Genomic DNA, 57,671 nt, shown 5'->3' on the forward strand with positions numbered 1-57,671 from the left:
GATTTTAGTCATATCCATATCTATGAAATGGAGCGAATGTCCGTGACTTACGTGGATACTACCAATATATCGACAGAGATGTTCATTACTGTACTGTTATTTCTGATCGTCATCGCCCCCCTCTTCAGTTTGGCGATTCTACGGTTTTTCCAAGGTAAGAAAAAGTCAGGGTTCCTGCTGATCGGTACAGGCTTTGTCGTTTACCTGGTATACAAGGTTAGTATGAATCTATTGTTTTGAGTAATCGAACGCAAAATAACCCCACAAAGTGGGGACTTTGCTTCGAAAGCTGATTCAGGTACTTTGTGGGGGCCCCGGGAATTATAAATTCTGCTAGACAAAAAAGGCAGTGTCTTAGAGACGCTGCCTTTTGATTTAAGCCGGGGCTATGCCACGGCTTCTACTTATCTTACGCTTCTTCGTTCAGGTACTTCTCGAATTGAAGCTTGTTCATACCCAGAATACGGTGCTCGCCGATCACGGTAACCGGAACCGCACGCATGCCCATATCCCATACCTGCTGGGCGAATTCATCGCTTTGTTCGATATTACGCTCTTCGTATTCGACGCCCTTCTCGGCCAAATAACCTTTAACCTGACGGCAATGCGGACAGTTGGTGCTTGTATATACGATCACTTTTTCCATGTGTGACTTCACCTCGTTGTTCATGATATAAATCATTCAAAGACTTAATATAAATCATTCAGATGCTTAAATAACGGCTGCGTGATGCTCCAGGCTCTCAATGTACTTTTCGCAGTCCATTGCTGCCATACATCCGCTGCCTGCAGCTGTAATGGCTTGTCTGTAACGGGTATCCTGCACGTCGCCGCAAGCGAAGACGCCTGGAATATTGGTTTCAGACGTTCCGGGCTGAACCATGATATATCCGTTTGAATCGGTCGTGATCTGTCCACCCAAGAAACCTGTGTTCGGATGATGTCCGATCGCCACGAATACGCCGCTGGCTTCGATCAACTCTTCCTCGCCGGTTTCGTTGTTCAGCACTTTCAAACCTTTCACGCCGCGGTCGTCAGCAACAACCTCGACTGGCGTACGGTTCAGTGCCCACTCGACCTTCTCGTTGCTGCGTACGCGGTCCTGCATGATTTTCGAGCCGCGCAGTTCGGCACGGCGGTGAACCAAGGTCACCTTGGATGCAAAACGAGTCAGGAAGCCTGCTTCCTCAAGCGCCGAATCGCCGCCGCCAACGACCACGATTTCTTTGCCGCGGAAGAAGAATCCATCACAGGTTGCACAGGTGCTGACCCCGCGTCCGACATTCTCCTGTTCTCCTGGAATACCGAGATATTTGGCCGTTGCACCAGTCGAAATGATCAAGGTCTCGGTCTCAATTCGACCAATTCCTTCCACGTCCAGTTTGAACGGACGGCCGCCGAGCTCCACGCTGTTTACCCAGCCTGTACGGAATTCGGCGCCAAAGCGTTCAGCCTGCTTTCGCATATTATCCATCAATTCGGGTCCCATAATACCTTCGGGAAAACCCGGAAAATTCTCTACTTCTGTAGTTGTGGTAAGCTGTCCTCCAGGCTGCGGCCCCTCGATAATGAGCGGGTTCAAGTTGGCACGCGCCAGATAGATGGCTGCAGTCAGTCCCGCAGGTCCAGTACCAATAATTACGGATTTATACATAAGATTTACCTCCAAGCTCCCAGTGCCCGGAAAGAAAGCCCGCATAAGCCGGACGTTTGCCAGGTTCACTTTAATTTATAATAATTATTATTTGATAATTATTATCATACAAACATATGCTTATGTCAATAGAACAAGTATACATTGGGTGGTATATTGTTAACAAGTGAACGATCCCCGACATAACTTAACGATTGAAGTCGGAGCTTCTTGGGAACAGAGCAGACTTTTGCAGACTTATAAGCATTTAATTAGCTTGGTTAGCTCTGTTTTCAGGTGAGTCTTGAACATGATGTGAACATGGTCTCGATCATGGAAAAGAAACTCCCGGGCAAACAGCCTGGAAGTTCCTTAAATTGAAATAGCTTCGTTATCTTAATAAACGCAAGGCGTTCAGAATGACAAGAATCGTGCTGCCTTCATGACCAACGACTCCGAGTGGAAGGGCAATCCCCGCCACAAAGTTACTAGTCATCAGCAGAAGAATAACGGTGATTGCAAACACCATGTTCTGCTTGATGATCCGGCGTGCACGGCGTGCAATCTGGATCGTACCGGCAATTTCTTCAATGTTGTCGTTCATGAGCACGACATCCGCAACCTCGAGCGCCGTACCACTGCCGCTCATGCCCATACCCATGCCGACGGTTGCCGTAGCAAGCGCAGGGGCGTCATTCACCCCGTCGCCAACCATCACAACATGACCGTATTCATCGCGAAGACTTTTTACATATTGGACCTTTTCTTCAGGCAGCAAATCAGAGTAGATCATATCCACGCCGATTTGCCGGCCGATAACCTGAGCCGTTTCACTACGGTCACCGGTCAGCATGGCGACCTTCACGCCGATGGAATGAAGCTTCCGGATCGCAGCGGCGGCCTGAGGACGCACCACATCCTGTAGGGCAATCAGCCCTGCTATCTGATCTCCATCCATGATGACGGAGACCGTTTTTCCTTCTGCGCCCAGCAAGCTGCGCTGCTGCTTCCAATAGGCTGACTCTTGATCATTTTCCATCCGGTCCAGCACGTCAGTCTTACCGATCCGCCACTGTTTCCCACCGACCATTCCTTCCATCCCCCAGCCGGTAACCGAAGTCACCGACTCTGCAGGCAGCAGCCCCAGCTTCTCTTTCTCCGCTTTTCTGACAATGGCCTTTGCCAAAGGATGCTCCGACATCTGTTCCACAGAAGCGATCACGGCTAGCAGCTCATTGCGGTTATAGCCTTCCGCAGCGATCAGATCCGTCACCTGCGGCTCACCGGCTGTAAGGGTGCCTGTTTTGTCAAATGCAACGACGGAGGTCAGCGCCATGTTTTCCATATGGGCTCCGCCTTTAAAAAGGATACCGTGTCGTGCCCGGTTCGAGATCGCGGACAGCAACGCAGGCATAATGGAGGCAACGAGGGCACATGGGGATGCCACAACCAGAAAAACCATCGCTTTATAGAACGAGTCGCTGAAGCTCCAGCCAAAGACAAATGGAACAGCAAAGATAATGATCAAAGTGACGGCAACGACGATTCGGGCGTAGATCCCTTCAAAACGCTTCATGAAGCGCTCCGACTGGGGTACCTCATTCTCGGCTTCTTCCACCAAACGAATGATTTTGGCAAACACCGTCGCATCGGATGATTGCGTTACTTCGATATACAAGACACCTTCCCCGTTCAGCGTACCGGTAAACACTTCGTCACCCGGGGTTTTATCCACGGGAACTGATTCACCTGTGATCGAGGATTGATTCACTGCCGAATCCCCTTTTTGAATCACACCATCCGCTGGGATGAGTTCACCAGGTTTGACCAGAATCAGATCGTGTACCTTCAATTCATCAATGGACACCTGCACCATTTTGCCGTCTTCAATCCGAAGAGCAAGCTCTGGCTTCAGCGCCATCAAAGAGGAGATATCCTTTTTGCTCCGTTCCATCGTGTAGCTTTCAAGCGCACCGCTCAGCGCAAAGATAAAGATCAGCATAGCCCCTTCATTCCAATAGCCAATGCTGGCAGCTCCAAGCGCAGCGGCAACCATGAGCAGGTTCACATCCAGCTCCCGCTCCTTGATGAGGGTCTCTACTCCCTCTTTGGCTTTAAGCCAGCCTCCGGCCGCATAAGACAAAATATACAATATGACCGAAATAACTTCAGAAACATAACCTACCGCAAAGCCCCCAAGCATGAGTACCCCGCTCAGTATGGCAGCCTGCATCTCGGAATTCCGCAGCATGCTCCGGAGATCCATCCGTCTTTTGCGGCGAGGATTAGGCTTCTTTTCGCTGCCGGAAAGAGAGCCTTCTTTTACATTTGTAGCCGTGAATTCTTGTATATTTCCCATCATATCCACCTTCCCCAATTGAGAATGAAAAGCATTATTACTACCCTTAAAACAGTTCATGCTGCTCCAGACCAGCCGGAGCAGCATGTTTTAATGAAGGACGGGTTAATGTCCAATTGAGAATGATAATCATTTTTGCACTAGTCCAATTGTTTTTCCTAAGTGCAACTTTTCTTCATTTTCATTATATGCGCGTCTGTGGAAAAAGTAAACGAATTTTCCCCCTAAACGCAAAAAAACCTGAATACGAAAAATGCACTGCTGTGCATCCCCCATATTCAGGTACTCAAGCGCGAAAGCTACAGATTAAACGCAGCTCTCTAGTTCCGGTATATGTAAATGTTGCTACCCTTCACAAGAATATCGATGTTCTAAATTCGCCGCTTCCCGCAGTTCCCACTGCGCCGCTGCCAAACGGAATGAAGGTATGACACCAGGTGAACTGCTGATCTCACGCACACCGATCTGACACAATGCCGCCAGATCTGCCACATTCTGCAGACTCGATGCACGTAAAGGAATATGTGGGCTGACTCTTCGTATACGCCCTACCAGTGCCCTTAAGTTTTCGAGCTTCTCCTGCGACCAAGGGTGATCTGAATGACCGACTCCGCTGCAGTCTAATACGAGCAAATCTGCGCACTTAGCCAAATCCGCAGCGAGTTCCAAACCGGATTCCATTCCAATCACTGCCCCAATGCTGTAAGTTACCGTACGGCGCTGATGGCATAACGTTTCTTCAGCCACCCTCTCAATCAGTTCATGCATATGAGTCCACTCTTCCATATCTGCCGGATAAGGAATAAGAATTTCGAGCTTGTGCTCCATTCCCTGACGATAACAAGCAAGCGAGGCCCGAAATAACGCTTCCAGCTGAATATCCCGAAGGTCTGCAAGACAAGCCGCTTCCCGGGGATGTTCCTTCATCATGTCAACACCGGATACCAAGGCTACACTTAGATCTCCATCACCAAGATGGTGAAGCATGGTTTCTATATGCCCTTTCCACCGATACAACAGGCGCTCCCTTAATACGATGCTGGGATGAAGCTGAGTGCCAAAGCGATCCGGTGCATACTGCAAAGCCCATTCTTCAAAGATTTCTTTTAAATGGCCGCTGCCAAGCCAGTTCTCCTCTTGAAGGAGCATCAATCCAGCCAGCCCGGTCATGCGGTGTGCTTGTTCCAGAGGGTAAGCCAGATCTTCAGCAAAAATCTTCAGACTGCGCGATTCATCGCTCCATTCCAGTAGTCGCTCCGGCTTACCGGGATCATCCAAGGCATCTCTAGGGATAAGCTTGGATTCCCGTAAAATGGCACCGATCGAATACGGGTCGGCTGCAAGAATAGCTTCCTCTTTGGTCATGGAACCAATCAAGGACAGCTCCACAATCGAAGCGATTTCCGGCAAGGAGCATGCCCGCGCCTGCTCCCCGTCCTTCAGGGACATCCTGTCATCCGGCTTGTTCACCGGATACAACTTTTCCACAAAAGAAGACATAGAGCAGGAGCCGCTTTGGCAGCAGTTGTTCTGACACCGATCACTTTTCATTTTTGGCCGTCCACCCTCTTTTCCCGGAAATATGAGATCCGTTTTTGCAGCGGACCCTACCTTACAGAATATTAGCTCCTGGCGAGAAATATACAGCAATTGCATGCTCGAACGGCCGTTTTCTCTTGACTAAAAAGAAAGAAACCGCTCAATTGAGCGGCCTCTTCGTGGTTCTATGTTATTGCTGGCTGGCTGTGATCGCCTGTTCCAGATCATATAAAATATCGTCGATGGCTTCGGTGCCGATGGACAAGCGCAGCATTTCCGGATTAATGCCCGCTGCAATCTGCTCCTCTTCGGACAGCTGCTGGTGCGTTGTGCTAGCCGGGTGAATGATCAGCGACTTGGAGTCGCCCACGTTTGCAAGATGGGAGAACAGCTTCACATTCTCAATAACCTTGCGTCCTGCTTCCTTGCCGCCTTTAATGCCAAACGTCATGATGGCGCCCTGCCCCTTTGGCAAATACTTTTGTGCCAGATCGTAGGAAGGATGGCTTGGAAGTCCCGAGTAGCTGACCCATTCCACCGCATCGTGGTTTTCCAGGAATTGCGCCACTTTAAGGGCATTCTGGCTGTGACGCTCCATGCGCAGATGCAATGTCTCAAGACCCTGCAGCAGCATCCATGAGTTGAACGGTGAAATCGTCGCGCCCAAGTCGCGGAGCAGTTGTACGCGTGCTTTGATGATATAAGCCAGCGGTCCGACCGCTTCCGTATACACGACGCCATGGTAGCTTGGATCCGGCTCCGTCAGTCCCGGGAACTTGCCATTTGCCGCCCAGTCGAATTTGCCGCTGTCCACAATGATGCCGCCGATAGAAGTGCCATGACCACCAATGAATTTGGTTGCCGAGTGAACGACCACATCCGCACCATGCTCGATCGGACGCAGTAAGTATGGGCTCGGGAAGGTATTATCCAAAATGAGCGGAATACCGTTCTCATGGGCGATGTTCGCAACGGCCTCGATGTCCAGCACATCTCCCTTCGGATTGCCGATCGTCTCAGCGAACAGCGCTTTGGTCTTGTCGTTAATCGCCGCGCGGAAGTTTTCCGGGTCGCTTGCATCGACAAAATGTACCTTAATGCCAAGCTTTGCAAGTGTGGTAGAGAACAGATTGTAGGTACCGCCGTAAAGCGTAGAGGAAGATACGATCTCGTCACCCGCACCAGCGATATTCAGTACGGAAAAGGTGATTGCCGCCTGTCCTGAAGAGGTCGCCAGAGCGCCAACCCCGCCTTCCAGCGCAGCCACACGCTGCTCGAATACATCGGTTGTCGGGTTCATGATTCGTGTATAGATATTGCCGAATTCCTTCAGGGCAAACAAATTGGCTGCATGATCGCTGTCTTTGAAGCCATACGAAGTGGTTTGATAGAGCGGTACCGCACGGGAAAGCGTCGTTGGGTCAATCTCTTGGCCCGCATGTACGGCTAAGGTTTCAAAAGATAATGGACGTTCGTTGGACATGGATAAATCCTCCCTTTTCTGCATGGAAAATAGTTGTCTAGCGCGATTTTTTTCATATTTTCTCATACTTCCCAGCGTTTGAAAAGGTAAAAAATGATAATTCGCATTAAATTACTAAGAATTATAGAATCATCCTATTCCCAAAATATCAGAAACCAATGACAGCACCAGCATCCCCGCCATAAACACCCCCGACCACAAGGCACGGGACTCAAGGGAAATTCCTCCTGCCTTGCTACCCGGGGCCTTCTTCACTCGTGACCGCAATGATTGATAGTACATGATCGCACCAGCAGCGATAAGAAGAATCTCCAGCAGCATGCTGATCAAAGGCCAGCGCCATAGTCCGAATCCGAGCAGCGGAAGATGTCCCAGATTCCCCGGCAATATCGGCAGATCACTACGGTGTACCAGCAAATCAAGCAGCCAGTGGCTGAAGACAACAGCGCTCATCACAGCCGCACTGCGTTTGCCCCAGAGTTTCCAGGACGCAATACCAGCAAGGATGGCAATGAGTAGGGCACCAACCAAGGAATGTGTATAATCGGCATGAATAACCGATCCTCCGTATCCCCCTTCCCCAACAGGGACTATTGTTTCCACTCCATTCAGGAGCAGGGGTACAAAAATAACATCCAGCAGCTGCGTGCCAAGCATCAACGCCCAAAGCGGCGTCTCGGATTGTCTCGATTTTACGGCTGCGGCGAGTCCAAAATGTCCTGCAAACATCTTTATTCGACCTCCTTACGGCTGTACGGCGGAATTCTCGAATCGAGCCAGCCACACACTACCGTGAATACAATCACCAGCACGATAAAGCTCATGTGGAGCATCCTCCTCTTCGAATCTCATTGATCCGATTGATTTTTCTCCCGGAAGCCGAGCAGCAGAACATCAAACGATTCATTAAAAGTGTCTGACAACCGCTGCATTAACTCGTCTGCCGTTTCTGCAGAATATTGATAGGTCCCGACAATACCATGCAGCATGTAAAAATAAATGCGCGTACAAGCCAGCAGCCGCTCACTCCCTTCCTTCAATCCAGTGCAATCTCTGACGGCTTGCATGAGCTCAGCAAACAGCTGAATCCGAATCTGGTTAATCTCCATTTCCGGCTCAGTTTCATCCACCCGTACCGATTTGACCTCGAAAAAGATCCGGTACATATTCCGGTTCAGCAGACAAAAACGGATAAACAGCAGGCTGATCCGCTTTAAAACATGCTCCGGCTCCTCTTGGACCCGCATCAGCTCCCTGATCGTCTGTTTCAGTTCAAGAAGTGAAGGCATGGAAAGCTCATTCAGCAGCGCTTCCTTATCCTCAAAGTAAATGTATATCGTCGTGTGGGAACAGCCGGCCTTGGTGGCAATCTCACGCATGGTTACGGCATCGTACCCCTTAGTAGTAAACAGCTCACCGGCAGCGGCCAGAATATCGCGTTTGGTGTCTTCTGAACGGACATGTTTTTTTCTCGGCATTTCAAGTCAGCATTCCTTTCCTTACATGCTTGCAACAAATAACCAATGGTTATTTTTAATGATGACTATAATATAACCAATGGTTATTTAATCGTCAATACCTTTTTATCCTGATTTTGTAAATCGCAAAAAAAACAGCCGCTAAAAGCGGCTGCCATAAAAAAAGAACCCTGAGAGTATTGAGAGAGTTGCCGATGTCGAATTACGCATTGCATAATTCTATCGTTTGATAAGTAAAAGCTTATTTTATATAAGCCGCTTACCTTTCATAAGTACATGGAAAAGCATATCGTTTTTATCCTAAGGTTGTCAAGCGATGTACTCACACAGCAAGCCGCAATAAGGTATTTCGCCCTGTTCCGCAACGAAATTGCCCCTTTTTCGTATACTATTATATTATTGACGTTCATTGGTCTACCAACTACGATGACACTATATTAAGCTGTTAAAAAGATTAACAATTTACATTCACATGAACCAATATTCCGTTATATGCAGGAGGGTGATCTGGCTTGCATTCATCATCTAAAGAATTAGCTAACCGATACTGTGAACTAATGGACAGGCTGCCTCGCCTTATTGACTACACTGGCATTGTCCGGCATATGAAGCTAAGCACCACCGAAGCATTTATTCTGCAATACTTGCAAAGTCATGGCAGCCAGCGGGGTGCGGATATCGTCAAGGTAACTGGTTTAACGACAAGCGCTATTACGCAAATCTACGACAAGCTGGTGCAGGAGGAGCTGATTGAACGCACCCGCTCCGATAAGGACCGGCGATACGTGAACATTACCCTCACGGCCAAAGGTTCGAACGTTCTGAAACAGTTGTCTGATATAAGCTCGGAGCGCATTGTCGAAACCGTGGATCATTTTACAAAAGAAGAGTCGGACGAGCTGCTCGAAACCATTCGCCAGCTTGCTGAGCTGATCGAATATCAGCGAAATAGCCGCAAATAAGCCAGGCGCGAAAAAAACACCATTGGAGTCAGCCGTAAGGGCGGACAACAATGGTGTTTTTCACATTACAGTTACAGGATCCGGCTGCCGAACAAGGACCCGATTAGCTCCACAGCCAACTTCGATGTCTGATTGTTGCGGTCAAGGAGCGGGTTCACCTCTACAAAATCGGCAGAAGTAATCCGCCCCCATTCGCTCATGAGCTCCAAGGTAAGATGAGCCTCGCGGTAGCTGAGTCCGCCGCGGACGGGTGTCCCTGTCCCCGGGGCTTCGATAGGATCGACGCTGTCAATATCAAAGCTCAGATGCACGCCGTCCGTACCATTTCCGGCGATGCGAAGCGCCTCCTGAACCACTTTCTCGATGCCGAGCCGGTCAATCTCATGCATGGTGAAGCAGGTCAGGCCGCAGGATCGGATCATCGCCTTCTCGTCGCGGTCCAGATCACGAGCCCCGATAATGACGCAGTTTTCCGGCTTCAAGGGGACTGCGCCCTCAGCGATCTCTCGCAGTTTGATATGTGAGAGCCCCAGGCCAACCGCAAGCGAAATGCCGTGCATATTGCCCGAAGGACTCGTCGTTTCCGTGTTCAAATCGGAATGCGCATCGACCCAGATGACGCCCATATTGCTATAATGGCGCATCAATCCAGCCAGCGATCCCATTGCAATGCTGTGATCTCCGCCTAGAACAAGCGGAATATGCCCTGCCGCAACCGTCTTCCCGACAGCCTCTCCGAGAAGCCCGGAAACGGCCAAAACCTCCTGGACATGCTTCATTTTGGAGCCTGTGGGCGATTGGATGCCGTCCGGCAGCCGGATGCATTGATCTGCCTCCACGTCATACCCCAGGCTCTGCAGCTTTTTCACAAGTCCGAATTTCATGACGCTATCAGGACCATTCTCGCTTCCAGGCCGGCCTGCGCCAAGCCCGAACGGCACCCGGATGATGGAAATGGATTGCTTATCCATCCTTGTTCAATCCCCCCCTTGACCGGCAAATACCTCTTCAATCCGGCTCAGAGCGAAATCCAGCTCATCTTCCGTAATGACCAGAGGAGGCGCCAGTCGAATGGTCGTCTCATGCGTTTCTTTACATAGCAGTCCGATCCTAGCCAGAGCTTCGCAGTACGGCCTAGCGGGCACGGACAGATGAATTCCGATCAGCAGGCCGCGCCCGCGGATGGATACGATATCCGGATGTTTGATGGATGTAAGCCGTTTCATAAAATATCGGCCGAGCTCCTCAGACCGCTCTATCAGCCGTTCTTCCTCCAGAACATCCAGTGCCGCCAGCGATACGGCACAAGCCAGCGGATTGCCACCGAAGGTCGAGCCATGCGAGCCCGGCTCAAAAACGTTCATAATCTCCTCATCCGCGGCGACTGCAGATATCGGCATCACCCCGCCCCCGAGCGCTTTGCCCAGAATATATACATCCGGCACCACGGTCTCCCAGTCACAGGCAAACTTCTGGCCCGTACGCCCGAAGCCCGTCTGGATCTCATCGGCAATAAACAGCACGCGCTGCTGGCGGCATAGCTCATATGCCTCGGATAAAAATTGCGGCGGAGGCACGATAATCCCCGCTTCCCCCTGCACCGGTTCCACCAGAAAAGCAGCCGTATCCGGCGTAATCGCCGCCCGTAGCGCATCCAGATCTCCATACGGAATTGTTAGGAACCCCGGGGTAAACGGTCCGAAATCCTGTTTGTAAGCCTCCTCTGTTGAAAAAGAGGTAATGGTTAACGTACGTCCATGGAAATTGCCGTTACAGACAATAATCTGCGCCCGGTCTTCCTTCACCCCTTTGACCCGGTAGGCCCAGCGTCTAGCCATTTTGAGCGCAGTTTCCACTGCCTCTGCTCCCGTGTTCATCGCGAGAATTTTGTCTTTCCCGACAAATTCGGCTAGTCTTTTCACAAACCGGGCCAGCGCCTCGCTATGAAAAGCTCTTGAGACAAGCGTCACTTTGTCCGCCTGCTCTTTCAGCGCTTGAATGATTTTCGGGTGACGGTGACCGTGATTGAGCGCGGAGTATGCGCTCAGCATATCGAGATAGCGGCGCCCCCCCGTATCCTCGACCCACACCCCTTCCGCCTTTTCAATAACAATTGGCAGCGGAAGATAGTTCCTTGCACTGTAATGGTCCATCATATGCAGGACTTGCTCTGTTGTGGCCATGGCTGCACATCCTATCATGTAATCTTTTCGCCTGTTCCTATCTTATTGGCGAACTGCCGATTTCATGATTTGTGAAATTTTGTACATTGGACACGACAAAAAGCACCGCTTTCCTTTTGCCTGCCGCAAGAAGAAAATCGGTGCTTTTTACTTAAGATAAGCGCCGTGAAGCGGGCTTTAACCCGCCCATGCTTTATTTTTTGGATTCCAGCGTCTCCAGGTACTCTGAAATCTCTGCCGGTGTTTTCGCAAACTTGCTGTGCAAATGAGCTAGCTTTTCACCGTTTTTGAAAACCAGAAGGCTCGGAATGCCGCGCACATCATTCTTGCTGGTGATATCCTCGAACTGCTCCACATCCATGGCATAAAACTCTTTATCTGGATGCTTCGTCATCATGTCCGGCAGAAATTTGTCCAGCGTCTTGCAGTCCGGGCACCAGGAAGCGTCATATTTAATAACGGTCAGCCCGTCGCGGTTGATCAAATCCTCATATTGTTTTTCCGTTTGAATACGTTCCATCTCTGCTATCCCCTTTACCTGCGTCATTTGGCGGCTTCCTACAGAAGCTTGGATTCCGGAAATTGTGCAATGATTTTTATCACACCCGAACCGTTACCTTATTTTAGCCGTTTATGACTTGGTTTGCAAAAGGGTCACATGGAATGCATTTCATGACCGGAGGATGGCGGCTCCTCTGCGAAAGGACTGTGTCCCAGCCAGGCGGCGACGCACAAGATGACGACGGGAAGAACAATATATATCATCCAAAAGGAAGTTCGTACAGGTGCTGTTGGCAGAAAGTTCTTGGTTTCCTTCACTGCACTCACAGGCACAGGCTGGGCCGGTTCCCCCTCCCGATGCTTGCGGTCATGGATCAGGTAGATCACCAGCGCGGTTACCGCGATAAACATCGCGTCCATCATGAACAGCATGACATCCCATTGCCGCTTTGGAATCATCTCCCCTAGCATCGCTCCATGAACACCGCCCATGATGCCTCCGCCAATCCCCTCCACAACAGCCAGCAGGCCGAGGGGGCTACCGACCAGGAAGCCGATCAGGAAGCAAAAAAGGATTGAAATCCCGGTGGATACGACCAGATTCTGGGCAAACAGCATGCCCAAGATGACGCCAATCGTCAAATTCGACATCAGCCCAGTTGTCATTGCGACCACTGTACCTGTCATGTTCGTCAAAATGTGACGGTTCAGCTGAACGTACATGATGCATAACACCGTATAAATGAAGACAATCAATATACTCATATTTAACAGCATACCCATGCCCCCTTTCACCCGGGTGCTGCAGTATATACGCCAAGAACGCTGTCCGTGACCTACCGCTGCAGCTGCGGCACTGTTTCCTTCCGCTCTATGAAGCTTATTCAGCCGAAGTTATCTTTATGCTGATAACATAAAAGCACAAAAGGAGAGCACCGCTTCTTCGTGCGGAAACTCTCCTTCGGAATCTGCCCTTGATTACGGATAGATTTTCTCGCCGTTCTCCAGCATACGGATAAACTCGTTTACCTTTTTCATACGCGTCTCGGCCTTTTTTGCATTCTTGATCCGGAACGCGATCGCATACTTATTTTGACTGTTCAAGGTATCATAAAATGCTTTGGCCTTCGGATTCTCGGCAAAAGCGGCCTCCAGATCCTCCGGCAGCGTGCTGCGACTTTGCGGTTCATACGCCTGCTCCCAGCGACCATTATTCTTGGCGGTCTCGACTGCCAGAAGTCCCGCGGGCTTCATTCGGCCTTCCTCCGTTAACCGCTGAACTTTATCCCGATTCACCTGCGACCAGATGCTGTTTTTCCCCCGAGGCCCAAAACGCTGAATCCAGCTCTCCTCATCCAGGGCTTCCTTGCGGCTATCAATCCATCCGTAACAAAGGGCGCTGTCCAGCGCTTCGGCATAATTCACGGAAGCAAATCCCGCATTCTTCTTGGCAATCTGCAGCCTGACTCCCTTCGACAGATCATGATTCTGCCCCAGCCAAGCCTCCCATTCCTGCTGATTCTCGCATAATAGCAGTGGCCAATCCGCTTGTCCATCGGTCTTCTTCATTATCAACCGCCTCCCGTCTCTGCTTACAGTTCTATCTATTTCCGCTTCTATTCATACTTGTTAGATTACCATTTTAATCCATAGACTTGATCACCTTCAAGATTAACTCTAATTACAATAAGCAAAAAGAGAGTCTGCCACCTGCACACGATCCGGCAAGTAGGACTCCCTATAGCGATTCGACACATATATGTTTACAATCTATTTTTCAAAAACGATGCTGTAGTATGCTTCCGTCCACGGCTGCCGGCTCAGTACTTTAAATCCCATGCCCTCCAGAATGCCCGCCATATCAGCAGAGGCAATCCGGTGGTTCAGCGGCGGACCGCTTTCGGTTTCAACACGCTCCCATTCGATACAAAGTGCACGGCCGCCTTGCCTCAAAACGCGCCGGATTTCCCGGAGCCCTTGCTCCAGCGGGTCCACTTCATGAAGCACCATGGAACAAATAACTGCATCTACTTTCGCATCCTCCATCGGGATTTGCTCCGCTTCGCCCTGTATGATCTCAATCCGGCCGGATGTCCGCTCCGGCATGCGACTCTTTAGATGCTCCAGCATTTCGGGCTGGGCGTCCAGCGCATATACGGTACCACGGGTTCTCTCCGCAGCCGGAAACGTAAAATAGCCCCCGCCCGCTCCTACATCGAGAATATCTTCACTGCCTGTCAAATCGAGCAAATCCAGAAGCTGCTCTGGCGGAAGTTTTTTTCTGCGCTCGGGGTTATCGAGCCTAGCAATCCGCGCCGGGTCAAAACGTTTATCGTTCATCGTTTTCTTCCTCCTTATCGGTATAAGCTGCATGACGATTTTTTACGGCTGTAGTCTCGGCTAAAATGGTATCAACCGGTTATGACATGGAATCCTGATGCTGCTCCTGGCAATCAAAGCATTCAAGCGTCTGATCTTCCTGCACCGTTCCGTTCAGAAACCCATTCTCGCAGTAGATCGCTTTGCCGCAGCTGTGGCAATATCCGACAAGCTCCTGCATAGCGCATGCCTCCTGTCTTTTTTAAGATATCAGAAAGTATAAACTTCAAGAAACACATCCTGATATCGCAAGAAAAACTTCCGCTAAAGGCGGTCTGTCTTCTGTGAGAGTACGTCGATAGGCGTTTTTCTTATCCACAAAGGTAACTGCAGTGATATCCTACCATACCATGATACTTAATTGTAACTGAACTTTCGCCGTTTGAACCTGATCGGAAGAGTGATAAGAATATCTTGTTGTAAAATTCACCAATGGGTACGGTGAGTTGTAAAAAATATGATTATCTATTGCATGGACTGCCCGGCATCCACCGTGATGATCTGCCCGGTCAGAGCCTCCTGCTCCAGCACGGTGCAGATCATATGGGCAATATCCGCAGGTAATGCGGTCTTACCCAGCAAAAGACTACCCGCAAGCTGCTCCATCTGCTGCTCCCGGCCTTCCCACCATCTCGTCAGCACCGCTCCAGGGGCAACGAAGTTGACACGGATATAGGGCGAGAGTGATTTTGCCAGGGAACGGGTAAGTCCATGGACTGCGGCCTTGGAGACTGCATAAGGCAGCGACGAGCCTGATCCAGTGATTCCGGCAATACTCCCTACGTTAACGATCACTCCCTGTTTCTGTTTCTTCATAAAAGGTGCAACGGCCCTTGCGCAGTAAAACATGCCTTTGACATTAATCTGGAACAGCTCATCCCAAGCCTCCTCCGTCACGGCATCGAGATCATCCATCGGAATATGGCGGGTTACACTGGCATTGTTGACCAGCAGATCAATGGCTCCCCATTCGCGTGCAAGGGTATCAACCATAGCCAGTACCTCTTCCTCACGGGATACATCAGCCTGAATGGCAAGCGCGTGTCCTCCCTGATCTTGAATCATCCGTACCGTTTCTTCGGCTTCATTCACCGACTTTGAATAATTAACGGCCACCACGGCCCCGCGATCCGCCAGCGCCAGCGATACCGCCCGGCCTATGCCTGTTCCTCCACCCGTTACCAGCACTTTCTTATCCCGCAATTCCATCTGAAAATCGTCTCCTTTTCTCATATCAAATTTGGAAAAAGCTTGTCCATAAGCTCACTCTTCCACAGCAAACTGGGCAATTCCGTTGCCAAACGACCAGTTTTCCCCCGTATTTTCAGTCAAAACAATCATGACATCCTCGGGCCTGACACCTGCATTCTCTTGAAGCAGCTCCGTGATCCGGGCATATAACGCCTGCTTTCTTCGGGGGGTACGTCCTTGCTTCATGGTGATTTGAATAAAAATTTGCTGATCCGATCTTGCGATGTTCATGTACTGCCTATCATATAAAAGCTCTCCCGGCGCATGAGTGGAGATCGCTTGAAAATAATCGTCCTCCGGCACATCGATGGTCTCCACCATGGCTAGGTGAATGGAACGGCTGAGCACGGACAGCTCTTCTTTCGATCTTCCTTCATGCAGATCTATACGTACAAATGGCATCGTCTTGCGCCTCCCTTTTCTTCAACGACAATGCTATTGTATAGGATCGCTATGTATCTGTATAATTGAATTAACCGAATTATAAATTCAATTTTATTGAACTATAGGAGGAGACATGGATCTTAAAGCGGTCAAAACCTTTCATCGGATCGTCGCCCTCGGAGGCTTCAACCGGGCAGCGGAGGAGCTAAATTACGCCCAATCCACGGTCACCATGCAGATACAAAAGCTTGAAGCCGATCTTGGCTTGCGTCTCATTGAGCGGGGAAAAACCTTTGAATTAACGCAGGCCGGCCGTCTATTTCTTGAGCAAAGCGCACATATCGTCAGGGATATCGAGCAGCTTCAGGATACGATGACAGAGCTTGTCGCTGGTGAAGCGGGGCATATTAGGCTTGGGGTTGTGGAACCCATCGCGAGCTACCGGATGCCTGACATTATAGCTGGATTCTTGCGTGATTCCCCCCATATCCGCGTATCCATCAGCATTGCGAGTTCCACCGTATTAAGCCAACAGCTTCAGCAAGGCGAGCTTGATCTGGCCATCTGCTCCCCGCCGCTGCTCGGAACGGGATTGTATTTTGAACCGATGCTTACGGAGCATTTTGTCGTGCTGCTGCCTGAGCAGCATCCTTTAACCCAGAAAGCGATCATTTCCGTTCAGGACCTGCGGAGTCACCGGCTGCTAATCACGTCCTCCGATTGTCCATACCGCCGCAAGCTGGAGATGATTCTGCAGGAGCCGGGCGGATCTCCGCTCGATACCTTAGAGATCGGCAGCATGTCCGCATTGAAATTCTATGTCCAGAGTGGAATCGGCGCAGCTCTCGTACCCGTTTCGGTGCTTCAGCCTGAACCGGAGGGTACCGTAATCCGGCCACTTCAAGGCAGCGAGGTCGACATGACCTGCGGTTTATTGTGCAGAGAGCCCGATTATCCGCCGCGGCTGGCTGCAGGCAAGCTGTATGAAACTTTGAAAAAGAATCTGCCGGACAATTATTTAATCTCATGAATGACTTTCTCGATGCCTTCGCGGATGTCCGGCTCTTTCACACTGGAAACCGACAATCGCAGAATATGATCCCTCTCGAAATTCGGTAGATAGCAGGTGTCTGCGGTGCCCACCCGGATCCGTTTTTTTTCCAGACGCTTGATAACAAGGCCTACATTGACGCCAAGATCCAGTTTTAAAAAAGTATGCATGCCCAGCTGGCTAGGGGTCTGATAAACAAAAGGTTTCGGCGCTCCGACATCTTTATTTTTGATGATGCATTCATGCAGCAGGGCAGATCTCTTGCCATAACAGGCACGCAGCTTTTTGCGGTGGCGCTCGAACATGCCGCTTTTCAAGTACAGCTCCAGCGCTGCCTGAGACAGCATCGAGCTGTCGATGTCCAGCAGCCTTTTATACTGAAGAAACGACTCCCGCAGCGCATCCGGCATGACCGCAGCCCCGATCCGCAGGCCTGGAAAAATAATTTTCGAATAGCTTTTTAGGTAAATCACGTGGCCGGAACGGTCATAAGCATAGATCGGATCTTCCTTTGCATCCTGCTCCAGATCAGCCATGTAATCATCTTCCACAATGTACACATCATATTTTTCCGCAAGCAAGGCGATGGCCTTTTTCTGAGAACGGTCCAACGAAGTGCCTAATGGATTATGAAACCTGGGTACCGTGTAGAACCACTTGATCTCCCCGGTTTTGAACTTCCGCTCCAGCTCCTCCAGATCGATTCCTTCTGCCGTGCGGCGGATTCCTTCCGCCTCAATGCCGTACACCTTCATAAGGTCGACTAATAGATGGTACCCCGGCTGCTCCATCAGCACGCGGCGCCCTCCGTTCGGGAAGGGAATCTGCGCCAGTACGGTAAGGGCCTGCTGCACCCCTGAAGTAATAAAAATTTGCCGGGTATCGGCGAAAACCTGATATGAGGCAAAATGCCGCTGCATCTCGCGGATGAGTGTCGGAAGCCCTTGCGGCGTTCCATAGATAAACAGGTCGTTGCGATACATATCGATCGCTTTATTGATGCAGTGCTGGAAATCCAGGTACGGGAAAATATCCGGATCGGGCGCGGTTACGGTGAAATCGATCCAGTGCGGCCCCTCTTCCTTTCGTTTCGCGGTCCTCTTCATGACGTAATAGCCGCTCTTCGGCGAAGCGTAGATCAGATGCTTTTCCTTCAGCTCCTCCAGCGCGCGAATGACGGTGCTTTTGCTGCAGTTATACCGGGCCGCCAAGTCCCGGATGGAAGGCAGCTTGTCGCCCTCCCGGCAGCTGTCGCCAGTGATCTGCGCTTCTAAATCATTGATGATATCATCGTACTTAAACATGCCTCTTTCCGCCTCCCGCCAACTCATCTGTACCGGTACAGATTGCAATTCCTTTTATTGTAGCACAGCCGCATCCGGCTTAGAATGAAGAAAACGCCGCTCGATGCAGAGCAATTTTTTTAAAAAAAGGACCGGTCCTTCCACAGCGCGCAAACTTAGGGAGGTCATTCTATGAAATTTACACTACAGCAAAAAGCCGTTACGGCTGCCATTATCAATGCGATCATCGTCGGCTTTTCACCGATATTCGTTAAACAGTCGCTAAGCTATGCCGATCCGCTGGATTCCCTGGCTCACCGCTTCACGATTTCGTTTCTTGTAGCTACCTTGCTCGCTTTTCCGGGATGGAAACAGTTGAAGGCGATGCGAAAAGAATGGTTCACCGTCGTTCCGCTGGCGCTGCTCAATCCGTCGCTCTTTTTTGCCCTGCAGGCATTCGGTCTGCTGCATGCTTCCTCGGCGGTTGCCGGGATCGTGCAGGCCACGGTTCCCATCTTTACGATGATTCTCTCGGCCCTGTTTCTGAAGGAGCACAGCAGCACGGCTCAGCGGCTCTTCACCCTGCTGTCCGTTGCCGGCATAATATTGGTATTCGTGGTGCCCGGCGTCGACGCTTCGTCCACTAGCTTACTAGGTATAACACTGATCCTGCTTTCCGCCCTGTCTCTGGCTGGGTACACCACATTAGCCCGCAAGCTGACACGTACCTTGCGTCCCAAAGATCTGACCTATATGATGATTCTTTTTGGATTTGTCGTTTTCAACGTCATTGCTCTGATCAAGCATGGTTACGCGGGAACGCTCGGCTCCTATTTCGTACCGCTACAAGAGCCTGTGTTTATCGCGGATATGCTCTTTCTCGGTGTATTGTCCTTCCTGGTAACTTCATTTTTGTCAAACTATGCGCTATCGATCCTCGAAGCTTCGAAGGTGAGCGTATTCGCGGGTTTGTCCACCGTCGTTACCATTGCAGGCGGCGTACTGCTGCTGAATGAGCAGCTGGGCTGGTACCACTGGGTCTGTGCGGTCATGATTGTGGCGGGCGTCATGGGCGTCAATTTGTCGAAGACCAAAATTCGCTTAAATTCGCGGAAGTAGCGGGAATTTTAATATTTTCAGAGAAGCCGAAAATGACGAATCCGACGAAAACTGTCGCTAATTGCAGAACATGTTTACGATTGATTCTTTTGGACTGCGTTGGAAGACTTATACGGCAGTCTCTTGCTATGCAAAACACATCTGGAAAAATAGTCCTGAAATAATATTTTGTTGCAATTCTACCAGTGGTAGAATCTTTGTAATATTTTTTCCTACCTGACGGAGGAAGGACAAAAATAAATAGAGAGGAGAAAAAAATCTCACAATCCTCCATTCTCCATCAGGTTTCGAGAGAATAGTCTATTCAATTATATTTCAATAGGGAGGGGTATATCTGAAAAGAAGTCTATTATCTCGCAAGCTTCCTGCTGTCACCCTTGCACTGGGTCTAACTGTTGGTATGATTCCCGGAATGGCACTTGGTGCAAGCTCTCAAGGATCCGCAACAGGGGCCCTAGAACTTCAATCATTGAAAGGTCCTGTTCAAGCAACCTATGTATCGCCTAAAATCAATACCAATTCTTCCGGAAAAGTGAAGGTCATTGTTCAGCTGAACGCACAACCTGCTGCTGTGGGCAAATATGCAGCCAAACAGGGAATCAGCTCTTTGGCCGCATCCGCGACCGAGAAGGCTGTTCAAAGCCAGCAGGTAGACTTTTTAAAGGAAGTATCTAGTCAGGGCATCGACCTTACCGTTAACTATCAGTACGATACCGTATTGAACGGATTTGAGGTTAGCATCCCGGCCGATGAAATTCCAGAGCTGGCCAAAATTCCAGGAGTGAAATCTATACAGGAAAACAGCACGTGGTATGCTCTTCCGATCCAAGCTTCTGCCGATAATGGCTCTAATGGTATATTTGACAGCTCGCCTCTTAAACAACTTGGGGTTACCGAAGCCTGGAATGAAGGGTTTACCGGAAAAGGATTGAAAATCGGCGTCATCGATACCGGAGTCGATTATACGCACCCTGATATTGCTCCCGCCTATAAAGATGGATATGATTCGTTTGAAAAAGATAATGATCCTTACGAAGAAGCACCGATCAGCCCAGAAGATGATCCGTATCATACAGGATTTGCAGGAACGTACCACGGTACGCATGTGGCCGGCACCATCATCGGTCAATTCAAGAATCCGGAAAGCGAAGTCAGGCAAAAAGGTGTTGCATTCGGGGCAGAGCTGCACGCCTACAAGGTCCTGGGCCGAAATCCTGAACAACCTGGCAGATCCTCCGGCTCTTCGGCCCAAGTTATTGACGGTATTGAACATGCCGTTAAAGATGGAATGGATGTCATCAATCTCTCCCTGGGCTCCGATTCCGAGAAGGACGTAAACTCGCCTGATGCCATCGCTATTAACAATGCCGTACTCTCTGGTGTTGTTGCTGTGGTTGCCAATGGTAATGCCAACAGTAAAGAGAAGCCGGCATACTATACTATGGGATCTCCAGCCACCTCCCAGCTTGCGATAGCCGTAGGAGCGGTAACGAGCAGCAGCCAGCTTTACAGCGGCCGGGTTAAACCTGAGTTCAACACGGCTACTTCCGCTACCTACGCCACATATGAGGATCTGCAGGTGATGGCTTTTGAAACCATGCAGAACAATTTCGCCAATATTTTGGGAACGAATCCATATGACGTTGTTTACGTGGGATTAGGCGACAAAGATGACTACAACGGAAAAGACGTGGAGGGTAAAATTGCGCTGGTCTCCCGCGGCAACATCGCCTTCGTGGATAAAATCGCCAATGCCAAAGAGCATCATGCAAAAGCCATCGTGATCTTTAACGGCGACATGATTCGTCCAAAATCGGATCCGCCGGAAGTCAATCTACAAGAAGATATTGAAGGACGTAACGACTTCGCGAACGTTCTGCTGGGAGACAACTTTGAATTCATCCCTACCTTCGACATGAAAGGTACTGTCGGACGTTCTCTTGCCAGAGCCCTGAAGGCAAACCCGGATACCAAACTTCAATTTACGTTTGGTTCTGATTATAAAGCCACGACCATTCCAGGCGACGAGCTGGCAGACTTCAGCTCTTGGGGTCCTAATGCAGACAGCAATATGAGCATCAAGCCTGACGTTACAGCCCCAGGGGTGAATATCTTATCCACTTGGCCGGCATACGGCAAGGTAGATCAAAACGCTTCCTATGCCAAGGCATATAACCGGATCAGCGGAACAAGCATGGCAACCCCTCATGTGAGCGGACTGGCTCTTTTGATTAAGGAAGCGCATCCAAAATGGACGCCATTCGATATCCGGTCCGCTTTAGCTAACACCGCAGATGTGCTGACCGCGCCGAACGGTGAAGATTATGACGTATACCAACAAGGGGCAGGACGTGCCAATGTCGCAAATGCCATTCTTACGGACGCTTTACTGCAATCGATAGAGCCTATCACAATTCTGGACAAAAATTACAACCCGACAAGCGTAGTCAACTATAACTCTTCTGCAAGCTTTGGAGTCGTCGCTCCGGGCGCGCCACAAAAAGTGAAGAACCTACAGCTTAAAAATACGGGAACCAAAGCCCTTACTTATGATGCTAGTATCGAGTGGCACGGCGAACACGACGGCGTCGATGCGAGCTTGGATGTAAGCCAACTCACGGCTAATGCGGGCTCTTCCAAGGCGTTCAATCTCACTTTAACAGTAGGTTCGAGTGTAGAGGAAGACACCTTTTATGAAGGGCAAGTGAATCTGAAAAGCCAGGGCCATCCCGATTTGCATCTGCCATTTGTCGTAAATGTCGGCAAAGAGCAGCCTGCTACAGGATTTGGTATTCAGGAGCTGAGCCTATCTAATACCGTTATCTATCCGAACCGTTCGAGCCAAAATTCAACGGATCTTTCCTTTAAACTTAGTGGATCCAATGCAAACGTATACCGTATTGATCTTGTCAACCTGGACGATGAGTCCCTCGGATTCCTGGATGTCAAATATGCGCCAGCCGGTGAAAACTTAAAAACTGGAACTTATACATTAAAGAACATTGGCAATGCATACCATCCGTTCGAAACCGTTCAGGAAGGCGACGAAGAGGTACTTAAACCCGTATTGGACAGTAACGGAAAACCGACCACTAGTTATCTAAAGGATGGGGTCTACAGAGTTTATGTGCTTGCAGATCAAGTGAAGTCTTCCGATGAGTATGCAGTCATTCATAAGAACGAAGGAGCCTATGAAGGATTCATCTCGTTCCGTGTCGATAATACACGTGAAAACAACCCTGGCGATCCCGGCCCCGGTCCGGGTCCGGGTAATGGACCGGGTGGTAGCGGCAGCACTCCAGCACAGCCTTCAGGCAATGAATCGGTGGGCTCTGTGATTGATCAAGGGCAAAAGCAGATTCCTGTTGCAGCCAAGACAAGCAGCAATAATGGCGTTACGACCGCTTCCATTTCCGACAGCGATCTCAAAGCCGCCATATCATCTGCAGGAAGTTCAGCTGCGGCTGTGGTCATCAGCGCTCCCAGAAATGATGCCAATGTCACGTTTACATTGACTGCGGATCAAGTCAAAGCCTTGAGTACGCTCCCTAAAGGCAGCACAGTGGTGTTTAGCACAGGTGGCTCTGCTATATCTGTCCCAGTCACTGTTTTTGGTAAAGCACCGGCTAACACCAGCTTCGAACTGGTCATCAAAAAGGCGGACGATCAAAAGTCCAAATTTGAGACAACCGTGCCTGGATCTAAAGTCATTGGAGCTCCAGTCAGCTTTGAAGCCTTCTGGGTAACTGGTTCTGCCAGAGCTTCCGTTCAAGTTCCGAATCAGATCTTTATCAAGAGATCCTTTACCGTTCCAGGAAGCATTGACCCGAACACTGCAGGCGTATTGTTCGAAGAAAACGGCAAGATTACTCCAGTATCTTCTGTCTTTAAAGCTCAAAAAGGCGGATCTACGATCGTAACGGTGAGCCGTCCTGGATTCTCCGTTTATGCTGCAGTCAGCCGCACAGTGAAGTTCAATGATATCGTTTCTTCGCCGGCAGCATCCGATATTACTGCCTTGGCCAACAAACTGATCATTGACGGAACAGCCGAAGGAATCTTCTCGCCGAAGAGCAACCTTACGCGTGCCGAATTTACGGCGCTGCTCTCTCGTTCGCTTGGTTTGCGGTCCAATGCCGCTTCCAGCTTCGCGGATGTGAATGCAACCGCCTGGTACGCGAATGATGTATCCGCCGCTTATGAATCAGGCTTAATTCAAGGCGTTGGCCAAAACAAATTTGCGCCGAACGCTAGCGTTACACGTCAAGAGATGGCTGTTATTTTGCACAGAGCCCTTCAATTGACCGATGTGGAAGTAAAAGCTTCCAACCCATCTTTTAGCGCTTACGCCGATGATGCAAAGGTTGCTCCGTATGCGAAAGATGCCGTGAAGTCTCTGGCTTCCGCAGGGATCGTCAGCGGTGACGCCAACATCTTCAACCCGACTGCCGCTGCTACACGCGAAACGGTGGCTGCTGCACTGCATCAACTGCTGATTAAAACCAACCTGATCGACTAGAGAAAATGTAATGAAATGACAGCACCCCCATAGCTTTGGAGCAGAGACTATCCTGCGCCATTGTAAGCTATGGGGGTGCTATTTGTTTATAGCCTATGAAAATCGCTTGCGGCCTCTTCGACTGATAGGCCTCAACCGCCCCAATCACTCCGCAAGGTAAACAGGTCTTTCAGAGCTTCGGTCGATAGCTCCGTAATCCAGCTCTCCGTGCTGGAAATGACATTGTCGCTGAGCTGCTGCTTGCTCTCCAGCATTTCATCAATGCGCTCCTCAAGCGTGCCGAGCGAGATGAATTTATGCACCTGCACGTCTTTGGTCTGTCCCATCCGGTATGCGCGGTCTGTCGCCTGGTTCTCCACGGCCGGATTCCACCAGCGATCGAAGTGGAATACGTGATTGGCAGCGGTCAGGTTCAAGCCTACGCCCCCTGCCTTGATCGATAGAATAAACACGCTTGGCTGTTCATCGGGCGGCAGAGTCTTGGACTGGAACTGATCGATCATTCTGTCCCGTGCTGATTTGGAAGTGCTGCCGTTAAGATAAAGTACGGGCTCCTGTAGTTCCTGCTCCAGCACACGCTGCAGCATCTTTCCCATGCCAATGTACTGGGTAAAAATAAGGCAGCGCTCCCCTTCTTCACGAAGCTCCCGTACCATGTCGAGCAGGCGTTCAAGCTTGGAAGACCGGCTGATCAACATTCCTGTATCCATGCTGTCATCCGGATCAGGGGTATTTTCCGAAGAATCCCCTGTCAACAGCAGCGGATGATCGCAGATCTGCTTCAAGTGGGTCAGGGCAGCCAGAATCGCACCTTTCCGTTCTATGCCTTCCAGCTTCTGCACCCGGTTCATCAGATCGTTTACGGTCTGATCATATAGAGCCCCCTGCTCGGCTGTCAGATGAATATAGGTTTTCATCTCGTTTTTGTCCGGCAGGTCAAGCTGAATGGCCGGATCCTTTTTCTTCCGGCGCAGCATAAATGGCTTAACCAGCTTCTGCAACTGCAATGTCCGCTCTTCATCCTGCTCCTTCTCGATCGGCTGGATGAAGCGGACGTTAAAGGCCCGCAAGCTCCCCAAATAACCCGGATTCATGAAATCATAAAGGGACCACAGCTCCGACAGCCGGTTCTCGATCGGTGTTCCGGTAAGCGCAATACGATGTCTTGCCGGAAAACTCCGGACGGCGGCTGATTGCTTCGTCTGGGCATTTTTAATATTTTGGGCTTCATCCAGACATAGCGATTCCCACGTGAACTCTTTCAACATATCCTGATCCAGCGTCGCCGTCGCATAAGAAGTTAGAATGACGTCTGCCTGCCGGATTTCGTCGAGGAACGCTTTTTCACCAGGCCGCCTGCTGCCGTAATGCAGCATGACGTTCAGAGAAGGAGCAAACCTGTTTAGCTCCTTCTGCCAATTGCCCAGCACAGAGGTCGGGCAAATCAGCAGCGACGGCAGCCTGTGATCCGCATCCAAAGGGTTCTCTTTCAAGTGCAATAAATAAGTAATGAACTGCACGGTTTTCCCCAGCCCCATGTCATCCGCCAGACACGCACCGAGCCCGAATCTGCGCAAAAAGGCGAGCCAGGAAAAGCCGTCGTACTGATAGGAACGCAGCTCGGCTTTCAGCCCTGCAGGAACAGCAAGCTTTGGCCATTCCGACTGCTGCCCGAGCTGGCCTATAAGCTTCGTTAGATGCTCGTTCAGCTCAACCTCAAGCTCAATCCGAGGCGCATCATCCTGCGGCTCATCTTCCTCTTCCCGTGCTTCCTTGGCTTCCCGGGCAGGCTCCTCTTCGCTGCGCTGAAGGTGCAGATGCAGAACGTCCTGAAAGGACAAGCCCTGCGAGCTGTCCACCCCTTCCATCATCTGCCCGATTTGCTTCAGCAGGGCGGGGTCAAGTGTAATCCATTCGCCCCGGAACTTGACCAGCCGTTCATTGCGGGCGACAAGCTCATTGAACTCCTGTTCAGAGAGCTGAGTCTCCCCGATGGCAACGCGCCAATCGAACTGGATGATGGAATCCAGACCGAACATCGAGCCGCCGCTGCCTTTGGAATTCTCTTCGCCTTCACCGGAACGGACCTTAGCGCGAAGCTTCGGTTTCCTGCGGCTGGCTGCCTCCCACCAGGCAGGGAGCAGCACCTGCCATCCGGCTTCGAGCAAACGGCGGCTGTCCGTCGTCAGAAACTGCCATGCCGCAGCGTCGGTCAAAGGCTTGCTGAGAATATCATCGCTTTGTCCTGAGCGTACAGCCCCGGGTAGACTTGCACGCAAATGCTCCATCCATCCGGCGGAGCGCTCACGTACATGGGTTGTCCAGGCATCCGGCCATACACCGGATGCATATCCGTCTTCGCCAAGCCGGACGGGAATCAGTACGGATGGATCAATCTTGTCCTGAAGCACCAGCTTGAGGCGCCAGATGGGCTCATAATCATCCGGCTCCAGTAGCTGCAGGAGCGGCCGGAAAGGCGCTGTATCTGCCTTCCATCCAATCGAAATCAGCCATGCCTGTTCATTTAATCCGGCCACCGCGCTGTCTTTGTTGAAGAGCATCGGATATTCTCTCCGCAGATCGGAGGCCGTTGTCTCCGTTCCATAGCATCTGCTGAACACCGAAGACGAAAAGGCCGCCCGCAGCCCCTCTCTAAACTCCGGGCTGCTGCCGGCAAGTGCCTTACTCGTTTGTGTATCCAGCGCCGCTTCATCCCATGTCCACTGCAGCTTCCCGTCCTGGAAGCTCGGGAGGCTAGGGATGTAGCGTCTTTCGTCGACGCAGGCTAGGAGTGCCGGAGCAAGCCTGAGGAGCACTCCGGCTTCATCATCCCAGCCCCACTGAATATGTTCCAGCAGCCTCCGCTCAGCAAAAAACGGAATGACCTGCTCGGCGGGTAGAACTACCAGCTCAACCTCCTGTACCTGCTGAACCTCCAGCTCCGTTCCATAAAAGGAAGCCTCATGCCATGCGAATAGCCGCTGCTTCATGTCCAGTCCCGGCACGTACCGGTGACCCTCGGTTGACCCGTAAATCAGCGCATCCCCATAGGCACTTAAACGGATATGGACGGTAATGTGATCTGTATATGGGCTCATGATATCAGTTTTCCTTTCCGAAGCTCCTCCTGCAATGCGCGCAGCCGGCTGTTACGGCTGGTGAATGCGGTGATAAAATGCTCCCACCGCTCCTGCTGCTTCATTTTTGCGTATAATTTGGATAATCGTTTCAGTAGTTTAACAGCTGCTTTATAGCTCGATCTATTCTTAAGCAGAATATACCGTTCTACAGCCTGGTGATAAAAGGGAAGCAGCAGCTCAGGGGCATTCTTCTCGATCGGCTGAAGCACACTGACACGAAACTCCAGTGGTTCCTTTCCGGTGCTCAGCTGAATATCCATCCACTGCTGCCATTTTCCATAACGGAGCAAAGTCTCTTCATAGATATCCTTCGAATACGGCAGCATGCTGGCAAGCGTCTTCCACATCTCATTCTCAGACTCGGGAAAATGCTGTACAGCCGTGTGCCAATAATCCATATAATCATTCAAATGGCCTTTACGGTGGCTGCTCAGCATCGGACCGATTTGGACAAGCCAGGTCTGCAGCCGGGGCCATACCTCCGCTCCAGCCAGCATCTTAAGAAACGAAATCAGATAGTCAGGCGGGATGATGGATGCCTTATCAGCGGTCTGAAGCCACGTCCAGGCTTGCCGGTCTTCCCCTATCAGGAAATAGATCCTGCTTTGCGCCAGCATCCACGGAAGCTTGGAAAGGGTATCGCCCAGCTCCTCCTCAGCGGACCCAAGCTTTTGCAGCTCCTCGGAGTACATTTCCGTGTCCTCCAGATTGGGGTGAATCCATTTCAGCCAGAGCTGATCATAGGCTTCAAATAAATAACTAAAACTTTTGGGTTCCGTCAGCATCTGCCTGCGCAGATACGTCAGCGTCTTGATGACACGCGGCCACAGCTCCGGCTCGCTATTAATCTCAAGACCTTCCTCGAATATCCTTGTCATGGCTTCCTGCAGCTCATCTGCGGCAACCTGTGTGTGATAACCCATATATGTGTGGCTCGAGCGCTGCTGCGCCGGTTTGACCAGCTTCATGAGCATAAACAGATGGGCATGAAGATCAAACAACTGTCCCATGACGGGAGACAGTGGAGGTCTTACGGCATCAATCGCAGCAATAGCATTCCGTGCATACTGTCCATTGGAACTGCTGAACTCGAGCGGTGTGATACACAGCTTGAACAGACCATGCCATTCGGCAATGCTCATCTCCGGAATTTGCGACGCTTTTTCCTGGAGTAGTGATATCGCCTCTCCCCTTCGTTCAGAAATTGCAGGAGCATCATTATACGGCGTCTTCACGGACTGCTTAAACATCGCGGTAGAATGGGCATTCACAATGGCGTGTACAGATCTCCCCTGCTTACTGACATAATCCAGAAGTACCGCAATCATATGCTTGCAGTGGCTGGGTACGGGACAGGAGCAGCGGCTGGCCGATAAAACGTTTAAATCAAGCTCAACTCGGTAAAGCTCACTTCCCTCGACAATCGCTTCAATATGGCCGGTGTCCGTTGTCCTGGCGGGATGAACAAACCCTCGTTTAAAATATTGAAATCCCCGTTTAATCGTCAGGTCGTTAAATTGCTCGCCAACGGATTGAATAAGCTGCTGCCACTCTATATCATCGATCGTATCGTTTGGATTCATAATTCTGTCCTCTCCTCGCGGAGTATATTCGAAAAGCATGTATCTCTCCCATCTAATTTTACGGATAAAATGGAAGAACAACAACACTTTCGGCTTCTCTGATCTTTTGATGGCGACCAGCCACATTTCACCCGCTCCATGACCTACATTCCAATATAAAAAGGCCGGACAGCAGTCAGCAATTCCTCTGACATGTCTCCGGCCTTCCTTTTCTTACATTAAAAATAATTCTCTTAGATAAAATCACTCTCCGGTTTTCACCTCGTACCATGCGGTCTTCGGTCTCGACTCCGGATATCCGTGCTCCTTGCGGTACTCTTTTCGGGCATCGGTAAAATCGAACCAGCACTTCTCGCTGCCTGGATGATTGGCGTGATAGATCATGCACCAAAGGGCGTCCTCCAGACATGGATCCTCCCAAAATCCGTAATGGTTCTCCAGCTGTTCCAGCAGGTGCGGTCCCTTCAAGGGCTTCAGTTCGTCCAGTGAAAGATATCCCAAAGTGGCTACCCGCTCGGCAATTCTCGGCCCAATGGAAGGTACCCTCTGAAACTGGGCCATTGCGCGCAAATATCCCGCCCGCTCCTGCGTAGATCCCAGAATGCCTGCCAAATCAGAGGTTTCCAGTTCTGCGATGGAATGAAGCCTGATTTTAAAGGACCGCATATGGTTCTTCTCTTCCGGGGTTAACGGAAGCTTGGGCGCCGGGCGATTGTTCATATCGGATTCCTCCGCCTTTCTTTTTGAGAATTACATTACTCGCCACTCTACTTTCATGTCAATGAATGACTCCCCTGTAAAATAGAAAAGCCGGAGAAGAGCAGCCTATGATCATAGCATGCTCCCTCCAGCTTCAGCTTTACCTTTTAAAGGGCCTCTTTAAACAAGGACAGCTTACAGCGTGTGTTTGAGCAACCAGTTATACACTTCCTGGTTATCGTAAGTCTCCGACCATGAATTATGATTCGCTTCCGGATAGACCGTCAGCTTCACATCACCACCGGCGGCCTGTACAGCCTCAACCATCACTTCCGATTGGGACAATGGCACAATATCATCCTTCGCCCCGTGAAAAGCCCAAATCGGCGTCTCTTTCAGCGTATCGGCCTTCTTCGGATTGCCGCCGCCGCATACCGGTACCGCCGCCGCAAATCGGCTCGGATGCTCAGCAGCCAGCAGCCATGTGCCATAACCGCCCATACTTAATCCCGTTAAATATACACGCGCCGGATCGGTATGGTAAGCTTCCATAACCTCATCCAGTACGGCCATAACGGCCTCCTTCTCCGCATGCCAGTCCGAGTCCTCCGGACACTGCGGCGAAATAGCGATGAACGGAAAAGCCGGATCATGATCTACAATGTGCGGAACACCGTGGACTTTTACCAGCCCCACATCGCTGCCGCGTTCTCCAGATCCGTGCAGGAACAGGATGACGGGCCATTTATGATCTGAATTCTGATCGTATCCTTCCGGTACATGCAGCAGATAGTCCAGCACTACCTTTTTCGTAATTTCTTTCTCCAGCCTACAGGCTTGTTGGCTCATGAGAGTTCCTCACTTTCAGCATCATATGTAAGCGTTCAGCTTAATCGGATACCTGTCGTTATAACTAAACGCCCTTCCAAATATTTACGCCAATTCATGGCCTATCTCCTCCTTGACGGCTGATTATTATTCCATAATGCCTATGTACAAGATCGTCTATCGATGTACTTTCAAAGCTGCCAGACCGCGTTTAGCGGAGTCTAAAAAAACAGAACCTCATGTGAAAATCACATGCCAGCCCTGCTTTTGATCAATCATTATTCAATTTCCCCCTTGACTCTTGAAACGAAAAACCTTCATCATGCCAAAATGCGGCAGGTCCTCGTCTCTTTCGTGGTAATGATCTAAGCTGTAATTTCCAAGCGTTTTTCTCCAGAATCTTTGGGTGCGCTCATTGTCCGAAGTAGGTGTCGTGAACAGCATCCACCTGCCAGGAAACCGGTTGAACAAAGCCGCAGCTGCCTTCTCGCCAATCCCTTGATTTCGAAATGGCCTCATCACAAAAAATTCATTCAGCATATACTCGCTGTCATCTACCAAATAAGGAGGCGTAGCGACAAGACCGAAACCGGCCGGCAAGCCGTCCGCCCGGATCAGGTAGGGATACAGGATGTTCTCTTTTTGCCACCAAATATCGAAAAGAGACTGCTGTTCCTGCAATGTGCGAAAATCATCGGTATCCTCAAAAACACCGTATGTATTCGGAAGAACCCTGCGGATTTCAGCCAAATCATATAAATACAGTGGATACATATTATAAATGATCTGCTTGTCGGCCTCTGAACATAATTTGACGGTGATGTTCATCGTGATTCCTCCTTTGTATCGCATGAACGCTATCGTTATCTCGATTATAGAATCGCACGACTGAATGAGATATACCGAGAACATCACCTAATTAATAAAGGTACAAAAAAAGCCCGTAAGATGTTTATCCTCGGGCGTTACGTCTTTCATGTTTTGGAATATACAATTTTCTTAATCGTATCATAGGCCAAACCGTACACGGATGACAGCTCTTCCATAGACTGGCCTCTGGCATACTGCTTGCGGATATCGGCATTTCTGCGCCGCAAAGCTTCCCGGCTTCCGGAGCGTTCTCCCCAGGCTTTGCGCGAGCCCTTTATTGCCGGGATGTAAATCCAGTCTCCCTGTACGTACTGCTGCAGTTCACTTAACAGCCACTCTGGAAAGACGGTTTCAGCATTCACATATTTCATTCTGCTCTGCTCCTTAAATATCAATAATGGATTTTAAGGCAGCAAAGTCTCTATGACCTAACTCGTTTTAGCCCTGCCATGCAGGATGGGGCGGTCGATCAACACTGCTCCATACAAATAATAACCGCCGTAGTCCGTCATACAGACTTTGCATGGAGCTTTTCCTGAAACTGTTCGCGTATCTCAAGGCGCTATCATCCCTCCTGATTAACTTGGACTTCATATCTACCGGACTTCTTTGTTCCTATTTGATTTGTCCGATCGACAGGCTCACCTTGTAATTTCCATAATCCAAAATTTCATCCAAAAGCGTATTCAGTTCCAGCGGCGATCCAACCCTTACCCGCATCCAATAACAGCCCTCGCCGCTTACGCGATGCATCTCTACGACCTGCTCATGCTCCTGCACAAAAGACTGAAACTGCTGATGAGCTGAGTTCGATTTTAAAAAAATTGTGACGAAGGCGTGCACGGGCAGCCCGATTTTATCCGGATTCCAGCGCAGCGTATATCCTTCGATGACCCCTGCATCCTGAAGCTTCCGTACACGCCCGCCCACCGCCTGACCGGTTAAATGAACGAGCTCTCCGATTTCCTTGTAGGACCGGGTGGAGTCCTCGAGCAAATGGTGTAGAATCCGCAGATCCACTTCATCCAGTGTGTAATTCATGATAGTTTAAAAATCCTTTCACGATGAAAATAACAGCCGCTGTTTTGTTTCACGGCATTATTTGCTCCCGCTCCGGCTGCATCTATAATGATAGCAGATCGAACATATCCAAGATAAGAGGTGCTTTATATATGAAAATCCAATTGATCCGCAACGCTTCGCTTTGGCTGGAATATGCGGGAAATACTTTTCTGGTGGATCCGATGTTCAGCCCTCAGGGCGCCAATCCGCCGGTCTTCAATACCGCGAATGACAGACGCAATCCGCTGGTGCCACTCCCATTTCCCATGGAGACCTGGCTTAAACCGGATGCCGTTCTGTTAACGCATCTGCATCCCGATCATTGGGATCCGGCGGCAGCGGAGGCTTTGGACCAATCGGTACCTATTGCATGCCAACCTGCTGAAGGAGATGCCATTCGTGCAGCCGGTTTTATGAACGTTACCGAAGTAAAAGAAAGCTTTTCTTTGGGCGGGACAACGATCTTCCGTACGAGCGGCAAGCATGGCATAGGTGAAATCGGTCAGCTTATGGGACAGGTTTCCGGTTACGTTTTTCAGGCGGATGGAGAACCTACCCTCTACATTGCCGGGGACACCATCTGGTGTGATGATGTGAAGCAGGCGCTGGATCAATACCGGCCGGATCTCACATTGGTCAACGCAGGCGGAGCCAGATTCCTCGAGGGCGGACACATCATTATGAACGAAGACGATGTGGTCAGTCTGTGCCGGTACGCCCCCTATACGAAGGTTGCCGCCATCCATATGGAAGCTATCAATCACTGTTTCACCACCAGAAATAACCTTATGGAACGTCTAACCTCCGAGCAGCTTAACAGCCAGGTGCAGATCCCTCGAGATGGAGAATGGTTCTAAGGGAATCCACCGGAGAGCATCATTTATACGGTTAACGTATAGATGAGCTGCTCTCCGATTTCGCCTTCCCTTCTTCGGCCCTGTTCAACATGGTTAATAGATAATGCCGTTAATATATTTCTTTTCCAAAAATCTGCCGGAGATGATGCTCCAAATGGTCAACGTAATCACGAATCATCCACTCCAAAGTAACATGCTTCCCATCACTAAATGGATAGGTGCTCTGCAGCTTTTCTTCCGGTATGTTCTTTATGATCGCCGCCACCTGTGTATTCAGGCTTACCCACAAGCTTAAGACATGCTCCAAAGGAAGCTCCTGATATCCCATCAACCGAACCCATTCGTCCTGGGCATACTTGATAACCGTTTGGGGCTGCTCTTCATATTGTGCGCGGATGAAACGCTGCAGATTGTTTAGGGCAGAGTCGCACAGATGTCCGAGTATTTCTTTTTTCGACCATTTATGGGGCTGCGGCCGCAAGGACACTTCCGTTTCTGACAAGACACTAAACCTCTCGGGTACTCTGGCAATCCAATGATTCAGGCGATCTATAATATTTTTCATCGTTTTCCCTCCTATCAGGTCTCTAGTCTTATTTCCAGCTCTATTTTACAATTATACTTTATGACGCCGTATGACCTGCAATAGCCTGGATGATGGTTTCCCAGTCCCCAGCGTGAAGCTCGTGCCCTGTCCCCTCCAGCGTAAGAAGCCTGGAATCAGGGATGACGTCAGCAAGATGAATACCATGCTCATAAGGAATAATCGGATCTTCCGTCCCGTGTATGATCAGTGCTGGGACATGGATTTCAGCCGTTCTGCCAAGATACGTTTCCCCGCCGGATACCAGCCCGTGATTCATCATGCTCGCTGGACTTAGGGAGCGTCTAAATTCTTGTTCAGCCAAAAGGGTGATGTTACGTTCGTCAAATGCATGCTTGGAACCTCGCAGTACCCGCCATTTTTCTACCGAAAATTGAACAACCGACCGCTCGCTCGTCCAGTCCACTTCTCCTGCGGTTTCAAAAAAACGGTCTACCTTCTCTTCCGAGGGCGGAAGACCCGGAGCAAAATTGGATGTTGCGAACAGGGTCACGCTCTCCACCCGCTCCGGATGCCTTAGAGCGATCATTTGCGTGAGCATTCCTCCCATCGACATCCCCGCCACATGTGCCTTTGCGACGCCGTATCCATCTAGCACATGAATCGCGTCATCCGCCATATCCTCAAACGAGTATTCGGGCTGACCCGGAGGATACGTTACCGAGCGGCCCGTATCGCGATGATCGTATCGGATCACAAACCGCCCAGCGGCTGCCAAGCTCTTGCAAAAGCCCACCTCCCACCAAATCATGGATGCCGTCGCCCCCATAATCAGCAAAACAGCCGGGTCCTTCGGATCTCCAAAGCTTTCAGTGCATATATCCATTCCATTCAGATGCAGCATTCTTTCAGTCATGTTCTGTTCCTCCCTATTTTCGCGAATTAAAAAAAACGTCATCGACACAAAAAAACACAGGCTTCATGCCTGTGTTTGGTTCGTAGTAACCGAAAATAGAAAAAAGACAAGCATCCGCCTCAAAGACATCCCGAAAGAACACGCACAAATATAGCCTATTCCTTAGGGATAACCAAATAGAGCCTCGGCTGCCGCATGTCGATCCTTTTCCGATTACTGCGCCAAAAAAGCACAGACTTCAAGCGTTAAAACCGTTCGCTTAAAGGGAAACCGGAAAAAAAATCAACATACGTAACCCTCCGTTCCAATGAATTGCTTACATGTTAACACAAGATCGTTCCAGTTTCAAATATTTTCCATGATAATTCCTGCAATCAGTTCTTCCCGCCAATCAAAACCTCCACTTCCAGCTTGTTGAGCGCATCAATCCATTCCTGCGGACAGCCGCGGTCCGTCACGATCATGGAAATGTGCTCAATAGGCGCAATTTGAGCGAAGGTGGTGACCCCGAATTTGGAGTGATCCGCAACCAAAATGGACTCTTCCGTCCGCTGCATCATTTTACGCGACAGCAGTGCTTCTTCAAAGGAGTACTCGGTAATGCCGTCCGCAAGCGAGATTCCCCCCGCCGAGATGAATGCTTTGTTGACCTTCATCTGGTCCAGAAGCTGGTGGGCAGTGGCTCCCGTCGCCGCTTGACAACTCATGTTAACCTCACCGCCGGCAAAAATGACTTTCCCCTGAAAACCTTCCAGCGCACATGCCAAAATGGGAACGGAACTTGTAATAACTGTAACGTCCGCACGCTCCTTTAGTTCCCTCATAATCTCCAGCGTTGTCGTTCCATTATCCAAAAGAACCGTTTCCCCGTCTCCAATTAGCAAGGCCGCAGCTTTACCGATGGCTTGCTTCTCGCTTCTATGCATCTCTGATCTTTTGATAAAAGTCGGCTCAATTCGCTCCGATCGGGTTTGCACCGCTCCTCCATATACTTTGCGCAGCTTGCCTTCCTTCTCCAGACGATCCAGATCGCGGCGTATGGTCTCAGTAGAGACATTAAACCGCCCGGCCAGGGCATGTACCTGCACTTTCCCTTCCGTGCTTAACTGGGCAAGAATGGTTTGCCGTCGCTCCTCATAGGTTAGGGACATAAGAACATTCCTCCTGTTATTACCATTCCCAATTGCTTTGTTGTGTTTTGTTGTTGTTTTTCTTCAGTTTATAAGTTCTTCATAAATTTTGTCAAACTTCAAAGATCCTTAATTATGATAGCTCGATAATGCCGTACCCCCCCGTCTTAACAACACTAAAAAAAGAATTGACAACATTTAACACAAGGCATACAATCGACTCGAAAACAACATGAATTAACATGAATCAACACCATTACAAAACATATTTTACAAGGAGGAAATATATATGAGCAGCCAATTATCTTTCCGTCAGGACGGAACGTTTACCATAGTGCAATTCACCGACCTTCATTGGAAAAACGGAGAGCCTGAAGATGATCGCACCCGCGCATTGATGGAACTGACGCTGGATGCGGAGAAACCGGATATGGTTGTCTTTACAGGGGACGTCATCTATACGGGGCACGTATCTCCCGGTTATACCGAATGCGAAAATCCAGTTCAGGCATTCCGGGATGCCGTTCGAGCAGTGGAGGAACGCGAAATTCCATGGGCTGTCGTCTTTGGCAATCATGACACGGAGAATCATATTACCCGGAAAGAGCTTATGCAGGTGGTTTTGACGCACAAGTATACCGTAGCTGAGTCTGGTCCTGAGGAGATTACCGGTGAAGGTAACTATTCCGTCGAGCTGGTGGATGCGGAAGGAAAACCGACGGCCAATCTGTATTTCCTGGATTCAGGCAACCTCTCGCCGCTAGAGCATGTGCCCTACTATAACTGGGTAAGACGAGATCAGATCGACTGGCTGGTGAATGAATCGGCACGGCTGAATCCGGCTAACCAGGCCGGCAAGCTACCTGCTCTCACCTTCTTTCATATTCCGGTTCCCGAATACCAGGAAGTATGGGATAAAGAGACCTGTTACGGAAACAAATATGAGCCTGTCTGTTGCGCCCCCGTCAATTCGGGACTATTCACGGCGCTGCTCGAAATGGGCGACGTGGTCGGAACGTTTTGCGGGCATGATCACGTTAACGATTATGAAGGTACGCTGCACGGCATCCGCCTCTGCTACGGACGGGCAACCGGATACAATACATATGGCAGAGAAGGATTCAAGCGCGGTGCCCGGGTGATTCGCCTGACAGCCGGAGAGAACGACTTTACTACCTGGCTTCGCCTCGAAGACGGCTCGGTGATCACGGAGCAGCCTGTTCATTATCCCGGTGACGATGAAAATTAATTGCTAAGGGGTCCTGTCATTCATGCTTTTACCTATACTACTCGTACTTACTTCCGGTATGGCTCATGCGGTCTGGAGCATGTTTATCAAGCGGAGCCTGAACAAAGGCGTGTTTCTGTGGTCGATCATGATGATTCCCTCCGTGATTCTGCTGCCCGTCTTAATTGTGGAACTGTGGCACCATCCGCTGTCATGGGGTGCATACAGCTTGCTGCTGCTCTCGGTTGCTCTACAGGCGCTCTACTCCTGGCTGCTGTCCAAAACGTATGAGCTCGGCGATTTGTCGCAGATCTATCCGATCATGCGGGGAACCAGCACACTGCTGATTCCAATCATCGGAGTTCTTTTCCTGAAAGAATCGCTGTCCGTATATGGCTGGATCGGAATTGTTCTCATGCTCGGCGGCTTCTTCCTTCTCAGCGGAGCAGGCTCGCGCAGCAAAGGTGCGAATAAGCAGCCGCAAAGCCTAAAAGCTTTCGCATTAGCGCTGGTTGTCGGCTTATGTACCACCAGCTATGTATTCGTGGATAAGCTGAATCTGCAGCATGTCTCTCCCATCGCTCTACTCGAAGTGACCAATATCGGCTTTGTTTTGGGCTTGACCCCGCTGGTCCTGGCCTCCGGCCAACTGCAGCAGGAATGGCGCAAGAACCGCTCCACCATCTTTTTGGGAGCTGTCTTGAACCCTGGCTCGTACCTCCTGTTCCTGTTCGCGATGCAGCAGGCGCCAATGGCCCATATTGGTCCACTGCGTGAAATTGGCACCGTGTTTGCGACGTTCCTGGGAGTTCTCCTCCTGAAGGAACAGCAGGGATTGAAGCGGATTTCAACCTCCATTGTGGTGTTTTGCGGGATTCTGTTTATTGGGATGCTGGGATGAGGGAAATAGTGATCTTATATGTCTAAAAGAGCCAAAAGGCTCTTTTAGACGTGAGGTTATGACTAATGAATTAATGATGCTCTCAAATTATTGATACCATTTTCCAAGTACCCCTTTAAACAGGTCAACACATATACCCAACCTTCTTTTTGTCCCATCATTTTGTTTACGATCTCAGGGTCGTCTTCTTTCAAGCCTGATTCGTTTACTTCAATTACTGTACTCGTATGATCCAATTCGATTAATTTGATTGTCACAATCGTCTCTTGACCATACCCTCCCCACGAGAACATAATTTTCTTATTTTCCTCGACTTCCAATACATTGATAACCACTTCCGCACTGTATTCATCATATCTCCAGGTAATCGTCTTGCCTTGCTCCACTCTTCCCGTTCCCGATGAAAACCAATAATTAGACATTTTTTCAGGGTCTACTATAGCTTCAAACACCTCATTAGCTGGCTTGAGTATTTTAAATTTCGTCGTTACTTGAGTATCCATACTAGATCAACTCTCTTTCGGTTTATGACGACTGTGATAGTTATTTACGTTTTGAATATGATTTAGACCTTTCTCCAAACCGATCAACTCCAAGATATGAAAAGCGAATCGCATAGAAAAGCAGCGGCCGCCTCGGACACCAAAAAATGTCCTAAACTTCCGCTGCTTTTTCGTTTAAAAAAGATGTTATCGGGTATGGAATCATTTGTTGATCATATCCATCAAACGGTCAGCTGCCTGGGCAAGTGCACAACAAGATCACTCGAGCCTAGCAATTCTGCTGCATTCAGCGGCAATCGAATGTTGGTCACAGAGCAGGCGATGGAGTTGGGGTGGGAACTGACGTTGGCGTCGGATTAGGTTACGGAGTTCCGCCTGAAAATAGCTTCTGTACCTTCCCTTGCTCAGGACTGCGGTCAACAATCAGCATCGTCCAATACTCCAAAGAAGGAACATCAATCACAATATGATCCCCGTTCCAGTAATATTTGAGCTCTTGCATCGCACCCTCGGCTTGATCCGGAGTTGCCGCATATACTTTCAATTTGGACGCATCTTTTTTATTCAGGCCAATCGGATAATCTACTTTCAAGTGATACTGCTGAACGGGTTTATTGGCTGCATTTCTCCAGTTCGAATCATTATTCAGCAGATTAACCAAATGAATTACGTCATAAGATTTAAAGCCTTCATTTTCCGTGTTCTTACGAACTGTATACCATAGGGTATTCTCTGAACCGTTTTGGCTTAATGGTATGTCCTGGCCTTCGGCATTCTTAACGCTCGGAATAATATCCTTGTTCGTTTTGCTATCAAACAGGAGATTTTCGTAAGCGGCAAAAAATTTATAATAATTCTTCATCGCTTCCTTGGTGCTCTCTGTCATCTTTTTACTGCGGTTCGGATAGTACTCGTGGGCGAGCATATTCGGACCTTCTTCGAACTTCTCAGCCGTTCCGAGTTCAATATGCGTTGCCCCCATCGCAGCCAGCGCTGCATCCATGAGCCGTACGGACGCCCCGTCAAAATAGCCTACTGTTACTGCACGGAGCTGAATCGTTCCTGGCCAATCATCCTCTTCCATTTTTAACGTGACCGTATGTTCTCCAGCCGTCATATGCGGAATAATGACATAACCATCTTCGCTATACGTATTGCTGTCTCCCGTGCCGTCAAAATGTATTTTCAAATTCTGGCCGTTCTCATTCTTGGCACGCTCACCGTCAATATAGACGGAGCGGGACGTTGAGCCACCGGGATTGGAGTAAGTAAAGATCAGGCTTTGTTCCCCAGACTGCGGGATCGTTACAGGGTAAGTTACCTGCTGCCCTACTTGATTAAAATTTATAACCGTATCCTTATACAAGGAAAATGAAGCTTTCGTCTCGGTGCTTTCGGCTTCGTAACTTCGAATAATGCCATCTTGCTGATCTGAAGAAACAACCATCAACTTATCCAGCTTGATCCCGCTGTCGGTGCCATCCGTCATCTTAATGACGATCCGGTTAGAGCCTTCCTCCAGTTGGACTCCGCTAAGCGTTGCTTCACCCCACTCGGTGCCTGCCGTTGGCGCAAAGCTGACCATGGTTCCATCGCCGTCGCCAACGTACACGCTGCGTGTCACGGTTCTTTGCTCAGAAGCATCATTTTGATAAACCCACTTCAAATCATAATGGCCAGCAGCGGGTGCTTTTACATTGAATGCTATCCGGTCATTGGCATTATTGAAATCTGAGGCATAGCCAATGACCGGAACCGCGCCGCCTGTTACTTTGGCACTCCCCGTGCTATATTCATATCCGTCGACCAGAAGCCCGCCAAGATTGATGTATTGTCCGCTGGACTCCATCGTTAAGGTGATCTGATGATGCCCAACAGGCAGATTTACAGGAAGAACCTTTGGCTGCATGGATCCGCTCCATCCGCCCGGTGTTTTGGGGAATGTGACATGCTGAGCCTGCTCAGCCGTGGAACCATCAACCTGTACTGACATGACCGGATCATTATCCCCGTGATAAAGCACCGTAATCTCATTCACATCATGATCCGCATACACATCATAAGTAACGGATTGGCCTTGCTGACCGAAATTATCTGTTTTACTCTCGTTATACTTGATACTGTTGGTCTGCGGAATGTCTGCATAAAGGGCATAATATTTTTTCTCCCCAACAGTCATATACTGCAGCTTGATTCCCAGATCATCTGCCCTTGCCTTGAGCGTGATTGTATTCTCTCCAGCCTTCAAATGCACATTAGCCATGTTGTCTTGCCGGGTGAACTTATCCCACGTCCCTAAACCTGGGAAAACCGCCTCACCCTGCTTATCTTGATTGACTATGATCTCCCTATTTATGGACTGCCAGTCCGACGCGTAGCTGAATCCCAGCGGATAATCGCCCTCTTCCGGTACATGAACATGGAATGTCACCGTATCGTCTTTGGTATCAAAATAATACACGTGACTATATTGATCCACGATCACGGTCTCAAGCTCCGCTTCTACCGCCTCATAGCGATCATGGATCGTACCGCCTTCTACATCCAGACTAGCCAGATTCAGCCATAAATTGTTTGTGTTCAGCGTGAGCTTAACTTTATTCTCACCCTTTTTAAGCTTAGCACTGACGGTATACTGAGCTGTTGGATTGCCCCAGCCCGTATTGGCATTAAACGGAATGGAAGGCCCGACAATCTCGCTATTTACTGTTAACTTGCCTTCCGGATAACCGGAGCCGTTGCCCTGCCCATAATTCAGAACCAGGTTATAGGTTCCGTCTGCAGGAGCGTCCACAGTAAATGTGACCGAATCCGTGTCTTTGCGGCCAAAGTTACCGACCCAGCCAAAAGCCTTAGAAATTCTAGACTGATAGTCTAGCGCTGCTGGTACATCCTTCGCCTCCGTTCCGTTCGTCGTTACGCCTGTTGCCTGTTTGTAGTTCATATAGCCGGCAATAACCATGGCTTTCCCGCCATTCTTCTCACGGGTATCCTCTACCACCTTTTGAACGTCCTGGTAATGGTTGCGGTCCTGCCAGATTTCGCTGTAATCAAAATCCGTTTTGGTGTTCGGGTTCGGAACAGCACTGTATTCCGCATTGCCGCCTACCATATTGAAGGTGACATCACTTTTATCAGGATTGTTGGCGAGCAGCGAGTCCTTAGTGGAATTAATCAGCTTGTCATAATCAAGGGAATAATAACGTTTATTGCCGTTAAAATCATATAAAAAGCTATTGTCACTGGCTCCCCATTGATCCAGATGGATGCCGTTAAAGCCAAACACATTAATGGAGCGGTCAAACTGCTTCGTAATATAGTTCTGCCACAGTTTGTTGCCTGGATCCTGCAGGAACAGGGAAGTTGTTTTGCCGTTTACGTTAAAGCTGAACCCGTTCTGGTCCTTCTGTGGATGACTCGGATCGAGTTGAGCCTTGTTGTACAGGCCCCACTGGGGACTGACACCAAAGTCTTCGTAATTCTCGCGCGCTGCATAGTTCATCTGGTAAGCCATTGCAGCCGAACCGTACTTCTGTGCCGCCGAAACCTGCTGCTTGATGGACATGGGATAGAGCGTACGACCGAGCAGGTCTATGTAATGGGAGTCGGCATGGATATCCTCGGTAATAAAGTTGCCTTCCGCATCCTTCAGCGGCTTTCCATGCTCATCCGTCTTTGAATATACAGAGACATCATGCCGCCACATCCAGTCATAAAACTGGTAGCCGTTCAAATAATATTCTTGAGATAATTGCTTGAGCTTAGCATCGCTTTGCTCCGCTGTCTCATTTGGAAATTCACTGACATAGCCGTATCTCGGGAAGTGCTTCCAGTCACTGGACACATCTATGGCAGCGGTTACGAAATCTCCGTCAGATGCCCCTGACAGCCATGCCTTGACCAAATATCCGGTAAAGTCCTTTTTGGGCGGTGCCCATTTGACCTGTAATTCGCCTTGTCTCTTCATGACGGCGACCGGCTTTTTGCCTTTGGCGACCAGCTCATTTAATTGGTAAATCTCTACATTCAGTACACCGCTCCAGTCCTGATCATCCTTGAACTTGAAGTTCAACGTGACCTCTTCTCCCGGAGCGTATCTTGCCTTGTCAACAGTAAGCATTTGCAATTGAGTTCGTTGTGGTTGTCTCTCCTCAGTGCTTGCCGCCTGGATGACGTTTGCTTTACCCGTATACTCTGCATACACCGGAAAAGCCCCTTGGATGACCAACATAGCAGCCAACGCACGAATGAAGATCGCTTTCTTCTTTCGTTTACTCATAATAGCCTCCTTACCATTCATTTTTGTCGTGGACTCAGGTTTTTTTACTTTAACTTCAGCACTTGCGCTTCATAGGGGCGAAGCTCCATTCTGCGCACTGAAGCGCCAGCAGGCAAAACATAATTGCCAATGAGCACTTCTGCCGATTCGTACACTACCGTTTCCGGAAGCTCAAAGGTTACAGGCTCTTCATCGAAATTGAGAATAACAAGCAGCCGTTCGTCTTCGAGCGTACGGGTATAAGCATAGATATGCTCATCTTCTTCCAGAAGAAGTTCATAATGGCCGTAAACGATCACTTCATGCTGCTTGCGGAGCTCGATCAGACGACGGTAGTAATGAAAGATAGAATCGGGATCTTCAAGGGATTCCTTCACATTGATCTCTGTATAATTCGGGTTCACCTGCAGCCAAGGCGTTCCTGTCGTGAAGCCGCTGTGAGCTTTTCCATCCCACTGCATCGGAGTACGGGCGTTATCCCGGCCCTTGCTGTAAATCGACGCCATAATATCGGCCTCGCTACGTCCGGATTCCAGATACTCATTGAACATATTGATGGTCTCGATATCTCGATAATCATCCATCGATGCAAATTTTACATTAGTCATGCCAAGCTCTTCGCCCTGATATATATAAGGCGTCCCCTGCAGCGTATGCAGCAGAGTCGCCAGCATTTTCGCTGATTCCTTGCGGTATGCGCCATCGTTCCCGAACCTTGATACCATCCGGGGCTGATCATGATTGTTTAAGAAGAGGCTGTTCCAGCCTTTTCCGTCAAGCTCAACTTGCCATTTGCTCATAATGCGTTTGAAATCAATCAGCTTCCAAGGGGTCACATTCCACTTTCCCCCGGGTCCCGCATCAATGTCCATGAGTTCAAACTGAAATACCATACTTAATTCGCCCCGATCCTCCCGTACATAAAGGGAAGCCTCTTCAGGCGTCACACAAGGTGTTTCCCCGACGGTCATCACATCGTACTTCGATAACACTTCACGGTTCATCTCCTGCAAAAATTCATGAATGCGCGGACCGTTCATAAAGTGCTCGCCGCCGAAGTTATATTTACCGTCACCTGCCGCATCGGGCAGTTCCGGAATCTTGCTAATCAAGTTAATGACATCCATCCGGAAGCCGTCAATGCCTTTATCGAGCCACCAGGTCATCATGTCGTACACCTCGCGGCGTACCTTGTCATTTTCCCAGTTCAGATCAGGCTGTTTGGATGAGAAGAGATGCAGAAAATATTGACCCGTTGTCTCATCCCGCTTCCATGCCGATCCGCTGAAAAAAGAGGCCCAGTTGTTCGGCTCCCCGCCGTTTTTGCTGTCTCTCCATATATAGTAATCACGGTAAGGATTATCCTTCGATTTGCGGGATTCCACGAACCATGCATGTTCATCCGAGCTGTGGTTGACGACCAGATCCATAATGAGCTTCATGCCCCGTTGGTGCAGGCCTTCAAGCAGCTCCTCCCAATCCTCAATCGTGCCGAAGTCATCCATAATCCCTTGATAATTGCTGATATCATAGCCGTTATCATCGTTTGGCGACTCATATACCGGGCACAGCCAGATCACATCCACCCCAAGCTTCTGCAGATAGTCCAGCCTTGAAATAATTCCGGGAATATCGCCGATCCCATCTCCGTTGCTGTCCTGAAAACTCCGGGGGTAAATCTGATACACAACGCTTTCTTTCCACCACGTTTTTTTCATTGTTTTTCTCCTATCTCTATATTTCTATCAGATTATGATTTCACCGCACCTTGGGTAATGCCGTTAATGATCCATTTCTGGGCGACCAAATATACGATGACCATTGGGGCGAGCGCTAGCAAATATGATGCGAATGCAAGGTTATAGTCCGTGCTGAATTGACCTTGAAAAACATACTGCACCAAAGGCAGTGTGTAAGACTCCGGCTTGCTCAAAATAATGAGCGGAAGCATGAAGTCATTCCAGGTCGAAAGACAGCTTAAGATGGCAACGGTAGCGTTAATCGGTGCGAGCAGTGGGAAAATAATACGCCAAAAGGTACCGTATGTGGACGCTCCGTCCACCGTCGCCGCCTCCTCAAGCTCAATCGGAATCGAGCGGATATAGCCGACATACACGAATATATTAAAAGCAAGTCCATAGACGATATACAAAATAATCAGGCCCGGAATATTGTTCATATGAAGATCCGTGGTCAGCTTGACGACCGGAAGCATAATGATCTGAAACGGAATGAACATGGCGCTGATAAAGTAAAAATAAAGTCCCTTAAAGAACTTATGGTTCATATTTCGCGCCACGGCGTAGGACACCAGCGAATTGGTTAACAGGATAAAGCATACGGCAATGACGGTGATGACCACGCTGTTTTTAAAAGCTGAGAAAAAATCCGTCGCTTCAATCGCACGTGTAAAATTGTCAAAGTGAAGTCCTGTCGGCAGCGAAAAGATCGATTCCGCCATCTCTTCCGGATTTTTAAGCGCAATCGAAACCGTCATGTACAAAGGAAACAGAATCAGAAGAGAGCCCAGAGTAATGAGGATGGTTATAAACCAATTCGTGGAACGCTTTTTAGTCATTACGCATCCATCTCCCTCTTCTGCAAAAATTTAAGCTGGAACACCGAAATCACGACAATCACGATAAAATAGATGACGGCATTGGCCGATTGATAAGCAAATTCCCCGCCCTGGAAGCCGCCTTGATAAATGAGCATGGCAATGGATTGCGTCGCCCGCCCTGGTCCGCCGCCGGTTAAGGCGACAATCTGGTCGAATACCATGAGTGAATTTTTCATGGCAAGCACCATGTTGATCGTAAAGAATGCGGCAAGCATCGGAAAAGTAATGGACCAGAATGTCTGCCATTTGCCGGCTCCATCGATATCCGAAGCTTCGTAGAGATCCCGCGGAATCGTTTGAAGGCCAGCCAAGTACAAAATGGTGTTAAAAGCGATCCCCTGCCAAACAGCCACGATGACGATGCCGATCCAGGCCCATTGTTCGCTTCCCAAAATATTGATCGCGAGCGTCTCGCTTCCAAGCATTTCTCCAAGCTTCGGAATCGCATTGGCAAAGATGTAATTGAAAATATAACCCACGATCAGCACGCCCAGAACATTCGGCAGAAAATACACGCCGCGGAAGAAATTGCGGAACTTGATGCGAGCATTGAGACCAAGCGCAATCAGCAGGCTAATGACGTTAATCAAAATCGTTACAACGATGGCGTACTTAAACGTGAACAAATAAGCATTAAGTACATTCTCGTCTTGAAACAGCGCCGCAAAATTCTTAAAACCGACGAAATCATATCCATCGCTGTAGCCGTCCCAGTTGGTAAAGGAATAGAAAATCCCCTGCAGCGTGGGAAAGGTATGAAAAGCGAAAAACAGGAGCAAGGCCGGTATGGTCATGCTGTAGAACGCTGCTTTTCTTTTGGCCATAAGGATCCCCCTTCTTGAATGGCGAAGAGAGCGCGCGGACGCTCCCTTCGCTCTTCGCATTCCTCGTCCCGCTTACTTGCGTGCTGCGACTTTATCCCATTCCTTGTCAAACTGCTTCACGTAAGCATCGATATCTTTCTTTTGCAGGAAGCCTTGAATGATGGTGTCGGCTTTGACGGCCCCTGGAATATAGTGATCCGAGAAATCCTCGATTGCACCGCTCTCGAAAGCTCCGTTAAATCCTTGAACGATGGCATCCGACTGGTTTACGCCTTTTACAGCGGAGAAAGCTTTTTGCTCATCAATAAACGCTTGAACATTTTCAGGCTGCAGCAGGAACTCGATGAATTTCTTGGCTTCTTCAGGATGCTTTGTGTTTTTAGAAATGGCCAGGAGGGTATCCACGCCGGAAATGACCTTATTTCTAGCTTCATCATTCGTTGCCGGGAACGGGAACACACCCAGCTCTGCGTCCGGATTCGCCTTCAGAATTTCTGGAATGGCCCATACTCCCTGCAAATACATCGCGGATTCACCTTTGGCAAAGGCGGTGTTGCCGTCATTGTAGCCTTTTCCATACAAATCTTTTTCGCCATAATCAAGCAGCTTCAGCTGTTTCTCTGCAACTTCACGGAACTCGGGGCTGTCGAACTTCACTTTTCCTCCCGCACGTTCTGCATAGAAATCGATGCCCAGAATATCGGTCGACAAGGAGTTAAACGGAACCATCGTGGTCCAGGAATCCTTGACCGTCAGGTAAAAGGCTGTTTTGCCTGCGTCCTTCACCTTCTGCGCTGTTGCCAGCAGCTCATCCCATGTTTTCGGAATGGTTAGGCCAAGCTCGTCGAACATCTTTTTGTTGTAGATGACGCCGCTGGCGTTAGCCGTGAACGGAATGCCGTATACAGTCTCAGATCCGGTTAACTTGTTCAGCATGTTCAGGTAAGCAGGTTGGATATTATCCTTCAGAGAATTCCCCGATAGATCCTCGAACAAGCCGCTTTTCGCGAGCTGAGCGTATGTATCGGTTGCACCCAGACCAATGATGTCCGGCACGTCTTTTTTTGCTACGCGGGTTTTGAGAACGGTTTCAGCATCTGGCGGATTGACTTGTGTGATGGTGATATTGGGATTCGCTTCATTAAACTTTTTGACGAGCTCATCGAAGGAGGCTTTGGCTTCAGGTTTATTTTGAAAAAACTCCAGCTTGACCTTCTCTCCAGCCGGTTTGGAATCTCCGCCGCCGGAAGCAGCTGGTTCCGAGTTTGTATCTTTCGTGCCGCCTCCGCAGCCTGCCAAAGCCATAACAAATAATAAGCTGACAAGCATGAATGAAATTGTCTTTTTCATCGCATTGACCCTCCAATGTAGTGATTATTCCAGAAATAGAGTAAACGTTTACTTTTTAGTGCTATGAAATGTCCCCCGATCGGACACCGCTTCATCACCTCCCCCAAGTAATTAACTACGTTAACAACAAAACTCCGGAGATTATTATTACGTTCCATTCGAAACTTGGATAATCGTGATAGTAAACGTTTACCTAAAACTCGAAAAAATCAGCCTTTTTCAAGGCCTTGGTCGAACGGTTTTTCTCTCTACGAGCTGATGATTCACGATGGTGCTTGATACTTCCGAAGAGTCCTCTATCAATGCAATCAGCTTTTCGGAAGCAAGACGGCCCATAGCGGTAAGCGGCTGATGAATCGTCGTCAGCGGAGGGTAAATCATTCTTGAAATACTTAAATCATCATATCCGATAATCGATATATCATCTGGGATTCTGATCCCTCTTTCAAGTGCGACGCCCATCGCTCCGATGGCCATTTCATCGCTTGCCGCAAACAACGCCGTAAATGGCGGGGCTTCCGCTAGAAGCTTCTCTATAGCTTTCCGTCCACTTTCCAATCCGAAATCGCCATATGCAACTCTTGCTTCGTTGTACTCGATGCCGTTATCCGCAAGTGCCTGCTTATACCCCTCTATGCGGGGAATTCCGGCAATGCGGTCTACAGGGGTATCACTGATCATGGCGATTTCTCTATGCCCGTTTTGAATAAGATATTCTGTGGCCTGGTAAGCAGCTTGCCGGTCATCCACCTTTACATACGGGATCATATGCTTATGGGACTGCGTGTTCACTAGCACGACGGGAACTCTCATTTCTTTTAGCGCCAAATAGTACTCTTCCTTAAGAAACTCGCTTGTGAACACAATGCCGTCCACCTGCTTCTCTCTCAGAACCTGCAAGTACTTCATCGTTCTCTTACCGTCCTCAGCGGTGTTACATACGATAACGCTAAATCCCCGATCATTGGCTACATCCTCAATACCATGGAGAAGATCCGATGAAAAACTGCTCGAAACATCAGGAAAAAGCACACCAATCGTTTGAGTGCGTTTATTGATTAGTCCCCGGGCAATCGCATTGGGTTGATATCCTAGTTCTTCTACGGCCTTGAGCACCTTCTGCTTCGTTTGGTCCGAGTATCCGGCAAGATTGTGAAGCACCCGGGATACCGTGGCAACAGAAACATCCGCTGCTTTCGCTACGTCTTTGATTGTCGGAGGATTCATGTTCATACCTTCTTTAACTGCTATTTAAAAGAGCGTAAACGTTTAACTTGTAATTGAGTATAATGACCGCCAAAAATTTTGTCAACGCAATTTATATCTGCTTTTAAAATTTATCTTCTGCATTGTATTCCTACTAAAGCTCGGGTTGTTAACGACTAATGGCTTCGCCTCTTAAAGAGGGCGAAGCCATTCAAGGTCTTAGGTAATTTAACTCAGTGGTCTGCCAATCTCTCTTTCTCTCTATCTCTTTAACTAAGCCTCTTTAAGTTCTTATTATTCTGAGGCTATATACAACTCTCTCGAAGACGATAATTCATTATCCTGACAGTGAAATTGAACTGTCCCATAGTTTAATTTCACCTTCGAGTGCCGTAATTATTGTCCTTGAGTGAAGTCATCTTCGTCCTCGGAATCAAGGTACTCATCCCAATCACATTCATCTCCGTCTTCAAAACCAATGCTTTCGCAGTAAATATTTGCATAGTACTGGAAATCAGAATAAATCGGCAAGGATGTCTTGATTCCTTTATCTTCCCAAAGCCTCTGCCTAATTTCGTCTAGCAGTTCAAGTATGGTTTCATATGCGATATCGGGATAAGTCTCAAGAAGAAATGAACGTTTTCAGAGAGTACCAAATAAGGATTACCCTCCAACTGGTCAATTCTGTAGCGATTGACTTGCCCCCTTCTGCGTACCGTTTTGATGAACCTTTTTTCTTCAAGCGAAGTGATAGCTGATTTTACTGTAGATTCACTAATTCCCAAATTGCATGCAATGGCTTCTTGAGAGGGAAAGGCTTCCTCGTTTTCCCCTAAATGACTGAGAATATCAAGCAACACCCCTCGTTCATTCATGCTCAAGCCATAGCATTTTCTAATCATATGAGGATACGGAATGTAGTATTTATTTTGTTGGAACGTGCAATGAAAGCTGTGCCAATTCTCGTCCAATGATAGCTTTATCAATCTTTTCTTGAATATTTTTCGCCATGCAAATACGTCCTTTCAATTTTTGAATTTTTTCAATAAAACCGTGAGGACGGCTAGCCGTACCATACCCAACTTCTATGTAAACTGCTCGTCAGCAGAGTTCTTTCTTTCACTGTAATAATCGTTGTAAAGGTCTGTTCAGTTGCGGACATTATCAAAATCCTTCAAGTTTGCCGCCGCTACTATGAATTGTCGTGCTATCCATCCGAAAAGATGCGATTTCCAACCCTTTCACCTTCTCTATCGCCGTAGGGTATTGTTTTGTTGCGGCTCTTATTAGAAAAAACGCAAGAAAGCGAAGATAACAAAAAACAGGTCAATCATGGTGGTATCTGACAATAATCAACCTGTTTGATGTAACGGTTTAGCGTTATTTAGGTAACACTTTTCAAGCTTAAGTGCGTACAAAGGAATTAAGAATTTCTTGTACTGGTCTTACGGGGGTTATACCTAATTAGATTCAGCCGCCCAATTCATTCGGCACTGGGTGGGGTATACGGGAAGCCGCCGTCCCGATGAAAAGAAAAACCACAACAGAGGGTTAATCGCATTGTGGTTGATGAAATTTAATTAACTCTACTTGATGTTCCTGCTAAGATGTCTACTTTGAATTTCTCTTCAGGTATGCCAAGTTCTTCTGTCGTATACAGAATATATTCAGATGCAGTGTCCGTTGGTTCAAGCATGACCCAGTGATTAACCTTTTCTACTCCAAGTCCTACAATCTTGTTTGTCTGAATTTCGACAGGAATGAAGGTTTCTTTTCCTGAGCCTAAATCTTTTAGATAGAGCCGTGCATGACTGTTCCTTTGAAATAAATTGATTAAATCGACTCGATATTCATGCTTTTTATCTGCCGTAACTTTGACTGTGTCACTTTCAATCTTTTCGTTCGCCCAACCGTATTTGCTTACACTTTGAATCAGTGCGGCTGAGATTATTATAGATATTAACAGCCCAATGAAAACCGCAACATATTGTCCTCCGCTCGTCGGAGTCCATCCTTTAATGAGCAGAATAATAAATAATCCAACAAACAAGAGAGCAGGTACAGCCCCACCCCAAAATACGGTAGTTCCAATAATATCCATATTCCGTTGTAAATAAGCTGTTGAACCTAGAAGAAACCAAACAAATGATGAAGCGCTAAATATTATTATTGCTATCAATAAAAGCCGTAACCATATTGGCATATTCGCCCCCCTTTGAATTGTTTAAATTTTCATTATCTCAACTAAAATGATCCTCTACCACCTGAATGTGAATTATTGCCTAATTTTAATATCGGCTCAAGCCATAGCATTTACTAATCATATGAGGATACTTTCTTGAATATTTTTCGCCATGCAAATACGTCCTTTCAATTTTGAATTTTTTCAATAAAATCGTGAGGACGGCTAGCCGTACCGTCCTAACTTCTATGTAAACTGCTCGTCAGCAGAGTTCTTTCTTTCGCTGTAATAATCGTTGTAAAGGTCTATTCAGTTGCGGACATTATCAAAATCCTTCAAGTTTGCCGCCGCTACTATGAATTGTCATGCTATTCATCCGAAAAGATGCGCTTTCCAACCCTTTCACCTTCTCTATCGCCGTAGGGTATTGTTTTGTTGCGGCTCTTATTAGAAAAAACGCAAGAAAGCGAAGATAACAAAAAACAGTCAATCATGGTGGTATCTGACAATAATCAACCTGTTTGATGTAACGGTTTAGCGTTATTTAGGTAACACTTTTCAAGCTTATTGTGCGTACAAAAGAATTAAGAATTTCTTGTACTGGTCTTACGGGGGTTATACCTAATTAGATTCAGCCGCCCAATTCATTCGGCACTGGGTGGGGCTATGAATAAAGAAAAGCCACACGGAGTTGATATACTCGCATGTGGCTAGAAAGCATCTATTTAGAAATTAGTAACATATCGATAATCTTAAATAATACGAAAACTAAGATAATGTTGATTGCAACCCATTTTTTGGGGGAATATTTTATCACCCCAAAAAGGACGCATACTAAAATAAATAACGCAGTTCTGTGCTCCCAATCATTGTTTAGGAAAAAGAATAAGAAAATAAAAATAAAAACAGTGAAATAAAAGACATCCACGTACTTGATTTTTTTCATTTATATTCTCTCCATAATTTCTCCCATCCCAAAATATTGTAGGAATTAGTGTTAATAATCATATGGTCTGTCTGCCCAGTTTTTCTATTCGTTCTATATATCATTGTTTTTCTATCACCTACATCAGGCAAGCCAGGAATATACTTGTCAGTCGCCCAACCACCCGCTACTCCTACGATATGTTCTGTGTTAGGGCGTTTTGCTAACTTACCAGTATAATATCCAGCAAAATAACCTGCAGCAGCTTTTGCAAGTGAACCCATTACATTTTCGGCTTTTGATTCCACATGTAATTGTTCATAATAATCGTACTTCATAAAATCTGCCTCATAATATACTGTCCCTGCACTATCTAACGCTATTTCCATATATCCACCATCCTTACCTTCATATGGGCGATAAACCAACATACTATCAGTATCCATGAGAAGCCCTTGAGTAGCAAGAGGATTGAGTCCCTCCGCTATCTTAAGAAAATCATCTCTCAACTTCTTCGAATCAGCTTCAGCCTTATCCCTAAGTTTTATATTACCCGCTTTATTTTGCTTTGCCCATTCACCCTTCAAATCATTTAATTGCTTATTTAATTCCCATACTATAGGATTTACAGCCACATACCCACTTGGATCAATCCATTTGAGAGGATTATTATGCACATACGTATATCTATTCTGACTCTGCGGACTTCCTAATGTCCCCTTATACGTATCCTCACTAATAAACCTTCCAATCTCCGGCTGGTAATAACGGGCTCTCGCATATGTCAGGCCGTCATTGTATCCATATCCCAAACCGGTATATCCAAACAAATTATCCGGTCCCGGCCTGTTCAGGTCGAACTTCTTGTCGTCCAGCGGGATGCCGAATTCGTCGTAGTGATAGCGTGCCGATACACGGTCGTCTTTCTCTCCCAGCCCCATTACACTGTCGAGTGCATCCTACATGTACCTATTCGGCGCTGGGTGGGATCTTTCAAGAAGCCGCCCCAACGGCGGTGTGTTTATGAAAAAAACCACAACGCGAGGGTTAGTCGCATTGTGGTATTGGGATTATCAAGTTTTAATTTAGTACTAGTAGATCAAATAGAATTATTACAATTCCAAAAATAAATGTGATCACTCCACCTTGTCTTACAGCTTCAGGTGTTTTCACACCAAGCGGTTTCAATTTGAGTATTCCTTTCGGAAATAACACTTGCAGGGTGCCAAAAATAATCCCAATTATTCCAGCGATTGAAATTAAACTCATACATTCATCTCCTTTTTACCAACCTTCTCCATTGAGCATATTGAGCCACTCTTGAGCATTAGGTGCTCCCTTATATGTAGGCAATATCCCGGCTTTACCACCTAAATTAAACGGAAGATCCCATGACGCCGCATACTCCTTATCTACAGATAGTGGAAGGAAATATATTTCTGCTGCTGCACCAATACCTCCACCTAAATGTAACTCTGCATATTTTGTATCATGTTGTAATGTTGCTTCTCCCACAAACAGTGCTCCAAATGCACCACCTTCATTCATAGTCCAACTACTCATTTTCCCTTCTAAGTCGTTGTTTAAAGAAATCCCTCCGGTAACCGTTGCACTTGCACCTGCTTGCCCATAACTTGGAATGAAATATAGTTTTATCTTATTATTTTTGACTTCGACTCCTATCTTGGCTCCAGCATATATTGATGCTCCAGCTTCAGCTTTTATATAGGCTGAAATTCCGACATGATTTACAGATCTTATTCTGTTTGCCCAACCGTGCATACTTTCTTGATAAGCTGTCCAATATTCAACTTTGTTGTATATAGTGCCGGTACTTTTCCCTGATTCTATACGATCTATCATTTGTTGAGCATACCACCAATTTCCTTGGGCTTCCTTTATTTTCTCAGCAGCCTTGACAGGATCTGTCGGAACAGGTAGTGCTGCTCCAAAGCTATCTTTGTAATGTCCACTAGGATCAATCCACCTTAAAGGATTATTCTCCACATACACATACAGATTCTGGCTTAGAGTGTTACTCAATTGCCCTTTATAAGTATCCTCACTCACAAACCGTCCAATCTCTGGCTGGTAATAGCGAGCTCTCGCATATGTCAGGCCGTCATTGTAACCATATCCCAGACCAGTATAGCCAAACAAATTATCCGGACCCGGCCAGTTCAGGTCGAACTTCTTGTCGTCCAGAGGGATGCCGAATTCGTCGTAGTGGTAGCGTGCCGATACGCGGCCGTCTTTCTCTACCAGCCCCATTACACTGCCGAGTGCATCCTGCATATACCAGAGCGTCTTCGGCTGTGTGCCCGGTTCGGCTCCACCCTCGCCAGGTGATGGTTCCCAACCATTATTATCGTCATATGCCGGCAGATACGTCATGCTTAACCGTTCTCCGCCTGCTCCGTATACGTAAGACTGCTTCCACTTACTGTCGTCTGTTTCTGCGACCTGCAGCGGCTCCGGAAGCGCAAGACTCACGTCATTGGTAAAGTTCAGCTCCCAATGTTCCTTCTTATACTGCTTCTCCCAGCCGTCCCGAGGGCCGCCTGGATGCATATCCGGATATTCTTCATCGTACTGGCCGCACTTTTTGGCTAATCCAGGGGGAATGAATCCTGGTGGTACAACATGGCATTTATCCTTCCCGTTACCGTTGCCGTTGTTACCATTTCCGTTATTGCCATTTCCGTTATTGCCATTTCCGTTATTGCCATTTCCGTTATTACCGTTATTACCATTACCATTACCATTCCCATTCCCATGTCCTTTGCCGCCATGGGCGTAATCGATCGTCATCTTCATCCGATTGCCGTCGCCGTCATAAGCGTATTGAGTGACGTCGCCGCGCTCGTTCGTTTGCCGGATCAGCCTGTTAGCCCCATCCCATGCATATTGCTGGATCATTTCCGGAGCAGACCATTTTCCGACGGAATCCATCAAACCAAGAGGTGCATCTAGTCCATGGATCGGAAGCCCTGCTGCTGGATCATCTGCCGGCTGATCATAAACGTTCGCTGTGACGGTCGGATCTGCATACGTAGCCCCAGCAACCGTTTTTAGTGTATCCGGAAGCTGAAGGCGCTCCTGAATGACCTCCAGCAGATTGCCCCGCGGGTCATAACGATAATTGTTAATTTCGGTGCCGCTCGTCATCTGAAGCAAACGGCCCGCCGCATCATACGTGTAGTTTTCCGTGTCCGCCAGGTCGCCCCAACTGCTGCTCTTTGTCGTCCGGTTGCCAACAACGTCATATTGGTAGCTCGTGATGGACGGCAGCCCCGCTTCCTCGTTCTGTCTTTGCACCTGAACAAGCTGGTTTAATGCGTCGTATGCGTAATCGGTAATGATCCGTTTCTCTTTGTCGTTGGTGTCGTCATCGTCTTCGTCATTGCCGTCAGACATACGCTCTGTCCGGATCAAGTTCCCTGCCGGGTCATAGGCATACGACATTTTCTCCAGAATCTTGCCGAACTGATTCCGGTGGGTTAGATCCACGAGTTGACCGGCATCGTCATACCGATAATTGCTTTCCCCGAGCGTCGGAAGATGCTTGGACACAAGCAAGCCTCTGGCGTCGTACTCATAGGAAGTGGTTCTGCCTGCCGCGTCAGTCACGGAAGTCATCCGGTCAAGCAAGTCGTATTGGTAGCTAACGGATGTTCCGTCCGGGTATTCAACGCGGCTGCGCTGGCCGGTAGGCGTCCATTCATAGCGAATCGTCCGTTTATTCGGATCCCTGACCGATATAAGCCGGTTCAATGCGTCATAGGTATACGTCGTCATGCCCAGGTCGTCCGTCATCTGCGTTCTACGGCCTGCGGCATCATATTGGTATCCGACATGTTTGCTATCCGGATACTGGATTCCGGTCAAACGGCTGAGCAAATCATATGCGTAGCTTGTTACGGTCCCATCCGGAGAGGTCATGCCCGTAACATTGCCGACGCTGTCATACGCCAGCTCCGTGATCCGCTGATCCGGAGCAATCTCCCGGATCAGGTCGCTGCGCCGGTTATACTGGTACCCCGTCACGCGACCGAGCGCGTCCGTCTTGGAGATGATGTTGCCTAAAGAATCGTAAGCATAAGCCGTTTTATTGCCCAAGGAGTTCGTCACTTGCGTAAGCCGTCCAAGCGGGTCATACGCATAGGTCGTTGATTGTCCCTTGGCGTCCGTCAAACCGGTCAACAGGTCGTGGGCATTGTAGGCAAACTGGGTTGCTTGGCCCAGCGGATCGACCATTTTGGTAACGCGGTTTAGCGGATCATATGCATAAGTCGTCGTTTTCCCTGCTTCATCGGTAGACTGGACGACCCGTCCAAGCGCATCCCTCGCGATCGTCGATACCGAGCCGAGCGGATCAATCGTCTTGACGAGAAGACCGCGTGCGTCGTACTCCATCTTCCACTCCGCTCCATTAGGAGCAGTCATGCGGATAAGACGTCCAGCACCATCATAGCTATAGGCCGTCACTTGTCCAAGAGCATCTGTCTGCGCAGTCAATTGTCCCAATGGGTCATAGGTGTACACCACCGCATGCCCGAGCGGATCGGTTTCCTGCGTCAACCGTCCGGCACCGTCATAACTGAATCGGGTAACGCCACCTTCTGCATCCATGATCTGGACCGGAAGGTTTCGCCGATCGTATTCGATCCGGGTTTCCGCGCCGCTTGCTTCACTCTGGCGAATCAGGTTCCCGTTGCCGTCATATTCATACTTGCTGTCATTTCCCTCCGGATCGGTTGCCGATGCGATCCGATTATTGTCATCGTATGCATAGGCCGTCTCGGCCCCTTTCGGGTCGGTTACTTTGATCAGGTTGCCGATGGCATCATATTCGTATCGGGTTACGCCCCCCAATGCGTCGGTTTCTTTGGACAATCTGGCATAGCTGTCATACGCATATGTTGTCTTCGATCCCGCCGAATCGGTATAGCCGGTCAGGTTGCTGTCCTTGTCATATTCGTAACGTTCGACCTGCCCCAAGGCGTCGATTCGTTTCGTAACCCGGTCGCGCGGATCGTATTCGAGGCTCGTCCGCTGTCCGAGCGCATCGATGATGTCGGTTACCCGGTGCAGAGGGTCCCGGACCATTTCCACCCGGTTGCCGAGCGGGTCCTTCATATAACGGGCAAACCCGTTCGGGTCATTTTCTATTGTCGTCGTTTCGCCACTCGGGTTCACCACCGCTTCCGCGATGCCGCGGTCATTCACCACAATCTTCGAAACGCCGCCAAGCGGATCGGTTATAGTCGTCAGATTGCCTTTGCCGTCATAACCGAGCATCGTTTTATTCCCCAGCGGGTCAACCACTTCCTCCGGAAGATTGAAAGCATTGTACCGGATTTCGGTCTGATAGCCTTCCGGATCCTTCGCCCGAATCAGGTTGCCGCTGCCGTCGTACATATACTCCCATACGTTGCCGTTGCGGTCCGTCTTCTGGATCATGTTGTCGTTCGCATCGTAAAGGAAGCGTTCAGTTGTTCCATCCGGATACGTGGTCGCCGTTTTACGGTAACGATCATCGTAGAAGTGCACGGTTTTGCGGCCTAGCGCATCGGTTGTGATCGTCTTCTTCTCATCCGGGAAGTACTCGATATCTCCCCATGCTCCAGAAAAATCACGCTGGCGAACGACCCGGTCCTGGTCGTCATATTCGTTAATGAGAGACATCGTTTTATTCGGATTGTTAATCTCTGTCATCCGGTGCTTCTCATCATACGTATACGTAATCCGCGCACCGTCTGGAAGAATCATGGCCGTAAGATCATGGTTAACGGCATCATACTCATAAGCCGCATAGCGGCCTGTCTGGTCTGTTACCCGAACGACCTTGCCGCCGTCCCCATAAGTCAGCGACAGCTTAGCTCCATCCGTTGAGACTT

General features: G+C 48.8%; 48 protein-coding genes and 1 pseudogene (1 of these 49 only partly in view). 9 read left to right on the forward strand and 40 right to left on the reverse strand.

Annotated elements, in window-relative coordinates:
• The first annotated feature begins 36 nt into the window (after positions 1-36).
• Positions 37-240: a hypothetical protein gene (locus tag MUG84_RS22735; protein WP_244729280.1), complete on the forward strand. Its 204-nt coding sequence runs from the start codon at positions 37-39 to the stop codon at positions 238-240.
• Between the two features lie 169 nt (positions 241-409).
• Here the strand turns inward: MUG84_RS22735 and MUG84_RS22740 are convergent, their stop codons facing one another.
• The 8 genes and pseudogenes from MUG84_RS22740 to MUG84_RS22770 all read right to left on the reverse strand — a co-directional run bounded on the left by MUG84_RS22740 (position 410) and on the right by MUG84_RS22770 (position 8,492).
• Positions 410-646: a glutaredoxin family protein gene (locus tag MUG84_RS22740; RefSeq protein ID WP_244729282.1), complete on the reverse strand. Its 237-nt coding sequence runs from the start codon at positions 644-646 to the stop codon at positions 410-412.
• A gap of 66 nt (positions 647-712) precedes the next feature.
• A complete protein-coding gene (trxB, locus tag MUG84_RS22745; RefSeq protein WP_244729284.1) occupies positions 713-1,654 on the reverse strand; it encodes a thioredoxin-disulfide reductase in 942 nt (313 codons plus the stop codon).
• Between the two features lie 230 nt (positions 1,655-1,884).
• Positions 1,885-1,969, reverse strand: a pseudogene (locus MUG84_RS27695) (transposase); the annotation flags it as partial.
• A gap of 55 nt (positions 1,970-2,024) precedes the next feature.
• On the reverse strand, positions 2,025-3,995 hold the full coding sequence (locus tag MUG84_RS22750; RefSeq protein WP_425313269.1) for a heavy metal translocating P-type ATPase: 1,971 nt from the start codon (positions 3,993-3,995) through the stop codon (positions 2,025-2,027).
• Positions 3,996-4,337: 342 nt separating this feature from the next.
• Positions 4,338-5,543 carry a hypothetical protein gene (locus MUG84_RS22755; RefSeq protein ID WP_244729286.1) on the reverse strand — a complete coding sequence of 402 codons (1,206 nt, stop codon included), beginning with the start codon at positions 5,541-5,543 and terminating at the stop codon, positions 4,338-4,340.
• A gap of 178 nt (positions 5,544-5,721) precedes the next feature.
• Positions 5,722-7,014, reverse strand: coding sequence for a homocysteine synthase (locus MUG84_RS22760; RefSeq protein ID WP_244729288.1), 1,293 nt, complete (start codon positions 7,012-7,014; stop codon positions 5,722-5,724).
• A gap of 129 nt (positions 7,015-7,143) precedes the next feature.
• Positions 7,144-7,743, reverse strand: a complete 600-nt coding sequence (locus MUG84_RS22765; RefSeq protein WP_244729290.1) for a permease — start codon at positions 7,741-7,743, stop codon at positions 7,144-7,146.
• Positions 7,744-7,862: 119 nt separating this feature from the next.
• Positions 7,863-8,492 (reverse strand): TetR/AcrR family transcriptional regulator, encoded by a 630-nt coding sequence (locus MUG84_RS22770; protein ID WP_244729292.1) that lies wholly within the window; start codon positions 8,490-8,492, stop codon positions 7,863-7,865.
• A 512-nt stretch (positions 8,493-9,004) separates the two neighbouring features.
• On the opposite strand from MUG84_RS22770, the gene MUG84_RS22775 reads away from it, so the two are divergent.
• A complete protein-coding gene (locus MUG84_RS22775; protein WP_244729294.1) occupies positions 9,005-9,454 on the forward strand; it encodes a MarR family winged helix-turn-helix transcriptional regulator in 450 nt (149 codons plus the stop codon).
• A gap of 71 nt (positions 9,455-9,525) precedes the next feature.
• On the opposite strand, the gene rocF is transcribed toward MUG84_RS22775, so the two are convergent.
• The 9 genes from rocF to MUG84_RS22820 all read right to left on the reverse strand — a co-directional run bounded on the left by rocF (position 9,526) and on the right by MUG84_RS22820 (position 16,170).
• Positions 9,526-10,425, reverse strand: a complete 900-nt coding sequence (gene rocF / locus MUG84_RS22780) for an arginase (protein ID WP_244729297.1) — start codon at positions 10,423-10,425, stop codon at positions 9,526-9,528.
• A gap of 6 nt (positions 10,426-10,431) precedes the next feature.
• Positions 10,432-11,637, reverse strand: coding sequence for an ornithine--oxo-acid transaminase (locus MUG84_RS22785; RefSeq protein WP_244729299.1), 1,206 nt, complete (start codon positions 11,635-11,637; stop codon positions 10,432-10,434).
• A 193-nt stretch (positions 11,638-11,830) separates the two neighbouring features.
• Positions 11,831-12,157, reverse strand: a complete 327-nt coding sequence (locus MUG84_RS22790) for a thioredoxin family protein (RefSeq protein WP_244729301.1) — start codon at positions 12,155-12,157, stop codon at positions 11,831-11,833.
• A 134-nt stretch (positions 12,158-12,291) separates the two neighbouring features.
• Positions 12,292-12,915, reverse strand: a complete 624-nt coding sequence (locus MUG84_RS22795) for a hypothetical protein (protein ID WP_244729304.1) — start codon at positions 12,913-12,915, stop codon at positions 12,292-12,294.
• Between the two features lie 201 nt (positions 12,916-13,116).
• The gene (locus MUG84_RS22800; protein ID WP_244729306.1) at positions 13,117-13,707 is read right to left on the reverse strand and encodes a YdeI/OmpD-associated family protein; all 591 of its coding nucleotides are present in this window, start codon (positions 13,705-13,707) and stop codon (positions 13,117-13,119) included.
• A 201-nt stretch (positions 13,708-13,908) separates the two neighbouring features.
• Positions 13,909-14,478 (reverse strand): class I SAM-dependent methyltransferase, encoded by a 570-nt coding sequence (locus MUG84_RS22805; protein ID WP_244729308.1) that lies wholly within the window; start codon positions 14,476-14,478, stop codon positions 13,909-13,911.
• A 79-nt stretch (positions 14,479-14,557) separates the two neighbouring features.
• The gene (locus MUG84_RS22810) at positions 14,558-14,698 is read right to left on the reverse strand and encodes a hypothetical protein (protein ID WP_244729310.1); all 141 of its coding nucleotides are present in this window, start codon (positions 14,696-14,698) and stop codon (positions 14,558-14,560) included.
• A gap of 284 nt (positions 14,699-14,982) precedes the next feature.
• Positions 14,983-15,726 (reverse strand): SDR family NAD(P)-dependent oxidoreductase, encoded by a 744-nt coding sequence (locus MUG84_RS22815; protein WP_244729312.1) that lies wholly within the window; start codon positions 15,724-15,726, stop codon positions 14,983-14,985.
• Between the two features lie 54 nt (positions 15,727-15,780).
• Positions 15,781-16,170: a tautomerase family protein gene (locus MUG84_RS22820; RefSeq protein WP_244729314.1), complete on the reverse strand. Its 390-nt coding sequence runs from the start codon at positions 16,168-16,170 to the stop codon at positions 15,781-15,783.
• Positions 16,171-16,285: 115 nt separating this feature from the next.
• Between MUG84_RS22820 and MUG84_RS22825 the strand changes: the two genes are divergently transcribed.
• Positions 16,286-17,182, forward strand: a complete 897-nt coding sequence (locus MUG84_RS22825; protein WP_244729316.1) for a LysR family transcriptional regulator — start codon at positions 16,286-16,288, stop codon at positions 17,180-17,182.
• Here the strand turns inward: MUG84_RS22825 and MUG84_RS22830 are convergent.
• Positions 17,167-18,507, reverse strand: coding sequence for an aminotransferase-like domain-containing protein (locus tag MUG84_RS22830; RefSeq protein ID WP_244729318.1), 1,341 nt, complete (start codon positions 18,505-18,507; stop codon positions 17,167-17,169). The genes MUG84_RS22825 and MUG84_RS22830 overlap by 16 nt on opposite strands.
• Before the next feature lie 171 nt (positions 18,508-18,678).
• Here MUG84_RS22830 and MUG84_RS22835 point away from each other — a divergent pair, with 171 nt between their 5' ends.
• On the forward strand, positions 18,679-19,605 hold the full coding sequence (locus MUG84_RS22835) for a DMT family transporter (RefSeq protein ID WP_244729320.1): 927 nt from the start codon (positions 18,679-18,681) through the stop codon (positions 19,603-19,605).
• A 400-nt stretch (positions 19,606-20,005) separates the two neighbouring features.
• Positions 20,006-24,124, forward strand: coding sequence for a S8 family serine peptidase (locus tag MUG84_RS27375; protein ID WP_280521465.1), 4,119 nt, complete (start codon positions 20,006-20,008; stop codon positions 24,122-24,124).
• A gap of 131 nt (positions 24,125-24,255) precedes the next feature.
• On the opposite strand, the gene MUG84_RS22855 is transcribed toward MUG84_RS27375, so the two are convergent.
• From MUG84_RS22855 to MUG84_RS22885, 7 genes are all read right to left on the reverse strand, one after another.
• Entirely contained in the window at positions 24,256-27,222 is a 2,967-nt protein-coding gene (locus MUG84_RS22855) for a DEAD/DEAH box helicase (protein ID WP_244729322.1), read from the reverse strand.
• The gene (locus MUG84_RS22860) at positions 27,219-28,847 is read right to left on the reverse strand and encodes an SWIM zinc finger family protein (protein ID WP_244729324.1); all 1,629 of its coding nucleotides are present in this window, start codon (positions 28,845-28,847) and stop codon (positions 27,219-27,221) included. The genes MUG84_RS22855 and MUG84_RS22860 overlap by 4 nt, the downstream gene beginning before the upstream one ends.
• A 243-nt stretch (positions 28,848-29,090) precedes the next feature.
• On the reverse strand, positions 29,091-29,567 hold the full coding sequence (locus tag MUG84_RS22865) for a helix-hairpin-helix domain-containing protein (RefSeq protein WP_244729327.1): 477 nt from the start codon (positions 29,565-29,567) through the stop codon (positions 29,091-29,093).
• 174 nt (positions 29,568-29,741) lie between these two features.
• Positions 29,742-30,395 (reverse strand): carboxylesterase family protein, encoded by a 654-nt coding sequence (locus MUG84_RS22870; RefSeq protein WP_244729330.1) that lies wholly within the window; start codon positions 30,393-30,395, stop codon positions 29,742-29,744.
• A 261-nt stretch (positions 30,396-30,656) separates the two neighbouring features.
• On the reverse strand, positions 30,657-31,202 hold the full coding sequence (locus MUG84_RS22875) for a GNAT family N-acetyltransferase (protein ID WP_244729332.1): 546 nt from the start codon (positions 31,200-31,202) through the stop codon (positions 30,657-30,659).
• Between the two features lie 146 nt (positions 31,203-31,348).
• Positions 31,349-31,615 (reverse strand): CD3324 family protein, encoded by a 267-nt coding sequence (locus MUG84_RS22880; protein ID WP_244729335.1) that lies wholly within the window; start codon positions 31,613-31,615, stop codon positions 31,349-31,351.
• Positions 31,616-31,859: 244 nt separating this feature from the next.
• Complete coding sequence (locus MUG84_RS22885; protein WP_244729337.1) at positions 31,860-32,285, reverse strand: Lrp/AsnC family transcriptional regulator; 426 nt, start codon at positions 32,283-32,285, stop codon at positions 31,860-31,862.
• Between the two features lie 131 nt (positions 32,286-32,416).
• Between MUG84_RS22885 and MUG84_RS22890 the strand changes: the two genes are divergently transcribed.
• Positions 32,417-33,163: an MBL fold metallo-hydrolase gene (locus MUG84_RS22890; protein WP_244729339.1), complete on the forward strand. Its 747-nt coding sequence runs from the start codon at positions 32,417-32,419 to the stop codon at positions 33,161-33,163.
• Positions 33,164-33,272: 109 nt separating this feature from the next.
• On the opposite strand, the gene MUG84_RS22895 is transcribed toward MUG84_RS22890, so the two are convergent.
• From MUG84_RS22895 to MUG84_RS22905, 3 genes are all read right to left on the reverse strand, one after another.
• Positions 33,273-33,728: a DinB family protein gene (locus MUG84_RS22895; protein WP_244729341.1), complete on the reverse strand. Its 456-nt coding sequence runs from the start codon at positions 33,726-33,728 to the stop codon at positions 33,273-33,275.
• A 58-nt stretch (positions 33,729-33,786) separates the two neighbouring features.
• Entirely contained in the window at positions 33,787-34,623 is an 837-nt protein-coding gene (gene mle / locus MUG84_RS22900; RefSeq protein WP_244729343.1) for an alpha/beta fold macrolide esterase, read from the reverse strand.
• A 374-nt stretch (positions 34,624-34,997) separates the two neighbouring features.
• Positions 34,998-35,774 carry a DeoR/GlpR family DNA-binding transcription regulator gene (locus tag MUG84_RS22905; RefSeq protein ID WP_244729345.1) on the reverse strand — a complete coding sequence of 259 codons (777 nt, stop codon included), beginning with the start codon at positions 35,772-35,774 and terminating at the stop codon, positions 34,998-35,000.
• Positions 35,775-36,042: 268 nt separating this feature from the next.
• Between MUG84_RS22905 and MUG84_RS22910 the strand changes: the two genes are divergently transcribed.
• A complete protein-coding gene (locus tag MUG84_RS22910; protein ID WP_244729347.1) occupies positions 36,043-37,002 on the forward strand; it encodes a metallophosphoesterase family protein in 960 nt (319 codons plus the stop codon).
• 22 nt (positions 37,003-37,024) lie between these two features.
• Complete coding sequence (locus MUG84_RS22915) at positions 37,025-37,882, forward strand: DMT family transporter (protein ID WP_244729350.1); 858 nt, start codon at positions 37,025-37,027, stop codon at positions 37,880-37,882.
• Positions 37,883-37,944: 62 nt separating this feature from the next.
• Here the strand turns inward: MUG84_RS22915 and MUG84_RS22920 are convergent, their stop codons facing one another.
• Entirely contained in the window at positions 37,945-38,385 is a 441-nt protein-coding gene (locus MUG84_RS22920) for an SRPBCC family protein (protein ID WP_244729352.1), read from the reverse strand.
• Positions 38,386-38,580: 195 nt separating this feature from the next.
• Between MUG84_RS22920 and MUG84_RS22925 the strand changes: the two genes are divergently transcribed.
• On the forward strand, positions 38,581-38,745 hold the full coding sequence (locus MUG84_RS22925) for a hypothetical protein (protein WP_244729354.1): 165 nt from the start codon (positions 38,581-38,583) through the stop codon (positions 38,743-38,745).
• Between the two features lies 1 nt (position 38,746).
• Here the strand turns inward: MUG84_RS22925 and MUG84_RS22930 are convergent, their stop codons facing one another.
• From MUG84_RS22930 to MUG84_RS22975, 11 genes are all read right to left on the reverse strand, one after another.
• Complete coding sequence (locus tag MUG84_RS22930) at positions 38,747-42,664, reverse strand: glycoside hydrolase family 66 protein (RefSeq protein WP_244729356.1); 3,918 nt, start codon at positions 42,662-42,664, stop codon at positions 38,747-38,749.
• Positions 42,665-42,708: 44 nt separating this feature from the next.
• Positions 42,709-44,382, reverse strand: coding sequence for a glycoside hydrolase family 13 protein (locus tag MUG84_RS22935; protein WP_244729358.1), 1,674 nt, complete (start codon positions 44,380-44,382; stop codon positions 42,709-42,711).
• Between the two features lie 32 nt (positions 44,383-44,414).
• Positions 44,415-45,242, reverse strand: a complete 828-nt coding sequence (locus tag MUG84_RS22940; RefSeq protein ID WP_244729360.1) for a carbohydrate ABC transporter permease — start codon at positions 45,240-45,242, stop codon at positions 44,415-44,417.
• The gene (locus tag MUG84_RS22945) at positions 45,242-46,108 is read right to left on the reverse strand and encodes a carbohydrate ABC transporter permease (RefSeq protein WP_244729362.1); all 867 of its coding nucleotides are present in this window, start codon (positions 46,106-46,108) and stop codon (positions 45,242-45,244) included. Before MUG84_RS22945 ends, MUG84_RS22940 begins: the two co-directional genes overlap by 1 nt.
• Before the next feature lie 72 nt (positions 46,109-46,180).
• Complete coding sequence (locus tag MUG84_RS22950) at positions 46,181-47,458, reverse strand: ABC transporter substrate-binding protein (RefSeq protein ID WP_244729364.1); 1,278 nt, start codon at positions 47,456-47,458, stop codon at positions 46,181-46,183.
• 219 nt (positions 47,459-47,677) lie between these two features.
• On the reverse strand, positions 47,678-48,685 hold the full coding sequence (locus MUG84_RS22955; RefSeq protein ID WP_244729367.1) for a LacI family DNA-binding transcriptional regulator: 1,008 nt from the start codon (positions 48,683-48,685) through the stop codon (positions 47,678-47,680).
• 557 nt (positions 48,686-49,242) lie between these two features.
• Positions 49,243-49,566 (reverse strand): helix-turn-helix domain-containing protein, encoded by a 324-nt coding sequence (locus MUG84_RS27700; RefSeq protein ID WP_425313270.1) that lies wholly within the window; start codon positions 49,564-49,566, stop codon positions 49,243-49,245.
• 674 nt (positions 49,567-50,240) lie between these two features.
• Positions 50,241-50,867, reverse strand: a complete 627-nt coding sequence (locus MUG84_RS22960) for a hypothetical protein (RefSeq protein ID WP_244729369.1) — start codon at positions 50,865-50,867, stop codon at positions 50,241-50,243.
• Positions 50,868-51,788: 921 nt separating this feature from the next.
• Positions 51,789-52,712, reverse strand: coding sequence for an RHS repeat-associated core domain-containing protein (locus tag MUG84_RS22965; RefSeq protein ID WP_244729371.1), 924 nt, complete (start codon positions 52,710-52,712; stop codon positions 51,789-51,791).
• 139 nt (positions 52,713-52,851) lie between these two features.
• Positions 52,852-53,040, reverse strand: a complete 189-nt coding sequence (locus MUG84_RS22970) for a hypothetical protein (protein ID WP_244729373.1) — start codon at positions 53,038-53,040, stop codon at positions 52,852-52,854.
• A 15-nt stretch (positions 53,041-53,055) separates the two neighbouring features.
• Positions 53,056-57,671 carry the 3' portion of a DUF6531 domain-containing protein gene (locus MUG84_RS22975; RefSeq protein ID WP_244729375.1) on the reverse strand. The gene runs 1,558 nt beyond the window's last position, so 4,616 of the gene's 6,174 nt are visible here — the last part of the coding sequence; the start codon falls outside the window, past its right edge; it ends in the stop codon at positions 53,056-53,058.

Source organism: Paenibacillus mangrovi (assembly GCF_022898935.1).
In the GTDB taxonomy this organism is placed as follows: Bacteria; Bacillota; Bacilli; order Paenibacillales; family Paenibacillaceae; genus Paenibacillus_AQ; species Paenibacillus_AQ mangrovi.

Coding starts and splice junctions, on each gene's coding strand:
- MUG84_RS22735 (WP_244729280.1), top strand. CDS start 37: ATGTCCGTGACTTACGTGGATACTACCAATATATCGACAGAGATGTTC.
- MUG84_RS22740 (WP_244729282.1), bottom strand. CDS start 646: ATGGAAAAAGTGATCGTATATACAAGCACCAACTGTCCGCATTGCCGT.
- trxB (WP_244729284.1), bottom strand. CDS start 1,654: ATGTATAAATCCGTAATTATTGGTACTGGACCTGCGGGACTGACTGCA.
- MUG84_RS22750 (WP_425313269.1), bottom strand. CDS start 3,995: ATGATGGGAAATATACAAGAATTCACGGCTACAAATGTAAAAGAAGGC.
- MUG84_RS22755 (WP_244729286.1), bottom strand. CDS start 5,543: ATGAAAAGTGATCGGTGTCAGAACAACTGCTGCCAAAGCGGCTCCTGC.
- MUG84_RS22760 (WP_244729288.1), bottom strand. CDS start 7,014: ATGTCCAACGAACGTCCATTATCTTTTGAAACCTTAGCCGTACATGCG.
- MUG84_RS22765 (WP_244729290.1), bottom strand. CDS start 7,743: ATGTTTGCAGGACATTTTGGACTCGCCGCAGCCGTAAAATCGAGACAA.
- MUG84_RS22770 (WP_244729292.1), bottom strand. CDS start 8,492: ATGCCGAGAAAAAAACATGTCCGTTCAGAAGACACCAAACGCGATATT.
- rocF (WP_244729297.1), bottom strand. CDS start 10,425: ATGGATAAGCAATCCATTTCCATCATCCGGGTGCCGTTCGGGCTTGGC.
- MUG84_RS22785 (WP_244729299.1), bottom strand. CDS start 11,637: ATGGCCACAACAGAGCAAGTCCTGCATATGATGGACCATTACAGTGCA.
- MUG84_RS22790 (WP_244729301.1), bottom strand. CDS start 12,157: ATGGAACGTATTCAAACGGAAAAACAATATGAGGATTTGATCAACCGC.
- MUG84_RS22795 (WP_244729304.1), bottom strand. CDS start 12,915: ATGCTGTTAAATATGAGTATATTGATTGTCTTCATTTATACGGTGTTA.
- MUG84_RS22800 (WP_244729306.1), bottom strand. CDS start 13,707: ATGAAGAAGACCGATGGACAAGCGGATTGGCCACTGCTATTATGCGAG.
- MUG84_RS22805 (WP_244729308.1), bottom strand. CDS start 14,478: ATGAACGATAAACGTTTTGACCCGGCGCGGATTGCTAGGCTCGATAAC.
- MUG84_RS22810 (WP_244729310.1), bottom strand. CDS start 14,698: ATGCAGGAGCTTGTCGGATATTGCCACAGCTGCGGCAAAGCGATCTAC.
- MUG84_RS22815 (WP_244729312.1), bottom strand. CDS start 15,726: ATGGAATTGCGGGATAAGAAAGTGCTGGTAACGGGTGGAGGAACAGGC.
- MUG84_RS22820 (WP_244729314.1), bottom strand. CDS start 16,170: ATGCCATTTGTACGTATAGATCTGCATGAAGGAAGATCGAAAGAAGAG.
- MUG84_RS22825 (WP_244729316.1), top strand. CDS start 16,286: ATGGATCTTAAAGCGGTCAAAACCTTTCATCGGATCGTCGCCCTCGGA.
- MUG84_RS22830 (WP_244729318.1), bottom strand. CDS start 18,507: ATGTTTAAGTACGATGATATCATCAATGATTTAGAAGCGCAGATCACT.
- MUG84_RS22835 (WP_244729320.1), top strand. CDS start 18,679: ATGAAATTTACACTACAGCAAAAAGCCGTTACGGCTGCCATTATCAAT.
- MUG84_RS27375 (WP_280521465.1), top strand. CDS start 20,006: ATGATTCCCGGAATGGCACTTGGTGCAAGCTCTCAAGGATCCGCAACA.
- MUG84_RS22855 (WP_244729322.1), bottom strand. CDS start 27,222: ATGAGCCCATATACAGATCACATTACCGTCCATATCCGTTTAAGTGCC.
- MUG84_RS22860 (WP_244729324.1), bottom strand. CDS start 28,847: ATGAATCCAAACGATACGATCGATGATATAGAGTGGCAGCAGCTTATT.
- MUG84_RS22865 (WP_244729327.1), bottom strand. CDS start 29,567: ATGAACAATCGCCCGGCGCCCAAGCTTCCGTTAACCCCGGAAGAGAAG.
- MUG84_RS22870 (WP_244729330.1), bottom strand. CDS start 30,395: ATGAGCCAACAAGCCTGTAGGCTGGAGAAAGAAATTACGAAAAAGGTA.
- MUG84_RS22875 (WP_244729332.1), bottom strand. CDS start 31,202: ATGAACATCACCGTCAAATTATGTTCAGAGGCCGACAAGCAGATCATT.
- MUG84_RS22880 (WP_244729335.1), bottom strand. CDS start 31,615: ATGAAATATGTGAATGCTGAAACCGTCTTTCCAGAGTGGCTGTTAAGT.
- MUG84_RS22885 (WP_244729337.1), bottom strand. CDS start 32,285: ATGAATTACACACTGGATGAAGTGGATCTGCGGATTCTACACCATTTG.
- MUG84_RS22890 (WP_244729339.1), top strand. CDS start 32,417: ATGAAAATCCAATTGATCCGCAACGCTTCGCTTTGGCTGGAATATGCG.
- MUG84_RS22895 (WP_244729341.1), bottom strand. CDS start 33,728: ATGAAAAATATTATAGATCGCCTGAATCATTGGATTGCCAGAGTACCC.
- mle (WP_244729343.1), bottom strand. CDS start 34,623: ATGACTGAAAGAATGCTGCATCTGAATGGAATGGATATATGCACTGAA.
- MUG84_RS22905 (WP_244729345.1), bottom strand. CDS start 35,774: ATGTCCCTAACCTATGAGGAGCGACGGCAAACCATTCTTGCCCAGTTA.
- MUG84_RS22910 (WP_244729347.1), top strand. CDS start 36,043: ATGAGCAGCCAATTATCTTTCCGTCAGGACGGAACGTTTACCATAGTG.
- MUG84_RS22915 (WP_244729350.1), top strand. CDS start 37,025: ATGCTTTTACCTATACTACTCGTACTTACTTCCGGTATGGCTCATGCG.
- MUG84_RS22920 (WP_244729352.1), bottom strand. CDS start 38,385: ATGGATACTCAAGTAACGACGAAATTTAAAATACTCAAGCCAGCTAAT.
- MUG84_RS22925 (WP_244729354.1), top strand. CDS start 38,581: ATGGAATCATTTGTTGATCATATCCATCAAACGGTCAGCTGCCTGGGC.
- MUG84_RS22930 (WP_244729356.1), bottom strand. CDS start 42,664: ATGAGTAAACGAAAGAAGAAAGCGATCTTCATTCGTGCGTTGGCTGCT.
- MUG84_RS22935 (WP_244729358.1), bottom strand. CDS start 44,382: ATGAAAAAAACGTGGTGGAAAGAAAGCGTTGTGTATCAGATTTACCCC.
- MUG84_RS22940 (WP_244729360.1), bottom strand. CDS start 45,242: ATGACTAAAAAGCGTTCCACGAATTGGTTTATAACCATCCTCATTACT.
- MUG84_RS22945 (WP_244729362.1), bottom strand. CDS start 46,108: ATGGCCAAAAGAAAAGCAGCGTTCTACAGCATGACCATACCGGCCTTG.
- MUG84_RS22950 (WP_244729364.1), bottom strand. CDS start 47,458: ATGAAAAAGACAATTTCATTCATGCTTGTCAGCTTATTATTTGTTATG.
- MUG84_RS22955 (WP_244729367.1), bottom strand. CDS start 48,685: ATGAATCCTCCGACAATCAAAGACGTAGCGAAAGCAGCGGATGTTTCT.
- MUG84_RS27700 (WP_425313270.1), bottom strand. CDS start 49,566: ATGATTAGAAAATGCTATGGCTTGAGCATGAATGAACGAGGGGTGTTG.
- MUG84_RS22960 (WP_244729369.1), bottom strand. CDS start 50,867: ATGCCAATATGGTTACGGCTTTTATTGATAGCAATAATAATATTTAGC.
- MUG84_RS22965 (WP_244729371.1), bottom strand. CDS start 52,712: ATGGGGCTGGGAGAGAAAGACGACCGTGTATCGGCACGCTATCACTAC.
- MUG84_RS22970 (WP_244729373.1), bottom strand. CDS start 53,040: ATGAGTTTAATTTCAATCGCTGGAATAATTGGGATTATTTTTGGCACC.